This window comes from Caballeronia sp. EK, assembly GCF_014384845.1.
Taxonomy (GTDB): domain Bacteria; phylum Pseudomonadota; class Gammaproteobacteria; order Burkholderiales; family Burkholderiaceae; genus Caballeronia; species Caballeronia jiangsuensis.
On record NZ_JACSUE010000008.1, the window covers coordinates 111,745 to 166,972 of the forward strand.

Genomic DNA, 55,228 nt, shown 5'->3' on the forward strand with positions numbered 1-55,228 from the left:
CATGGTGCGCGAGTAACCGACGGGAATGTTTTCGGGTGCGTTCATTGTTGGGATGCTCCTGCAAACTGACGCAGCGCGTTCAATTGCGGCAGCACTTCATCGGCCGCGCGCTTCACGTCGTTCTGAAAATCGATTTCGATCCACGGTGCGCCGGTCACATCGGCGATATCGAACACGTGGGACTTTTCCAGCAACAGGTCGCGCACCGCTTCTTCATGCGGCATCTTCGCGCGGCCCGTCGCCACGTAATCGGCGCAGATGTCGGCGAGACGCGTGGCCGTCGCGTGATCGAAACGGAAGAAACCCACCGATTCACCGATGGTGTCGTACCTGAGGCCCGCCGCAACCTGCTTGCGCAGTTCGACCGGCACGCCGTTCTCGACGCACAGCTTCACCGGTTCGTCGCCGGCTTCGAAATCGCGGTCGATCAACAGGCGATTCACCGAACCGCCCGCGACGAGCGGCTCGAAGATGCGTTCGTCGTAGAGCACGTCGGCGTCCATCAGAAGGACGTCGCCGCCGCGCGTCATCGCATCGCGCGCGGTATGCACGGACAGCACGCTGCCGAGCGTGAATGCTTCGTTGACGACGATTTCGGTCTTCGGCTTCCAGTCGATGGAGGCCAGCTCGGCTTCGATCTGCTCGCTCTTGAAGCCGGTCACGAAGACGACTTCATCGACATTCGCCGACTTCAAAAAGTGCAGATGACGCTCGAGCAACGATGCATCGCCCGAATTGTCGCCAAAGCGAAGCAGACATTTCGGCTTTTGCTGGCCTTCGGGCTGAACGAGGCGCAAGCCCATCCCGGCCGCAAGAATAATTGCGCGCATGCTTGTGTTCCCTTCTGGGTGGGTCAGTCGATATCCGGCACGCGCGCGAGACGGCGGCGCTGCCAGCCTTTTTCAACGAAATGCAGATAGACGATGCCCGGCACGCCGAGCAGCAGTTCACGCGCGCGCTTGGCGAGCGACAGCGCGAGCGCCGCCTCGGGCGGCAAGCCGACCAGACGCGCGAGCAGCAGATAGCCGCCTTCCTGCACGCCGAGCGAGCCGGGAATGGCGAAGGCCGCGCCGCGAATCGCCTGGCCGAGACTTTCGAGCAGCAGCGCTTCCGCCCAGCCTACCGGATGACCGAGCAGATGCAGCGCGAGCCACACTTCGCCCGTGCCGACGATCCAGCCGACGAGACTCAGACCGAAGCTCGACGCCACCTTGCCGCGCTCGCGATACATCTCGTGCACGGCGGCATCGACGGCTTCGGCGCGCGTGACGAGCGACGACCAGTCCCGCTTGGCCGAGAATCTCGCGGCGATGCCCGACGCGAAGCGCATCGCGCGGCCGAAAAGACCGCGCCGCTGCGCGAGATAGAAACCGAAGATCATGAGGCCGATCACGCCGATCACCGCCAGCACGGCGATCGTCACGGTCGACGACGAGCCGCCCGACGCGTAACCCGTCAGCAGCACGACGCCGATCAGCGCGAAGAGCAGTTGCGCGACGGTTTGCATCGTCGTGCTCACGGTGATGACGGCGGCCGCGTCGCGCGCGCGCATGCCGCGTTGCGCGAGATAGCGGACCATCAGCATCGGTCCGCCGATCTGGCCCGCGGGCATCAGGCTGTTCACCGATTCGCCGGCCCAGCGCGCGAGCAACGCGTCGAGCAGGGACACGTCGCGCTGACGGTCGGCGAAGAGCACGCTGATCGCGCCGGCATCGATGACGAGCGGCACGAAGTGAAACGCCGCGACCGCGAGCAGACCCCAGCCCGCCGCGGCCAGCGTCGATGCGACCGATCCGAAGCCTTGCCAGCCGAGCAGCGCGACGAACAGCACCACGCCGACCGACAGCAGGAATGTGCCCGCGCGGCTCATGCCAGTCCGTTCTTGCCGCCCTTGCGGCGAAAGACCTGCCTGAACCCGAAATACGCGATCGAGTCCTTCATGTTCGAAATGAAGCGCTGGAACGGACGCATGTTGGGGTTCGTCACGTACTCGAACGTGAGCGACACGCGCATCTCGTTCTCGCCGAGCGGCGTCACGCGATGGCGCAGCTTGTCGCCGTCGAAGAACACGAACGCGCCGGGCGGATATTGCACCGAGCCCGGCTGATCCGGAATGCCGGGCGTCTTCGTGTGCAGTTCGTAGTCGAGCTTGCAGGAGGAATCGTCGATCACGCCGAGCAGGAGCGTGTAGCGGCGGCCGTCGTAGTACGAGGTGTCGTAATGCCAGCCGATATGGTCGCCCGGACGCGTGTAGAAATAGAGCGCGTAGGCGTGCGGATCGTCTTGCGGCGAGAGTTGCAGCTTGTCGCCGGTGATCGACTCCAGCCACTTGATGAGCGCGTCCGAACGATACAGATCCGCGATGAACGGCGCGAGCTTGTCGAGCGTATGGCGGCTGACGCTCCCGCCCGCCTTGTGCCCCGGCAGATAGTTGCGGTTCACCGACGGCATCACGTCATGCACGGCCGCGATCAGCCGCTCGGTGAAATCGCGCGGCAGGAAATCTTCGATGTAGAGAAACGAGCCTTGCTGACCGTACTCGTCGCGCAGCTTCGGCGTGGGCAGCGTGACAAGCCGCGCGTTCATGGTCGAATCGATGTCGCGCTTCGACGGGCGAGTCACCGCCGCCCCAAGCGCGGGTTGCGTCAGCGTGTCGTCCGGAGTTGCCGTATCGCTCATCTCACCGCCTGGAAATCGTTGCCGTCTTTTGCAGGGGATGCCTGCGCGCGGCGTTTCAACTGCGAACTCACGCGCTGATAGTCCACCGCCACATAGATGGCGAAGAGCGGCGCGCCGATTGCCGCCGCGATCAGAAACGGCGTCATGCCGTTCAGAAGCGTCACGACCGGCAGCAGGTACAGCACGTCTTCCGTTTCGAATCCGGCCATCGACGCCTGCTTCGTGCCGGACTTGCCGACCATCGATTCGATACGCATGCGCAGAAAGAAGATCAGCGCGACCGCCACGCCCGCGATGCCGCCGAGCCATTGCGCGGGCACGGGCATCGACGGGTGATGTACGGCGACGTAAAACCCGATGCCGAGAAAGAGCAGCACGGTCACGAGCGCGTCGCACGCGAGGTCATAGAGATGGCCGATCTTGCTCGACTGTCCGCTGATGCGGGCGAGCTCGCCGTCGGTATGATCGACGAGGTTCGACAGCGCGATCAGCAGCGCGCCGAGCGTGCACATCCAGAACTGACCGAGCGACAAATAATACGCCCCGGCCAGACCGATGGCGAGGCGCAGCGTGGTCAGATGGTTGGGCGTTACCGGCGTGCCGACGAGCGGCGTGACGAGGCGGCGTGCGAGCCGCGCATCCCATGTGGTGGGCTCGGGAACGGCTTCAGGACGGGGCGGACACGATTTTGTCATCCCGGAAATATATCGCTAATTCGCCGAAGCTGCATATATTGCGGCCCGTCGTCGCGTCGATAATTCCCTGTTTAGTCAAGGCCAGCGGGCGTTTTTTAAACTTTCGCTGGAGCCGTGAGCAGAATCGGGCCCGGCACGCCGCGGCAATAATTTCCGACACGATTTCACGACGATGCGACGGCGCGCGGCCGTCGCATCCGTCCCGCGATCAATCGACGGTTTTGGCCGCGGGCGCGGGGGCCACGCCGCCGTTCGAACCGGCCGCCGCCGTTTCGTTGGAGATGCCGCCGTTCTTGTCGACGGGCAGCGTCACCGTGCGCACCGTGCCGTTGCCGAGCGGGAAATCCGCGAGTGCGCTGCGCACGAGGTAAGGCATCGCCTGATAGAGCGACGCGTCGCCGGTCGAGTTGACTGCCGTCACCTTGTAGGTCTCGCGACCGGTCTTGCGGTCGTTCATGCGGATCTGCAGCGCGTGGATATAGACGGGATAGCTCTGGTCGACGTAACCCGTCGCCCCCCACGGACCGTACGGTCCCCAGCCGCCCCACGGTCCGCCCCAGTACGGACCCGCGCCCCACGGACCGTACATCGGCCACGGATCATAGTAGACCGGCTGACGCACGGTCACCGTGTCGCCGCGAATCGAATAGGCGAGCGCGATCTGATAATTCGCGCTCGCCTCGGGGACCTGCCGGAAGTTGTATTTCGACAGCTCGTTCGCGACGAGCGTCTCGTAGGTCGTCTGCTCGATGCTGTTCTGCTGCTCGCCCTTGCGCGCGAACGCGTACGTGCGCGTCGTGTCGCTGCCGCTCCAGTCCGAGAACGCGGTGACCTGCGTCTGGACATAGGTGGTGCAGCCCGTGAGCCACATCGCCGCCAGGATCAGCGCGGCCCATCTGGCGAGCGCCTTGATCGGGAAATTCATGGTCATCCTCACTTCGTTGAGCACCCTTCTCAGTTATAGACAGCACCGCCGTGACCCGCACGGCGGCGTCCTGTTTTGTGGGTTCCACGACGCGCTGCGCCGCCCGATTCACGATCTCCGGACGGCTTGTACAATGGTTCGACCAGGCGCGCATGCGTTGGTGCGCTCGACCCGCGCACGCGAGACGCCGCCGCCGTTCAATCCAAACATGAAGATCTTGCCATGTCTACCACGACCGCATCCGCTGTGATTCGCCGCCAGGACTACACGCCGCCCGCTTTCCTGATCGATTCCGTGGCGCTCGAGTTCGACCTCGTGCCGGCGCGCACGGTCGTGAAGAACGCGATGAAGCTGCGCCGCAACCCGGACGCCCGGGGCGATGCGTCGCGCCTCGAATTGATGGGCGAACAGCTCGAATTCGTGAGCGCGGCGATCGACGGCGTCGCGCACGCGGATGTCCGTGTTCATGAAAACGGACTGTCCATCGGCAATATTCCGGCCGATGCTTTCGAGCTTAGCATCGAGAGCATCTGCAATCCGGCGGAGAACACGACGCTCTCCGGACTTTATGTCTCCAGCGGCAACTTCTTCACGCAGTGCGAAGCGGAAGGCTTTCGCCGCATCACCTACTTCCTCGATCGCCCCGACGTGATGGCCACTTACGTCGTCACACTGCGCGCCGACAAGAGCGCGTATCCGGTGCTGCTGTCGAATGGCAATCTGATCGAGGAAGGCGATCTGCCCGACGGCCGCCACTTCGCGAAATGGGAGGATCCATTCAAGAAGCCGAGCTATCTGTTCGCACTCGTCGCGGGCAAGCTCGTGTGCATCGAGGAGCGCATCCGGTCCGGATCGGGCAAGGAGAAGCTGCTGCAGGTCTGGGTCGAGCCGCACGATCTCGACAAGACCCGCCACGCGATGGACTCGCTCATCCATTCGATCCGCTGGGATGAAAAGCGCTTCGGACTGGAGCTGGATCTGGACCGCTTCATGATCGTCGCGGTGAGCGACTTCAACATGGGCGCGATGGAGAACAAGGGCCTCAATATCTTCAACACGAAGTATGTGCTCGCGAATCCCGAAACCGCGACGGACACGGACTTCTCGAATATCGAAGCGGTGGTCGGCCACGAGTACTTCCATAACTGGACGGGCAACCGCGTGACCTGCCGCGACTGGTTTCAGCTCAGCCTGAAGGAAGGCCTGACGGTGTTCCGCGATCAGGAATTCTCCGCCGACATGGCCGCGGGCGATGCCGAAGGCGCCGCAAGCGCGGCGGCGCGCGCGACCAAGCGCATCGAGGACGTGCGCGTGCTGCGCCAGATGCAGTTCGCCGAGGACGCCGGTCCGATGGCGCATCCCGTGCGCCCGGAAAGCTACGTCGAGATCAACAACTTCTACACGATGACCGTCTACGAAAAAGGCTCGGAAGTCGTGCGGATGTATCAGACGCTCTTCGGCCGCGACGGCTTCCGGCGCGGCATGGATCTCTATTTTCAGCGCTTCGACGGCCAGGCCGTGACCTGCGACGACTTCCGTCACGCGCTCGCCGACGCGAATCATCGCGATCTCGCGCAGTTCGAGCGCTGGTACAGCCAGGCCGGCACGCCGCGCGTGGCGGTCCGTGCGCACCATGACGCCGCGAACGGGCGCTACACGCTGACGCTCACGCAGGGATACGGCGACGGCTCCGAAGCCGCGCGCGACACGCAGGAAGGTCCGCTGCTGATTCCGTTCTCGGTCGGTCTGATCGGCCGGAACGGCGCGGATCTTCCGCTGCGTCTCGAAGGCGAGAAGGAGCCGAACGGAACGACGCGCGTGCTCGAATTCACGGAGCGCGAGCAGTCCTTCACGTTCGTCGATGTGAACGAAACGCCGCTGCCGTCGCTCCTGCGCAATTTCTCGGCGCCGGTGATCGTCGGATACGACTATACGAACGACGAGCTCGCGTTCCTGCTCGCGCACGACAGCGATCCGTTCAACCGCTGGGAAGCCGGCCAGCGTCTCGCCACGCGCGAGCTGCTCGCGCTGGCCGGACGCGCGGCCAAAGGCGAAGCGCTCGCCATCGACGAACAGGTGATCGCCGCGTTCGCCCGCGTGCTCGACGACACCACGCTCACGCCCGCGTTCCGCGAACTCGCGCTGATGCTGCCGTCGGAAAGCTATCTCGCCGAGCAGATGGCCGTGTCCGATCCGGCCGCCGTGCACGCGGCGCGCGTCTTCATGACCCGCCGTCTCGCGTCGCAATTGCGCGACAAGTGGCTCGCGACATATGAAGCGAACCGCACGCCGGGTGAATATCGTCCGCTGCCGGAAGATGCGGGCAAGCGCGGCCTGAAGAATCTCTCGCTCGCCTATCTGAGCCAGCTCGACGATCCGCGTGAAGCCGTCGACCTCGCGCAGGCGCAATACGATGCCGCCGACAACATGACGGACCGCTCGGCGGCGCTTTCCGCGCTCTTGCTCGCGAGCGCGACGAAAGGCGCGGATGCGACCGTCGCGGACGCGGCGCTCGCGGACTTCTATCGGCGTTTCGAGAACGAGGCGCTCGTCATCGACAAATGGTTCGCCCTTCAGGCGACCCAGCGCGGCGGCCCGGATCGCAAGGTGATCGAGATCGTGCGCAAGCTGATGCAGCATCAGGCGTTCAACATCAAGAACCCGAATCGGGCGCGCTCGCTGATCTTCAGCTTCTGCAGCGGCAACCCGGCGCAGTTCCACGCCGACGACGGTTCGGGCTATGCGTTCTGGGCCGAACAGGTGATCGCGCTCGACGCGCTCAATCCGCAGGTCGCGGCGCGTCTCGCGCGCGGGCTCGAACTGTGGCGCCGCTTTACGCCGCGCTTGCGCGAGAAGATGCACGCGGCGCTGAGCGAAGTCGCATCGAAGGCGAAATCGCGCGACGTGCGCGAGGTCGTCGAAAAGGCGCTCGCGGCCTGAAGGCTGTTTTGCGACCGCAGCGTGAAGTTTTGGCACGGCGGTCGCTGTCACATGGGGTGGCCGGGTCGAGCGGTTAGAATCGTGAATATTCGTCTAACGCTCACGGAGCCCTAGCATGTCCTCCATCTCCAGCCGCACCACGCTGTCGAAGTACCTCATCGAACAGCAGCGTGAACACCAGAACCTGCCGGCCGATCTCCGTCTGCTCATCGAAGTCGTTGCGCGCGCGTGCAAGCAGATCAGCTATCACGTGAGCAAGGGCGCGCTCGGCGAAGCGCTCGGCTCGGCCGGCAGCGAGAACGTCCAGGGCGAAGTGCAGAAAAAGCTCGACGTGCTCTCGAACGAAATCCTGCTCGAAGCCAATGAGTGGGGCGGCAACCTGGCCGCTATGGCATCGGAAGAAATGGAAAAGATCTTCCCGATTCCGAATCGCTATCCGAAGGGCAACTATCTGCTGACGTTCGATCCGCTCGACGGCTCGTCGAACATCGACGTCAACGTGTCGATCGGCACGATCTTTTCGGTGCTGAGTTGCCCGGACGGCGTCGAGCCGAGCGAAGCCGCGTTCATGCAACCGGGATCGCAGCAGGTCGCGGCGGGCTACGCCGTTTATGGCCCGCAGACGGTGCTCGTGCTGACGACAGGCCACGGCGTGAACTGCTTCACGCTCGACCGCGAACTCGGCTCGTGGGTGCTCACGCAGCGCGACATGACGATCCCCGACGAAACGCGCGAATACGCGATCAACGCGTCGAACGTGCGCCACTGGTACGAGCCGGTGCAGCGCTATGTCGACGAGCTGAACGCCGGCAAGGACGGCGCGCGCAAGGAAGACTTCAACATGCGCTGGATCGCGTCGATGGTCGCGGACGTGCATCGGATTCTGAATCGCGGCGGCATCTTCATGTATCCGGCCGATAAGCGCGATCCGTCGAAGCCCGGCAAGCTGCGCCTGATGTACGAAGCGAACCCGATGTCGTTCATCGTCGAGCAGGCCGGCGGCGCCGCGACCAACGGCGAGCAACGCATCCTCGATATCGTTCCGACGAGCCTGCATCAGCGCGTGGCCGTGTTCCTCGGATCGAAGAGCGAAGTCGATCGCGTGACCCGCTACCACCTCGAAAAGAAAAATTGATTCAGGCTATTGCCAAAACGAGAATGTGGTCGCTATAATCTTTTTTCTCTGATGCCGGAATAGCTCAGACGGTAGAGCAGCGCATTCGTAATGCGAAGGTCGGGGGTTCGATTCCTCTTTCCGGCACCACAAAGATTCAGGCAGCATCAAAAAACCCGCGATTACGCAAGTGATCGCGGGTTTTTGCTTTTGGGTCGATCCTGTGGAACGCGAGCAACGGGTTTCGCGTTTTTTGCAACGAACGTCGAGTTCGTACACGGGATTGCGATGCCAGCCAAAATCGGCTTCACCGATTTCACGAGCCGCCGCTCCGCGCACCTGATTCGCCTTATATGTGCGCTTTCGTACAACAACGAGCCATTTTCCGCTCCGCACCATCAAGCGTCAACGCTGGTTTCCCGGTATCGTTATATCCATAGAGGAAAAGCTACAGTTTAAGTACGCAACGGCTGAGCTTCGCGCCGAGCCATGCTGGGTGCGGCTCTCGCGGCTGCCATTAGAACTGTACTTTTTGCAGCAATTCAGTAAGTACCGGCAAGCAATTACCGATATCGACCGGTCCGCAACACGAACGATCATGCGCTGAACGTCGAATCGCGCGAATGGACTCAAGCCGAAGCTTTCGCGATCCGATAACGCATCTATAGAGAGAACCGTATTGGATATTTCGGCTGCATGTGGCGGCGCAAAAGCTGCATCGGCCAAGTTGGCGCAATTGTTGTAGTCATTGAGGAGAGAAATCATGGACGCAAAACCGACCAAAATCCCGACGCCCGACACAGTGCACTGTCCGGATCCGGAACCGGTTGGCGTCGAGTTTCTCGCGACCGAGCTGCCCGAGCATGTGCGCGCGTTCTTCGACGAACAGCGCAACTCGGCGCAGTCCAAATAGGCGGACATACTGGATCACGCCGTCGTCGTGAGAACGACGCCCGCTGCGCGCGGCGCACTTGGACCGTCCGGTCCGGATATGGCTCAGGCCAGGACGCGTCGCGCCCCTCGTTCATGACCGCATTCGAGCGAGTCGTGCAGTGCGGCTCGCCTCGTCGAATCGTTTTCCATCAATTGGCTGCTGTCGTTCAGATTTGAGGGCGGTGCGCTATTCTGGCGCTTTTGCCCGGATACCGATGCGCCGCCGATCGAACTCTTCCCTTCTCGTCTCCGCCGCTTTCGCCTGCGTGCTCGCGCTCGCCGCGCCCTCATCCGTGCACGCGGACGGCGACGATACTCCGTTCACCAACCTCATCGCACTCGTGTCGCAACGGCTCGCGCTCGCGGAACCGGTCGCGCGCTGGAAGTGGGCTCATCAGGAGCCGATCACCGACGCGCCGCGCGAAGAGGCATTGCTCAAGCATGTCGAAGAAAAGGCGTCGGCCGCGCAAGTCGATCCCGACTTCGCGCGGCAGTTCTTCCGCGATCAGATCGACGCCAGCAAGGATGTGCAGAACGCGCTCTTTGCCAACTGGCGTGCGCTGAAGTCGGCGCCGGAAGGGTCGCCGCCCGATCTCGCGAAGGACACGCGGCCGAAGCTCGATCGGCTCACGCAGTCGCTCGTGTCGGCGCTTGCGCATGTCGAGCCGATTCGTCACGCGGAGGACTGTCCGGTGCGGCTCGCCGAGAGTGTCGCGCGCTGGAAGCATTTGACACGCTACAACTCGTCGATGAACGCGCCGCTCATGCGCGCGCTCTCGCACGTGTGTGCTTCGGGCGGCGTGGGCGCGGTCGGCTGATCGCGCTTCAGACTGTGGACGCAACCGTTCCGCAGGCGATCTGTGTCACGGCGAGCCCGCGCGCGAGACGCTCGCTCAGGATTCGATAGGTCGACAGCTCGAACGCGGGTGAATCGGCGCTCGCGTGCAGCGCGCCGGCCTGCTCCAGTGCGCTGGCGGTGCCGAGATAGCACCAGTTGTCGATGACATGCCACGCGCGTTGCCCCGATGCCTCGTCGCGCTCCTCGATCGCGATCGCGCCCGCGTAAGGCCACGGCGCGCCGCGGGCGTCGCCCGGACGCGACTTCGGCGCGCGATTGTGCGCCGGACGCGCGCTCGCTATCCATTGCGCCTCGGCCAGCAGCGCGCCGATTTCGCCGCCCGTCGCTCTCCATTCGAGGCGGCGCACGAGCGCCGACAGACGCAGATCTTTCGCCGAACGTCGCGGGCCGACGAGATGCGAGCGCACGCGCTGACGCAAGCGCACGCTTCGGCCTGCGTAGAGCGGCGTGTCGTCGTCGCCATAGAACATATAGACGCCACAGCCCGCGACGATCTGCTCGATCGTGTCTTCGTCGATGTGCGCCGCGAGTTGGAACCGGCGCGTCACGCGTTCGAGGTGCGCACGCATGACATCGTGCGTGTTTGCGCGATGCAGGTGTTGCCAGAACTGCCAGAGCAGGTCGGCGTCGGCCAGCGCCCGGTGCCGCGCCGAAGGCACGAGCGCGTGGCGCTCGACGAGTGCATCGAGGCCGTGACGGCTTTCCGCCGGATAGATCGCGCGGGAAAGCTGCACGGTGCAGAGCACGTCCGGCGCGAAGCGAAGACCCATGCGCCTAAATTCGCCTTTGAGGAAGCCGTGGTCGAAGTGCGCGTTATGCGCGACGAAGAGCCGGCCGTTCAACCGTTCGAGCAGACCGGATGCGAGCTGCTCGAACGTCGGGGCGTCGCGCACCATCGCGTCGGTGATGCCGGTCAGTTGCTGGACGAACGCGGGAATCGGCTTTTGCGGGTTGACGAGCGATGACCATTGCGAGATGCCCGACGGCCCTGCCTCCACGATGCCGATCTCGGTGATGCGGTCCACGCCGAACGTGGCGCCGGTCGTTTCGAGGTCGACGAATACGATGGACTCGGATTGAAAAACAAGGTTTGCGGACAGATCGGGATGCATCGTGGACGGCGAAGGCGGCGCGGTGGGCGCCGGTGTGGAAACGTTGGCTGGATTGCCCATTCTAACGCAGCGTCGGATCGAGGGCTTTGCTCACGGAAGTCGCGGATGGCGGTTGGTTCGGATTATCTCCGAGCGCCGAACGAACTTGGCTCTAATGAGCCGTGCTGAATTTGATCTTTTGTTTCTTTATTATTCAGCTTTTGCTGATTTGTTATTCTCGCAATGGCGGATAACCCGTAATAGCATTCCCGGATTACCAGAGTCTTAGGTCACGTGCGTCGGTAGCTCGATCATGTCCGGGCAAATCGGCATCGAAGATGGCGACGGCGTAGGCCCGCGACCGCAGGCTCTACGCGGCGAACGGCCGGCGTTGTCTCGCGGGATGGCGCGTTGCGCCTATCTACGGACGCGAATATCACATTTAATTTTCGCTAAAAGATAATCGACTTTATCGCCCGACTTTCAAAGGTAAATCTGATTCGAACTACTGGAAACATCTACAGTCAGGGTCACGTTCGAATAGACCCCGAACAATATATCGACGCACACGAAGCATATTCATTCAAACTGAAACTAGATTATTCGAATCGTAAGTGTTTACTCCTCTTGCCCGATCCTCCAGCATTAAGCAACATGGAAACTAAGCTACGACTTAAATGTAATGGAGGGCAACCGACGATGATTCCACTTAATCGATTCGTGCATTGGCTGAAATCGTTCGCCGCGCCATCGATCACGCCAGCGACAGAGAGCGCTTCATCTCTCGATTTCGATCCCGTCTGGCATGGCGACCACTGGCAGAATCTGCTCTCATCGCCCATGGATGCCAGGCACTACGTGATGGAGGACTGGGCGACGCCGCCCGACGGCGACCTCGTGGCGGACGAAGGCGCCCAGACGCGATAGCGCGATGTGACAAAAAAAAGCGCGACCGGGAAGTCGCGCTGACAAAGTTTGGAGATCTTTTTCCGTCAACGAAAAAGTCTGCTTCGGAAAGCAGAAATGACAGTATAGCGATACGGTCCGCATTAATTACCTGCAAAAGCCGCAAACTTCTGTTTCAGATATCTCAACAATCGATCTTGAGAAATTTCCCGTCATTTTCAACGCGAATCATGTCGCGCATGCGCAACGTCATTTGGTTGACACCTCTGTCCTTACGACTTTATTCCCATATAAATCATTGTATATAAAGAAAAATATACGCTGCAACGATCATTGTGGCATCAACAATGGTTTATTGTGGAAATTGGAACGTCCCGCCTGTAACACCGTCTTTACACTTCGTCTGGTCCGGAAACAAATGTGTTGCATCGCCGATGCATTGCTCCTCCGCCCGCGCCTCTCGCAGCGCGCCGGAGCGAGGTTTCCTCAAAGCCTGGGTCCCCGGCCCAATCTGCTCTCGGAGTTACAAAGATGAAAAAGACTCTCGTGGTCGCCGCCCTGTCGGGCGTTTTTGCTACCGCCGCTCATGCGCAAAGCAGCGTCACGCTGTACGGCCTGATCGACGCCGGCATCACCTACACGAACAACCAGCAAGGCCATAGCAACTGGAAGGCGACGAGCGGTTCCGTCAACGGCAGCCGTTGGGGCCTGCGTGGTTCGGAAGACCTCGGCGGCGGCCTGAAGGCGATCTTCACGTTGGAGAACGGCTTCAACATCATGAACGGCACGAATGGCCAAGGTGGTCGCGAGTTCGGTCGTCAGGCATTCGTCGGTCTGTCGAGCAACCAGTTCGGCGCCGTGACCCTCGGCCGTCAATATGACTCCGTGGTCGACTTCCTCGGGCCTCTCGCTCTGACGGGCACGCAATACGGCGGCACGCAGTTCGCCCACCCGTTCGACAACGACAACCTCGACAACACGTTCCGCGTCAACAACTCGGTCAAGTACACGAGCGCGAACTACGCCGGCTTCAAGCTGGGCGCGATGTACGGCTTCTCGAACGAGGCAGGCGGCTTTGCGGATAACCGCGCTTACAGCGTCGGCGCGTCGTACAACTACGGCCCGTTGAACGTTGCGGCCGCGTACATGCAACTGAACAACGTCGGTTCGCCGACGAACAACGTCAACGGCGCGATCACGACCGACAACACGCCGTTCGTCGCTGGCCGTCAGCGCATCTTCGGCGGCGGCGTGAACTACGCGTTCGGCGCGGCAACCGTCGGCTTCGTGTTCACGCAAACGATGCTGGACAACGCTTCGTCGATCACCAACGTCGGCTCGCAAGGCGCTGGCTCGATCAACCTGACCGACGGTCACGTTCGCTTCACCAACTACGAAGTCAACGGCCGTTACAACCTGACGCCGGCTCTGTCGCTCGCGGGTGCTTACACCTACACCGACAGCCGTATCGACGGCGAAAAGCCGAAGTTCCACCAGTTCAGCCTGCAAACGGCGTACGCGCTGTCGAAGCGTACCGACGTGTACCTGCAAGGCGAATACCAGCACATGACCGACCAGGAAGGCCTGCCGTTCGGTGCGGTGATCAATGGTGTGGGCATGTCGTCGAACGGCAACCAGGTTTCGGCGACGGTCGGCATGCGTCACCGTTTCTAAGCTTCGCAGGCAGTCTTGTTGTAGAAAAGCCGCTCTTCGGAGCGGCTTTTTTTCGTCTGTACAGCGACGTTCGATCAGTCCGGATAGCGCACATCCAGAATGTCGATCTGCTGCACGCCCGCCGGCGTGTGCAGCGCGACCGTGTCGCCGGTCTTCGCCTTCAACAGCGCCCGCGCGACCGGCGAGATCCAGCTCACGTAGCCGATGTCCAGATTCACCTCGTCCACGCCGACGATGGTCACCGTCTTCGTATCGCCGTCTTCGCCCGCGTAGTCCACCGTCGCGCCAAAGAAGACCTGATCGACGTTCTCTTGCTTGCTGCTGTCCACCACTTCCGCGAGATCCAGGCGCTTCGTCAGGAAGCGAATGCGGCGGTCGATTTCGCGCAGCCGCCGCTTGCCGTAGATATAGTCGCCGTTCTCCGAGCGATCCCCGTTGGAAGCGGCCCAGGAGACGAGCTTGACCACTTCCGGGCGCTCCGTATCCAGAAGCTGCAGAAGCTCGTCACGCAGCCGCTTGTGGCCCGCTGGCGTGATGTAATTCTTCGTGCCCGCCGGGACATCGGGATGGCCGAGCTCGAGGTCGTCGTCGGTGTCATCCGACTCTTTGACAAATGCCTTGTTCATGATGCGGTCGATGCCGAGTGAAGTCCGATTGCGTGGGGTACTTGCGTTCCAGATACCAACTTACCACGCCGGAAGCCCCTTTCGTCGAACGCTTTCTGATAGAAAATTCGATAGTCTGGGCAAAACCCCTTCCTTTTCGGAATGGACTTGGCTATAATTCCGCTTCTGCGTGCGGCTGTAGCTCAGTTGGATAGAGTACTTGGCTACGAACCAAGGGGTCGTGGGTTCGAATCCTGCCAGCCGCGCCACCTATTCTGATGTTTTCACGCCCGGCGGTCGCGCCGCTCGATGAAGAGATCAAGCGCTTAACCAAAAGCGCCGTGCAGTATAAGCAGTACCGTTTTGCGTGCGGCTGTAGCTCAGTTGGATAGAGTACTTGGCTACGAACCAAGGGGTCGTGGGTTCGAATCCTGCCAGCCGCGCCATCTTTCGAAGGGCCTTCCATACGGAAGGCCCTTTTTGTTTCTGGCGACCTTGAAGCGTCGCCTATTGACGCGGCACCGAGCCGATATCGCCGATATGCAACTCCGGCCTCGGCACGTCCTCCACCGACGCCACCGCGCTCGACTCCCCGATCGCCTCCGCCCGCGCGCCGAGCAAGGTCTGCGAGCGGCGCGGGAATTCATCATCGACGTAATCGCCGAATGTGTGGCGCACGAAGGCGCGCAGCAATGCGATCCGCAGCGACGCGCCCCGCCCTTCCATCGGCTGGCCGTCCTTGCCGAAGCTCACGGTGCAGACCACCTCGCCGCGCCCGTGATCGTGCATCTCCAGCTTGCAGGCACGCTCCAGAACGACGGCCGCCGCCTCCCAGGAAGTCGACGGCAGGAAACGTCCGTCCCAAGGCTTGCCGCGGTCGTTGCCGCGTATGGAGAGCGTCTCTCCGCTGTCGGTGAAGTGAATCTCTCGGATGAATTCGTGCAGTCCGCGCGCGACCCAGTAGTCGAGCGTGGCGCCTTCGAGATCTGAAGTGTTCATTGCGGCGCGTTCTCCTGTTCGTCGATCGACGACAGGCATGCACGCCGCATACCACGCCGCGTCAGTAGTCGGCGCGCTCGCGGTCGATGCGCATGCCGCCGTCCTGATTGCGGTGATGCGGTTCGTCGCTCGGACGCTCGCGCGCGATGCGCATCACGTCCGGATTGGTGCGCACGCGGCGCATGACATTCGCCAGGTGCACGCGATCGCTCACCTGGATCACGAAGCGCAAGAGCTTCGCTTCCTGCGACACGTCTTCGTCCATCGCGATATGCACGATGTTCGCGTCCGCCGACGTGATATCCGCCGCGACGCGCGCGAAGACGCCCTTCGTGTTCTTGACGAGCACCTTCACGGCGACATCGAAGAGCCGTCCCGGCTGCGGCGCCCACGCGACATCGATCCAGCGGCCCGGATCGCGCCGATGAATCCGTTGCGCGACGCGGCATTCGGTCGTGTGAATCGCCATGCCGAGGCCGATGCCGATATAACCCATGATGTCGTCGCCGGGGATTGGGCGGCAGCACGGCGACAGTTGCACCGACATGCCTTCCGTGCCCGTGATGACCACCGGCGGCGCGGTATTGGTGTTGTGATGCTCGCGCGGATGTTCGTCGTCATCTGCGATGCCGTTCATCAACACTTCGATGCGCTTGGCCATCACCGCTGCCACGCGACGGCCGAGACCGATATCCGCGAAAATTTCCTGCCGCGTCTTGTTGCCGGTCCACTGCACGAGCCTTTCCCACACTTCCGGCGTGACGTCCGACAGCGCGAGCCCGTAGCCCTTGAGACTCTGATCGACGAGCCGCTCGCCCAACTGGACGGACTCGTTCAGACGCATCGTCTTCAGGTAGTGACGGATCGCCGAGCGCGCCTTGCCGGTGCGCACGAAGCCGAGCCACGCGGGATTCGGCTTCGAATACGGCGCGGTGATCACTTCGACGATATCGCCGCTCTTCAGCTCCGTGCGCAACGGCAGAAGCTCGTTGTTGATCTTCACCGCGACGCACTGATTGCCGAGGTCGCTGTGAATCGAATACGCGAAGTCGAGCGCGGTCGCGCCGCGCGGCAGCGGCATGATCTTCGACTTCGGCGTGAATACATAGACCGCGTCCGGGAACAGGTCGATCTTTACGTGTTCGAGGAATTCGCTCGAATCGCCTGCTTCACTTTGGATATCGAGCAGCGATTTGAGCCATTGATGCGCGCGCTTCTGGACGTCGTTCAGATCCGCGCCGCCGTTCTTGTAGAGCCAGTGCGCCGCGACGCCCGCCTCGGCGATTTCGTGCATCTTGCGCGTGCGGATCTGGAACTCGATCGGCGCGCCGAACGGACCGACGAGCGTGGTATGCAGGGACTGATAGCCGTTCACCTTCGGAATGGCGATGTAGTCCTTGAACTTGCCCGGCACGGGCTTGTAGAGCGCATGCAGCGCGCCGATGCACGTATAGCATTCCAGCGCGCTCTCGACGACCACGCGAAAGCCGTAGACATCGAGCACCTGCGAGAACGACAACTGCTTGTCGCGCATCTTCTTGTAGATGCTGTAGATCGTTTTCTCGCGGCCGGTGACTTCCGCGTTGATCTTGGCATCCGCGATGGTGCGCTGCACCGCTTCGAGAATCTTGCCGACCACTTCGCGCCGATTCCCGCGCGCGGCCTTCACCGCTTTTTCGAGCGTAGCGTACCGGTTCGGATTGAAGTTCGCGAAGGACAGGTCCTGCAGCTCGCGATACGTATTGTTCAGCCCGAGCCGATGCGCGATGGGCGCGTAGATATCCAGCGTCTCGCGCGCCACGCGCCGGCGCTTCTCTGGCGGCACCGCGCCGAGCGTGCGCATGTTGTGCAGCCGGTCGGCGAGCTTGACGAGAATGACGCGCACGTCGCGCGCCATCGCGAGCAGCATCTTGCGGAAGTTTTCCGCCTGCGCTTCCTCGCGATTGCGGAATTCCATCTTGTCCAGTTTGGACAAGCCATCGACCAGTTCCGCGACCTTCGCGCCGAAGCGCTCCGCGATCTCGGTCTTGGTCACGCCCTGGTCTTCGATCACGTCGTGCAGCAAGGCCGCCATGATCGATTGCGCATCGAGCTTCCAGCCCGCGCAGATTTCCGCGACCGCGACCGGATGCGTGATGTACGGCTCACCGCTCTGACGATACTGCCCGAGGTGCGCTTCGTCGCTGAAGTGGAAAGCCGCCTTGACTTCCTTGATCTCTTCCGGAGTGATGTAGCTCGCGAGCCCGTTCGTCAGTTTCGCGATGGAAACGACGTCGTGCTTGCGCGGCTGCTCCGGCGTGGCGGTCGGGCCGAACAGATGGCGGAAGGACTGTTCGAGGACCGCGTCGATGTACTTGCGCGCCGCATGCGGCTTGTCGGCATCGAGCAGGGAATCCTGATCGATTTCGAGGTCGGGGTCCACGGCGGCGGAGATGGGCAACGGTGTCTGACTCATCTTCCCCTCCGTGGTGGTGTGACGCGCTGGGTTGTCGGTTGCAAAAAAACCGGGCGGAACGGCGGCCCTTAGACGGGCACCTTCTTCAACATTTCGATGCCAACCTGGCCGGCGGCGATCTCGCGCAGCGCGACGACGGTCGGCTTGTCGCGGCTCTCGATTTTCGGCGTGTGGCCCTGCGCGAGCTGGCGCGCGCGATACGTTGCCGCAAGCGCGAGCTCGAAGCGATTCGGGATTTGTTTCAGGCAGTCTTCGACGGTGATGCGGGCCATGTTTGTTTCCTTCTCAATATGGGTTTTATTCTACCTTATGTGACCGAACGACCCGGCCACTGCAGTGCGTCATGCTTGCGGCGTCGAGTGGATGCCGAGGTCCACGAAAAGCTGCGTGTTGCGCGCGTATTGCGACGTGAAACGCAGGCGCGTCGCGGCGACGAGACAGCGCAGTTCGTTGAGCGCGCGATCGAAGTTCTCGTTGATGACGACATACTCCGCTTCCGACGCATGTGCCATCTCGCTGCCGGCCGCGAGCAGGCGTCGCACGATCACTTTGTCGGAATCCTGGCCGCGTTTCTTGAGACGGTCTTCGAGCGCATCGAGCGACGGCGGCAGAATGAAAATTTCCACCGCGTTGCGGAACTGCTTCTTCACCTGCTGCGCGCCCTGCCAGTCGATTTCGAGCAGCACGTCGTGGCCCTGCTTCATCTGGTCCGCGATCCACAGCTTCGACGTCGCGTAGTAGTTGCCATGAACCTCGGCGCTTTCGAGAAACTCGCCCTTTTCGCGCCGCTCCATGAATTCGTCGACGGACACGAAGTGATATTGCACGCCGTTGGTTTCCTTCGAACGCGCCTCGCGCGTCGTGTACGAAACCGACAACAGGATGTCCCGGTCCTCGGCGAGCAGCGCGTTCACGAGCGTGGACTTGCCCGCGCCCGATGGCGCGACGACCATGAACAGATTGCCCGGATAGATGCCCGTGTAATGACTATGCGAGCGGTGCGTGGTATTCGGCATGATGGTGCGTTACTCCAGATTCTGTACTTGCTCGCGCATCTGCTCGATGAGCAGCTTGAGCGTCATCGATGCGTCCGCGAGTTCCTTCGCCGCCGCCTTCGAGCCGAGCGTGTTCGCTTCGCGGTTCAGCTCCTGCATCATGAAGTCGAGCCGCTTGCCGACCTTGCCGCCCTTTTGCAGCACGTGGCGCGTCTCGGCGAGGTGCGCGGTGAGACGCTGCAATTCTTCCGCGATGTCGATGCGGATGCCGTACATCGTCACTTCCTGACGGATGCGTTCGGCGATTTCCTCGCGCGGCACGCTCGTCGTGACCGTCGCGCCGCCTTCGGTGGTCGCGATGCCAAGCGCGTCCTGCAGCCGCTCGACGATCTTCTGCTGATGTTTCGCGATGAGCTCCGGCACGAGCGGCGTGATGCGCGCGACGATCGCTTCCATCTCCGTCACGTTGTCGATCAGCACGCGGCCGAGCGCCGCGCCTTCACGCGCGCGCACTTCGATGAGATCGGCGATCGCCTGCTTGCCGCACGCGAGCACCGCTTCGCGCAGCGTTTCCTGCGACACCGCGCTTTCCGCGAGCACGCCGGGCCAGCGCAGGATTTCGCCGGTGCGCATGCGTTCGGCGCCGTCGAAGACATCGAGCACGGCGCGTTCGAGCGTGGCGAGTTGCGTGAGCGCCTCGCGATTGAGCGCGCCCGCGTTCGCGGTCTGCTCGACGCGATTCAGGTTGATGCGGATATCGACCTTGCCGCGCGAGAGCTTGGTCATCAGCATTTCGCGCAATTGCGGCTCGGTCGCGCGCACGTCCTCGGGCATGCGGAAATTCAGGTCGAGAAAGCGCGAATTCACCGTGCGCAATTCCACCGATACACCGACGCCCGAACCACCCGCGCCATTGGGTCCCGCGCCATCCGCGACGACTTCGCGCGTCGCGCTGGCATAGCCTGTCATGCTGTAGATCATGGTACGTCTCGCGATGTGCGCCTTCATTGCGAAGGCCGATTCAACGATACGCCCGGCGCTCTCGAAAGTGCTTTGGGATTGGCACGCGTTTGGCTGCCGGGCGAGGAATTGGCATTATCCCATTTTTGGCGCGAAGCCCGCCCGGACGGCGGGTGCGCGACCGACGCCCGGCGGTGAATGACGATAAAATCGTCGGGTTCCGCGGGTATTCCCGTCCAATTCTCTCGAACACGACCCATGACCGACTCTCCCCTGCTCAAGCCTTCTCCCCCGCGCCCGAGCGGCCGCCGCGCGAACCAGTTGCGCGACGTGCGCATCACGCGCAATTACACGAAGCACGCGGAAGGCTCGGTGCTCGTCGAATTCGGCGATACCAAGGTGATCTGCACGGCGAGCGTCGCCGAGCGCGTGCCCGAGTTTTTGCGCGGACGCGAGCAAGGCTGGCTCACCGCCGAATACGGCATGCTGCCGCGCGCCACGCATACGCGCAGCGACCGCGAAGCCGCGCGCGGCAAGCAGACGGGCCGCACCCAGGAAATCCAGCGGCTGATCGGCCGCGCGCTGCGCTCGGTGTTCGACCTGAACGCGCTCGGCGCGCGCACGCTGCATATCGATTGCGACGTGATCCAGGCCGACGGCGGCACGCGCACGGCGAGCATCACGGGCGCGTTCGTCGCCGCGCACGACGCGATCGGCAAACTGCTCGCGTCGGGCAAGATCGCGAAGACGCCGGTCAAGGAATTCGTCGCGGCGATCTCGGTCGGCATCTTCGAAGGCTCGCCCGTGCTCGACCTCGACTACGACGAAGACTCCCAATGCGACACCGACATGAACGTCGTGATGACGGGCGCGGGCGGTTTCGTCGAAGTGCAGGGCACGGCGGAGGGCGCGCCCTTCACGCGCGACGAGATGAACGAGCTGATCGCGCTCGCCGACAGCGGCATCAAGGCGCTGATCCTGAAGCAGAAGGAAGCATTGGGGATTCATGGTGTCTGACGCATTGGGTCTGGGCCGCGTGGTGCTCGCGTCGAACAACGCGGGCAAGCTGCGCGAATTCGCATCGCTGCTGGATGCGGCGGGCATCGAACTGATCGCGCAAGGCGAGCTCGGCGTGCCCGAGGCGCCGGAGCCGCACGCGACCTTCGTCGAGAATGCGCTGGCGAAGGCGCGGCATGCGTCGACGCTCACCGGACTGCCCGCGCTCGCCGACGACTCCGGCCTCTGCGTGCGCGCGCTGAACGGCGCGCCGGGGGTGTATTCGGCGCGCTATGCGTCGATGAACGGCGGCGAGAAAAGCGATGCCGCGAACAACGCGCGCCTCGTCGCCGATCTCGCCGGTACAACCGATCGCCGCGCGTACTACTTCTGCGTGCTCGTGCTCGTGCGTCACGCGGACGATCCCGAACCGCTCATCGCGGAAGGACGCTGGCATGGCGAAGTGATCGACGTTCCGCGCGGCGCGAACGGCTTCGGCTACGATCCGCACTTCTTCCTGCCGACACTCAACGCGAGCGCCGCCGAACTCGATCCGGCGCGCAAGAACGCGCTGAGCCATCGCGCGCTCGCGCTGCGTGATCTGCTGCAACGATTGAAGGAACTCGCGTGAGCGCCGGACCAAAGACCATCAACGTGGTGCAGGCTTTCACGTCGCCGGGAAGCATCCGGCTGACGTCGTTGCCGCCGCTCTCGCTGTACGTGCATTTCCCGTGGTGCGTGCGCAAATGCCCTTATTGCGACTTCAACTCGCATGAATCGAAGGACGACACGTTCCCCGAGGAACGCTATCTCGACGCCTTGCGCGCCGATCTCGAAAGCGCGTTGCCGCTCGTGTGGGGACGGCAGGTGCATACGATCTTCATCGGCGGCGGCACGCCATCGCTGTTGTCGGCCAAAGGACTGGACCGGCTTCTCTCCGATGCGCGCGCGTTGCTGCCCATCGACGCCGACGCCGAGATCACGCTCGAAGCCAATCCCGGCACATTCGAAGCCGCGAAATTCGCATCGTTTCGCGCGAGCGGCGTGAACCGTCTGTCGATCGGAATCCAGAGTTTCAACGAGGCGCACCTGAAGGCGCTCGGCCGCATCCACGACGCGACGCAGGCGCGTAAAGCCGTCGAGATCGCCGCGAAGCACTTCGACAACTTCAATCTCGATCTGATGTTCGCGCTGCCGCAGCAATCGCTCGACGAATGCCGGCACGACATCGACACGGCCATTTCCTTCGCGCCGCCGCATCTGTCGTTGTATCACCTGACGATGGAGCCGAATACGCTCTTCGCCAAATACCCGCCCGCCCTGCCCGACGACGACGCTTCCGCCGACATGCAGGACTGGATTCACGAACGCACGCGTGAAGCCGGCTACGGACGATACGAAGTGTCGGCGTATGCGAAACCGCATCGGCAGAGCCGGCACAACCTGAATTACTGGCGCTTCGGCGACTATCTCGGCATCGGCGCGGGGGCGCATACGAAGCTGTCGTTTCCGTCGAAGATCCTGCGGCAGGCGCGCTTCAAGCATCCGGCAACGTATATGGATCAGGCGCTCTCGCCCGCCGAGACCGCGATTCAGGAAGAGCGCGATGTCGGCCCGCGCGATCTGCCGTTCGAATTCATGCTGAACACGCTGCGTCTCGTCGAAGGCTTTCCGGTGCATTCGTTCGTCGAGCGCACCGGCTTGTCGCTGTCCGCGATCGAGCCCGCGCTCGTCGAAGCGGAGAAACGCGGGCTCATCACGCGCGATATCGAGCGCATTGCGCCGACCGAGCTCGGCCAGCGCTTTCTCAACGATCTGCAGGAGCTGTTCTTGAAGGATCCGCGAAATTGAGCGCGCCGACGATGGCGCGGGACTCGGTGATGCGGCATCGCCCGTTTGCGCTTTTCTGGACCGCGCGGGTGATGTCGTCGGTGGCGTTTCAGATGATGTCGGTCGCGATCGGATGGCAGGTCTATTCGATCACGCATAGCGCTTACGCGCTTGGTCTCGTCGGCCTTGCGCAATTCCTGCCGATGTTCGTGCTGACGCTCGTCGTCGGGCACGTCGCGGATCGTTACGACAGGCGCACGATCGCGTTCGTGTGTCAGTCGATCGAAGGCGTCGCCGCGCTCGTGCTGTGTCTCGGCGCGTGGCACGGCTGGCACGATGTCGCGCCGATCTACGCGATCGCCGCCATTACCGGCGCGGCGCGCGCGTTCGAATCGCCGTCGATGGCCGCGCTTCTGCCGAATCTCGTCGCACGCAATCAGTTGCAGCACGCGAGCGCGTGGTCGACTTCCGCGAACCAGACCGCGCAAATCCTCGGTCCCGCGATGGGCGGCGTGCTCTACGGGCTCGGCGCGCTGACGGTGTACGGCGCGGTGACGGTCGCGTTTCTCGTCGCGGCGTGCGCGGTGGCCGCGACAAAAATCGACGAAGCGGTGCGCATGCGCGCGCCGTTGTCCATCGAGGCGCTCTTTTCCGGCATCGGTTTCATCCGCAGCAAGCCGGTGATTCTCGGCGCGCTGTCGCTCGATCTCTTCGCGGTGCTGCTCGGCGGCGCGACCGCGCTTCTGCCGGTGTACGCGCGCGACATTCTGCACACCGGGCCGTGGGGACTCGGGATTCTGCGCGCGGCGCCCGCTGTCGGCGCGCTCGCCGGATCGATCTGGCTCGCGCATTTTCCGTTGCGGCAGCGCGCGGGCAATGCGCTGTTTGGCGGTGTGATCGCGTTCGGCATCGCGACCATCGTGTTCGGGCTGTCGCGTAATATCTCTGTGTCGCTTGTTGCGCTCGCGGTGCTGGGGGCGTCGGATGTGATCAGCGTCGTCGTGCGCATGTCGCTCGTGCAGTTGCAGACGCCCGATGAAATGCGCGGGCGCGTCGGCGCGATCAATTCGCTGTTCATCGGGACGTCGAATCAGCTCGGCGAGTTCGAATCGGGAATGACGGCGGGATTGTTCGGCGCGGTGCCGGCGGTGCTGATCGGCGGGATCGGCACGATCGTCGTCGCTGTTTTGTGGATGCGGCTTTTTCCCGCGCTCAAGGCGACGAAATCGCTCGAAGGATGAGCGTTTCTCCGCGACGATGAGTTGCGCTACAATACGCGCCTTGCTGGAGGTGTGGCCGAGCGGTTTAAGGCACCGGTCTTGAAAACCGGCGAAGGAGCGATCCTTCCGTGAGTTCGAATCTCACCGCCTCCGCCAGATCTCCTATCCGCGCTTGCCTTCAAAAAATCCCGAAACCCCAGTGTCTCCAAAGGTTTCTCGGAAGTGCTCAATCCTCGCTAATCCGGTAAAACCCGCAAAAATTCCGGTTCCTTCACGGTAGGGTCGCCGACATCCTTGAAATCCTCTCAAGATCTGCGCGGGAGAATCGACACAGATTCGCACAGCACGGCCATTTCCGCACCGCACGAAGGTTCCAGAACGAAGAGCGCGTTACGCCCTTCTACCAGGTCCCGATGAAGCCGCTCGATATTTGTGGGATCCGGTTCCGTCGCTTTGCCGTCCTCCCGGCTGTTGATCCATCGAATCCATTCTCGCAAGTCCGCAACCGAGAAGTGGTGCATTGGCGATACCAAAAGTCGGGATGCGACATTCTGATCTGCAAAATCGATCATGCGCTGCGCGACCACTCCGGCGAACATCAGCGTTTCGACTGGGCCGGACACGCGTTTGAATCGAAGAACAAGGGACTTGATGTCCGGGTCGTGCTCGACCGAAATGAGCTCGGCGTCATGGAAGCTAGGCAGTGAGGCACGATTTTCAACGCTGGTGAAACTGCATGTCTTCATAACGAAGCCCTACGGAAGAATGGAAAACGGGACGCCGGAGCCGCGCCTGTTTCTTCCCATGAGAGGATCAATGCTCCAATTGTGCGCGTGCGGTACGCCATGCCCATGATCATGGTCGAAGTCAAAATCGACAACAGGTTGACCGCCGTCTCCGTATAACCGCATTTGGCCGCTGCCCGAATTTATGTACCACGTTCCGGGTTCACCGTCATTTGGCGTTTTGGCAAGGGCGAACACTTCACCGCCTGGGATTTTCGGCTGATATTCGAACGGCTGCGCGTCATCAAGCATCGACCTTCCGCTGTCTGAATCTCCAAAGCTCTTAAGCACCGCGTCGTCGTCACGATCGTCCGCGCCACCGGACCAGGCCCCGGCGACGGCGGCGCCCGCCGCTTCAACCGCTCCAAGCCAATCGAAGCCGCCGCTAACTGTGTTACCAACGGCTCGCGCCGCCTTCAGTTTTGTCTCTTGCAACGAAGAGTCATATGGGGCGGATAGTAAAGGCTCGCCATCTCCGAGCGCGCCGGAAAGCGGTGTAGGTGCGTCGCCAGACGTGGCCAGCCAACCGTTGGCGGCGGAGTTGATTGCAGACTTCGTGGAAGGCACATACCAGGATTCGTCAATCGGACCCATGACGGGAACGATCAAATCCTCTTCCACGGCTTGTTTCAAAACGCGCTCCAGGTCGTCGCAATTCGAAATCCTTTCACCGAAACTGAGTTGATGCACCTCGACGAAATTGCAGACGAGTTCAAGTTCCGGAACCTGTGCAGGCGCCATGATTGCGTGGCAATCGTAGGCGTATGAGATCCAACATGTCTCAAACTCTGCTTTATCCCGCTCCCGCCTCTGCTGTCTTTATCCTTCGAGAGAACTCGAAGTTCGGGGATATTCTGTGCGTTGCGGATGTACTCGGATAGTTCATAAAGAATACAGCTCTGATCAAAATCGAAGACAACCTCTACGCTCTCCATGCATAACCCTTGTTGACCACGATGGATGGCCCGAAAATCCTGAGTTGCGTCCGACCTTCTTTGTGTGAGGTTTAATAAGTAGCACGAATCGATTAGCGGAGGTGAGTGCTTTTGTCCGATATGTGATGCAGTCTGAAGTCAAGCGAGGCTCTTTTTCCTTCCCGCGCAAAACAAACCTCGCACTTCAAAGAAAATCGATGTGAACACAACGGCCCGAACGCCATCTAACCGCCTCATCGATCAATAACGCGGAGAATCGCCCATGAAGCCAGGCCGCATCCTGCCCATCCTCTTCGGCTGCGTCGCCGCCGTAAGCCTGCCGGCGCATGCCCAGCCTCAGCCGAACGCGCAATGGCGCGCGACCGAAGCAACTCTCTTCGACCTGATTCAAAACGGTTATGGGATCGTTGCGGTGACGAGCGTAGCCGCACGCAGCTCCGGCCTTCCGGAAGACACCTACGTGCTTCAGAAAACCAACAGCCTCTATCGCTGCGTGGAAACGCGCGGGGCGGAGACCGGAACAGTCCGCGCCGCCGCGCCGATACGCTGCGCCGAACTCGTCAAGCCGTACACAGAGTGACGAGAGAACGAGCGCGCCTCAGTTGTCGTCGGACCTGATGGGCGGCCGAACGTGCGGGACCGGCTCCGCCTTGGCCGCGTCCGGTTTAGGCGCGGCGCGTTTCGATTCGCTCTTCGAATGCGCCGCGGCAGCCGGTTGCTGTTGCCGTGCAGGCGCGCCCGACGGTGCAGGATGGTTCTTGCGTGACATGGCTCTCTCCCGAAAACCGGGGACATCCCCTATCTACAGTAGCACCGCGTCGCCGATGCCGCTCGCGTGCTGAACGACGCAACGGCTCAGCCGACCGGCGCCTCGCCCTCTCCCGACTGCTTGCCCGGCCTGTCGTTCGGGCCTTGCTTGCGATTCTCGTCATCGCGGTCCGGCAACTTGCTTTTCTCGTTGTCGCTGTGATCGGTGCTCTTGCCGTCGTCCGGACTATTCGTTTCGCTATTCATGGCGCCCTCCTGGAGTGCTTTCGAATGAAAGCATCAGCAGCAAGTCCCGCGCCCGAGCGCGCGGTAGCGCACGTATTCGTTCCACCGCCCGCCTTCGCAGCGACTACCATTGAAGTAACGCCAGTCTCGCCATTGCCTGCGATGTCCGCGTCACGTTCCTGCTCTATCGCCGTTGCGCTTATCGGCGCGCTCGCGATGAGCGCCTGCACAATCACACCGCCACCCAGCGTCGTGGCCACGCGCGCGGCCGCGCCCGCCGTGTCCGGTCCGACGCTCGACGAATACAAGGCACACATCGCCCAGCGCATTTTCGAGCGCAATCCGTCTCTTGTGCTGAAGGGCGCGCCGCAGGCCATGCTGCGCTCTTTCGTGCTCGTGTCGTTCACGGTGGATCGCGGCGGACGGGTCGTCGACTCGTCGGTGTATCGCACCAATGGCGACGACGAAGCCGAAGCCACCGCGCTCGCCTCGCTGCGCCGCGCATCGCCTTTGCCCGCACCACCCGCGCGTCTCCTCAACGGCAAAGGTCAGCTGGAGCTTTTCGAAGGCTGGATGTTCAACGACAACGGCCAGTTCCAGTTGCAAACATCGCACTCGCCGCAGGCGACGACCATCGATTGATTGGCGTCCGACCCGCACGCTCGTTATAATTTTTTGACCCCTGCCGGGCCCGCTTCCGGCGCGGCCTTCGCCTCGCGCCCACCCGCGCGTCACGCGAAGCGCCTGAGCGCAGTCAAGCTGCGCCGCGACACCGCGCGCTACTCACGCGCGCCGTCAACCCTGGCTTTACAGCCATCGCACTGCAATCCCTACAGAAAGCTGACGCGCGTCGAGCGACGATATCGCTCGTCATTTCAATCGCTCTTGCCCGGCGATGCGCGCGACAATGCTTCGCACCAAGGCAACACGACAACGGAGACGATATGTCCTCACCCTCGCTTTCCGCCGCCAAGCCCGGCGACGGATCCCAAAGCGCTTCTCGCGTCATTTTCGCGAGCTTCATCGGCACCGCGATCGAGTTCTACGACTTCTATGTCTATGCGACTGCAGCCGCGCTCGTCATCGGACCGGTGTTCTTTCCGCACGACTCGCCCGCCGCACAGGCGCTCTCCGCATTCGTCACGTTCGGCATCGCGTTCTTTGCACGGCCCATCGGCTCGTTCATCTTCGGTCACTTCGGCGACCGGATCGGCCGCAAATCGACGCTCGTCGCGTCCCTGCTCGTGATGGGCGTCTCGACGACGCTCATCGGCTTCGTGCCCGGCTACGATTCGATCGGCAGCCTCGCGCCGATCCTTCTGTGCGTCCTGCGCTTCGGGCAGGGCATCGGGCTCGGCGGCGAATGGGGCGGCGCCGCGTTGCTCGCGACCGAATATGCGCCCAAAGACAAGCGCGGTCTCTTCGGCATGTTTCCGCAGCTCGGACCGTCGATCGGCTTCCTTGCGTCGAACGGCCTCTTCTTCGGTCTCGCACTGTCGCTCTCGGACGAGCAGTTCCGCAGCTGGGGCTGGCGCGTGCCGTTCATCGTGAGCGCCGTGCTGGTCGCGCTCGGCCTCTATGTGCGCCTGAAGATCGCGGAAACGCCGGCGTTCCGCGCGGCCGTCGAACGCGAGGAGCGCGTGAAGGTGCCCGTCGCGACGCTGCTTTCCAGCCATCTCGTGCCGACGCTGCTCGGCGCGTTCGCGATGGTCGTCTGCTACACCCTCTTCTACATCTCGACGGTGTTCTCGCTGTCCTATGGCGTCGCCAAGCTGCATTTCGCGCGCGAGACGTTTCTCGGACTGCTGTGCTTCGCCGTGCTGTTCATGGCGATCGCCACGCCGATATCCGCGATCGCGAGCGATCGCTTCGGCCGCAAGCCCGTGCTGATCGTCGGCTGCCTGCTGGCGATTCTGTCCGGCTTCGCGATGGCCCCGCTTCTCGGCAGCGGCGACACGATCCAGGTCGCGCTCTTCCTCACCATCGAACTGTTTTTGATGGGCGTGACCTTCGCACCGATGGGCGCGCTCCTGCCCGAGCTGTTCCCGACCAACGTGCGCTACACGGGCGCGGGCGTCGCGTACAACCTCGGCGGGATTCTGGGTGCATCGGTGGCGCCTTACATCGCGCAACTGCTCGCCAATCGCGGCGGGTTGACGTGGGTGGGCGGCTATGTGTCGGCGGCGGCGGCGGTGAGCCTCATCGCGGTGCTGTGCATGCGCGAGACACGCAGCATCACGCTGGAATGACTAGCGGTCGCGCTGGTTCGTCACGTGGGCAGGCACCGGCCTGCCCTTGATGACCGGGATGCGCGGCGCCGGCCGCTCGACGCCCTTCGCGCGCGCCGCTTTCGCCGCCTTGCGGTCGGCCCAGAAGCGCGCGAGCGTCAGCAGACTGACGATGGCGATGCTATCGGCGATGAGTCCCAGAATCCAGTGCGACGGATAGCGGCCGAGCCCGAGCACGCCCATCGCGCGAAGCGCCGAATCCAGCACGAGCGACACGCACGTTCCCGCGATGAAGCACACGAGCCCTTGCTGGCCGATCGTCACGATGCCGGGCAGCTTGCGCGCGAGCCTGCCGATCCATCCCGCATAAACCCCGCGCGCGACGATCCACGCGATCGCCGCGAAGCTCACGATGCGCAGTGTCGCGAGGTTCTGCTTCATGTATCCCGGCGGCGCCTGGGTTTCGAGGAAGAGCTTGTAGAACGCGAAGGTCAGCGCGATGGCGATCGCGCCCGCCGTCAGCCAGCGCGCGGCGCGGCCGGCATGAAACTCGTCGCTGATCGGCTGGACGCGCGAAAGAATGCCGGTCATGAACATCAGTTGCCAGGCGAACGGGTTGAACGACCACGCTTCGCCGTAGGTGCCCGGCAGAAAGCGCAAGAGCGGCATGGCTGCGAGCCACACGAGCAGGCTGCCGAACATCGCGATGACCGGCTTCTTCTGCGCAAGCGGAACGATCACCGGCACGGCGAGCGCGAACACCGAGTACATCGGGAGCACCGCGGAAAGATACGGCTGCTGACGCAGCAACGCGATATCGACGGTCAGGCCGAACGGTCTCGTGAGGAAGTTTGGCCATTCGGTGTACTGGACCATCGGCGTGTCGACCTTGAGCGCCATCAGAAGCGCGCCGCCGACCAGCATCAGGAACGCCGTGAACAAATAGGCGCGATAGATTTCCCAACTGCGTTTGAAAAAGCGTCGGCGCGCGGCTGAATCGCTACGGCGAGTCGCAAGCGCCGTATAAGCCGCCGCCGACGCATAACCGCCAAGAAACACGAATACTTCTGCGGAATCGCAGAAAGCATATTGATGCAGCGTAAAGCGGGACAGCACACTTCCCGTTATATGGTCCACCGCGATAATGAGCAGCACGATTCCTCGAAAGAAATCGACTTCGAGAGAACGTGTCGTCGGGGAAGTCATCTGGCGAATGCTCCACGGACTTGCGGTTTCGGCGCGCCGCCACACTGGCCTCGCGCACATACGGGGTTTGTACCTAGCCTGAAAAGAAAATTCCCTGAATCAACGAGTATTTAAATTAACACTCGATGGCAGTCGGCAAGCTGGCGGCAAAATGACTTTTTTGTCCGCTTTCCAGTAAATTTGCCGCTGCCTATACTCGAAACAAGTTCGACAAGAAACGGTTCGCGGAAACGAATGCCGCGAACCCGAGAATGGAGGCCGCCATGCGCATTCATCTGCAGAGTGCTCATCTCGTCGCAATGATCGCCATCGCGCTTTTGACGGCACTGCTGCTTGCAGTGAAATTCCGTCCTTCGACGTGGCGAGGCGTGCTTTTCGAGGCGGTCATCGCGAACGTGGGCGCGATCGTCGCGGTGCTCGCTTTCGAAGTGCTTTCCGCCTGATTCGATACGCCCGGTTTCGCACACCGGACCTACAAAAAAATTTCAGATCGATTGAACTTTCCCGCGCGCGCTTGCTCAGAGCAGGTAATGCTGTTCGTGAGGCTCGTTTTGCGGGCTGAACTGACAGCGCTCTTCTCCTCTCCGCTCCTGCTTATGGCGGGAGCGTTTCTTGGGCGCCCGGCGAAAGCCTCGCGCCTGTTCTTTTTTTCAGACCCTGCTGCACACCCCACAAGCGCCGTTTTGCCGACGGACATCGCATGATCCGCGCGCTGCGTTCCCTCTCGGCCATCACCGCGCGACGCACACGCGGCCTGTGGCGACGCTACGGCATCTTCTGGCTCGGTGCGATCCTGGTCGGGCTCGTCGCCGTGTACTATGCGCGGCTCATCGACTGGGGCTTCGCGCTCTTCTCCGCTGCCCGCAGCGAGCATCCCTGGCTGCCGCTCGCGATCACGCCGGCCGCCGCCGCGCTCTGCGTCTTCGTCACGCGACGTTTCTTCCGTGGCTCCGAAGGCAGCGGCATCCCTCAGGTCATCGCCGTACTGCATGGGCCGACAGCGGCGGCGGGCGCGCGACTGCTCACCTTGCGCATCCTCGTCGCGAAGATCGCCGTCTCGTTCGTCGCGATAGTCGGCGGCTTGACGATCGGCCGCGAAGGCCCCACCGTGCAGATCGGCGCGGCGCTGATGTTCAACATGCGGCGCTTCTACCCGCGCTCCAATTCGCTGATCGAACGGCAACTCGTGCTCGCGGGCGCGGCGGCCGGCCTGTCGGCGGCGTTCAACACACCGCTCGCGGGCATCGTGTTCGCGATCGAGGAACTCACGCGCAGCTTCGAAGCGCGCGCGAGCGGCGTGCTCATCACGGGCATCATCATCGCGGGCGTCATCGCGCTAGGTCTCAGCGGCAATTACACGTACTTCGGGACGATTCAGGCCGGCGCGCTGTTCCCGCGGTTCTTCCTCGTGGCGATCATCGTCACGGGCATCGTCACCGGCATCGCGGGCGGCGTCTTCTGCTGGCTGCTGCTCAACACGAGCAAGTGGATTCCCGTGTCTCTGCGACACCTCCATGCGTCGCGGCCAGTCGCGTTCGCGGCGCTGTGCGGCTTCATCATCGCCATCGTCGGCTTGCTGGCGGGCGGGACGACCTTCGGCAGCGGTTACGCCGAGGCGCGCGGCCTGCTCGAAGGGCACGAGCAACTGTCGATGTTCTATCCGCTCCTGAAGATGATCTCGATGATCGGCTCGTACCTGCCCGGCATTCCGGGCGGCATTTTCGCGCCGTCGCTGTCGATCGGCGCGGGCTTCGGCAACGTGCTGCACACGCTCTTTCCGCGCATGTCGCTGCCGATGTTGATCGCGCTCGGGATGGTCGGCTATCTCGCGGCCGTCACGCAGTCGCCGATCACCGCGTTCGTGATCGTGATGGAGATGATCGACGGCCACGCGCTCGTGATCTCGCTGATGGCGACGGCGCTGGTCTCGAGCCGCGTGTCGCGCCTCTTCGCGCCGCCGCTCTACGAAGCGTTGTCGGAACGGTACATGACGCCGCTGGAAAAGCTCGCGCCGTCGCCGGAAGTGCCCGAGGGCGGAGACAAGGCGCCCGCCGGAGCGCAGGACGAGGCGCCACAGAAGTAGGCCGTCAATACACGTAGACGTGCGCCGGCCGATACGTGTAAGCATGCTCGGGGACAACGATGCAACCGGCGAGCGCATCGGCGAGCAGGACAGTCATGAGGACGAGCAGGAGTCGTTTCATCGCGCGCTCCCGCCTCATGCCCAGTGCGCCGGCACCCAGCGATACTGGGCGCCGTGTCCGACCCATTCGCCCGGCACCCATCGATGACCAACGCGCTCGGCTTCCCAATGACCGCCGGCCCACACGTAGCGGCCATGCTCCCAGTTCCAGTGACCGCGATCCCAGACATAACCCGCGCGGGCGGGCGGCGCCGCCTCGTAGCGCGGCGCGGGCGGCGCGCTCGGCGCGACGATCACGAATTCGGCGGCGGACGCGGCCGTCACGGTGATTGCGCCGGCGACGACCAGCGCGGTTTGGGCGAGCAGTGTACGGAGGGATGTTTTCATGGTGTACCTCTTCATTGTTCGAGACATTGAATGCCGCGTGGCGCGGATACGCATTCAATGCGCGAGGACATCAGAAGGAGGACAAACCGCGTATTACGAGGACACCCGATGTGCAACCGAATGTTGATGAAAGGCGCGCACATACCAGACAAACAGCACGCGCAAACGATAACGCGCAAAAACAAAAGCCAGGATCGCTCGATCCTGGCTTCGCATTCTTCGCGCGGCGCTCGCGCGGCCCGAGCCGACGCGACGCCGCACACACAGGCGCAACGCGTTACGCCTGCGGAATCTCGATCTTCACTTCCAGCACTTCGAGGTCGTCCTGACGCTCGAGACTCACTCGAATATCGTCATCGGAAATCTTCACGTACTTCGAAATCACGGCAACGAGTTCCCGTTGCAACGCCGGCAGGTAATCGGCGGCGGCTTTGCCACCCGCGCGCTCGTGCGCAATGATCAACTGCAAGCGTTCCTTCGCGACCGAAGCGGACTTTCTTTTCTCGCCCAGCAAAAACGAAAGAATCGACATTGCGTCCCCTTACTTGGTGCCGAAGATGCGTTGCAGCAGACCGGGCTTGTGATAGTCGGTAAAGCGCAGCGCCGTTTCTTCCCCGAGGAAGCGCGACACCACGTCCTTGTACGATTCGGCGACATCCGTGCCATCCAGATGCACGGCCGGCAAGCCCTGGTTCGATGCATGCAGCACCGCTTCCGACTCCGGAATCACGCCGATCAGTTCGATACGCAGGATTTCCTGGATGTCGGAGAGCGACAGCATTTCGCCTTCGCTCACACGCTTCGGGTTGTAACGCGTGATGAGCAGATGCTCCTTCACGGGATCCTTGCCTTCGATCGCGCGCTTGGTCTTCGACGACAGGATGCCGAGAATGCGGTCCGAGTCGCGCACGGAAGACACTTCCGGATTCGTCACGATGAGCGCTTCATCGGCGAAGTGCATCGCCATCAGCGCGCCGGATTCGATGCCCGCCGGCGAATCGCAGACGATGTACTCGAAATCCATCTTGATCAGCTCGTTGATGACCTTCTCGACGCCTTCGAGCGTGAGCGCGTCTTTATCGCGCGTCTGCGAGGCCGGCAGGATATAGAGGTTCTCGCACTTCTTGTCCTTGATGAGCGCCTGATGCAGATTGGCTTCGCCCTGAATGACGTTGATCAGGTCGTACACCACGCGGCGTTCGCAACCCATGATGAGGTCGAGATTGCGCAGACCGACGTCGAAGTCGATCACGGCCGTCTTGTGGCCGCGCAATGCGAGCGCCGATGCGAAGCTCGCGCTGGTGGTCGTCTTGCCGACGCCGCCCTTCCCCGAAGTCACCACAATGATTTTTGCCATACAAGTACCTTGTGTTCGTCAATAGGTCCGCTCGCGTTGCTTTCGGGCGCGCGCCAGGGCATCGGGCGCGCGAGCCGATCCAACCCGTCAGGTCAGCCGCAGCGGTTCGATCATGAGTTTTTCTTCGTTCAGCCAGATCTGCACCGGCTTGCTGAGCACGTCGGCCGGCAGCGGGTTCTCGGTCGTCCGATAGATACCCGCGATGGAAATGAGTTCCGGCTCGAGACAGGTGCAGAAGATTCGCGCGTCGAGATTGCCGTGCACGCCCGCGAGCGCGCGGCCCCGCAACGGCGCATAGATATGGATATTGCCTTCCGCGATCACCTCGGCCCCGTACGACACGAGCCCGAGCACGATGAGATCGCCCTTCGCATAGACCTGCTGGCCCGAGCGCAGCGGCCGGTCGATGATGGTCGCGAGCGCGGGCAGCGCCGCGGGCGCCGGTTCCTTCGCGACGGCCGCTTCGATCACGGCCGCGGCTTCGGTGTTCGGCTTCGCCTCGTCCACGGACGGCTTCGGCGCGCCACGCCGGTCGCGCGCTTCGAGAATCGGCAGGCCGCCTTCGTTCGCCCATCGAATCGCCCATGTCTGCGCGGGAAGCGCGACGACACCGATCGGTCGCATGCGCACGCTCTTCAGCAGGGTTTCGAGCTCGGCGAGCGACACGCGTTCGCCCTCGCCGCCCTTCGCGGAATCAGCGAGACGGCGCACGTCGATAGCGACGACATCGCCTGCGAAGAATTCGGGAGTTGCTTCGAAGCGCCGCGTGAGTTCGGTACGCAGGGCATCGAGGTCGGGAGTCTTGACGACGAAGAGAAGCGTGTCGACGGAGCCGCTGCGCAGTTCGAAGAAGGGCGTTTTGTTGAGCGACATAGGAACGGCCAAAAATTTTGCGTATTTTACAGGCGTTGCCGCACACGGCCATAATTTTTAGGATGGATTTCGGCTATCGAATACGCGAAATGTGGGCCGCGCGTGCGCACGACGGGCACGTGAGAAGCGGCGACGCGGCCCAGGCTAACGTATGTTAGATAAGCTGTCCGGCGCGCATGTGGCGCACGAAGAGCGACTCGGCTTCTTCTTCGTGCGACGGCATGGCGCGACGATCGCCGGTGGGGCCGAAACCGAGGTGCTCGTAGAAGCGCACCGCAGTGCGGTTCACCTCGGAGATCCACGCATGCACCTCGGCTGCGCCCTGCTGGGCAAGCCATTGCGATGCGACGTTCACGAGCAGCTCGCCGCCGCGCAGATGCCGCACGGCGGGCGCGACCCACAACGCGCTCACGAACGCGCGCGCGCTCGGCGCCTCTTCGATGTACGCGTGCACGAGACCGCAGGGATGACCTTCCGTGTAGAGCAGAAACGTCGCGAGCCGGGGCGAGCTCGCGTGCAGCGCCGCGGTGTCGCCGAACGACGAAGGATCGACGAGCAGCGTATCTTCGAGCGTTTCGCCGAATGCGTAAGGCGCTTCGCGCAGCGCTGCCGTGCGAAGCTCGCGCAGAACCGGTCCGTGGTGCGCGGCGATCCGGCTGACGGTCAATGAGGGACTCATGCGGGCTATTTCTCTCTGGCTCTCGGGCTCATGCGCGTGCGGCTCTGTTGGCCGGTCCGGCGCTCGGGCCATAAACATAGCTTCAACCGAACGGGCGTACCCGTCAATTCCTAAATCCGGGAAAGTGCTTTACAGCGCACACGACAAGGCGAACGCGCGCTCATGGCGCCGCATAGCTTCCCGTGCCGTCCGGCCACGGCGTCAGCACTTCGAAGCCGTCGTCGGTGACGGCGACCATGTGCTCCCATTGCGCGGACAGCGAGCGATCTTTCGTCGTGACGGTCCAGCCGTCGCGCGACTGCTGGGTGGCGGCGCGCCCCGCGTTGATCATCGGCTCGATGGTGAAGACGAGACCCGGCTTCAGACGCAGGCCCGCGCCGCGCTGGCCGTAGTGCAGCACTTGCGGATCCTCGTGATACACGCGGCCGATGCCGTGGCCGCAATACTCGCGCACCACCGAGAAGCCTTCGCGATGCGCGACGCCCTGGATCGCCGCGCCGATATCGCCGAGCGTCGCGCCCGGGCGCACTTCGCGCATGCCGGCAACCATCGCCTCGTAGGTGGTTTCGGTGAGGCGGCGCGCTTCGGCGCTCGGCGTGCCGGCGTAGTACATACGGCTCGTGTCGCCGTAGTAGCCGTCCTTGATGATCGCGACATCGATGTTGATGATGTCGCCGTCCTTCAGTTCTTTCGGCCCGGGAATGCCGTGACACACGACGTGATTCACCGAGGTGCAGACCGTCTTCGGAAAGCCCATGTAGCCGACGTTGGCGGGAATGGCCTTCAGTTCGTCGACGATGAAGCGATTGCAGATGGCGTCGAGTTCGTCGGTGGTGACGCCCGGGCGGACGTGTTCACCGATCATCGCGAGGACTTCGGCGGCCATGCGGCCGGAGATGCGCAACTTTTCGATGTCGGCGGGTGTCTTGAGCGTGATGGCCATTGAGCAATGCGATGGGTTCGTGCCGCCTCGCGCACGCGTTTTCGCCGGTGTTCGAGGCGGGCGGCGCGCGAGGACAATGGGCCCGATGATAGCACTCCCGCGCAGGGCAGCCGCTTGGAAAGCCGCACGGGCATTGCATTTCGAAGCTTCGGGCGCGCTTTTTCGGGATGCGGCGCGATCGTTTTTCGCCCTTGTGATGACCGCGCGTTTGTGTTTTAGTGGCCCGATTTCGAACCTGCCGGAGTGTTATGAACGTGTATCGATTGACGCTGATTTCCGCTGTGCTGTCAGGCGCCGCCGCCCTCGCCGCCTGTAGTTCGACGAGCGATCCCGAATTGCGCGCGTCGAAGCCCGTGATTCACGTTTCGTCGGCGCGGGCTGCGTCGGATATATCGAGTTGTCTGCAACGCATGATTCCCTCCGCGCAAACGCGGCGCGATCAGGGGACGACGGAGTTGCTGGTCGGGTCGAATGCGTGGCTCGTGACGCTGACGCCTTCGGCTTATGGATCGATCGTGAAGGTGCAGCAGTCGTCGAGCGACGATGGCGGCGTGCCGGAACCGGAATTGCGATTCGATATCGCGCGGTGTACGACTTGAGGAAACGCTCCGCTCGACGAAGCGGAGCTTCATGTGAAGACCCAAAAGCAAAACCCCGCAAGTCTCACGACTTGCGGGGTTTTAGTGTCTTGGCGGAGAGGGTGGGATTCGAACCCACGGTACGGGAAAACCGTACGCCTGATTTCGAGTCAGGTACATTCGACCACTCTGCCACCTCTCCGTCTACCCTTTCGGGTCTTCGTGAACCGGTCGTTGCTCAACGAAGAACGAAAGTATATCGAACTCTTTCGCGCTTTCCAAGCCTCTTTTTGGAAATAAACGTCACACTGCTGCCGAAACTTCGATTCTTTCGGCGCCGCGCATGTACGGGCGAAGTACCGCCGGAATCGTCACCGAGCCGTCCGCGTTCTGGAAGTTCTCCAGCACCGCGACGAGCGTGCGGCCGACCGCCAGCCCCGAGCCGTTCAGCGTGTGAACGAACTCCGGCTTGCCCTGCGCATTGCGGAAGCGCGCCTGCATGCGACGCGCCTGGAACGCCTCGGTATTCGAGCAGCTCGAAATCTCGCGATACGTGTTTTGCGCCGGCAGCCACACTTCGAGATCGAACGTTTTCGCGGCCGAGAAACCCATATCGCCCGTGCACAGCGTAATCACGCGATACGGCAGTTCCAGCTTCTGGAGAATCGTCTCCGCCTGCCCGACCATCTCGTCGAGCGCGGCATAGGAATGCTCCGGCGACACGATCTGCACCATCTCGACCTTGTCGAACTGATGCTGGCGAATCAGGCCGCGCGTATCGCGCCCGTACGAGCCCGCTTCCGAACGGAAGCACGGCGAATGCGCGGTGAGCTTCACCGGCAGCGCACTGGCTTCGAGGATGCTGTCGCGCACCGTGTTCGTCAGCGAGATCTCCGACGTAGAGATGAGGTACTGCGTGACCGTGCTTTCGTCGCCGCCCTTCTCGACGCGGAACATGTCATCGGCGAACTTGGGCAACTGGCCCGTGCCGTAGAGAATCTCCGGATTCACGATATACGGCGTGTACGCCTCCGTATAGCCGTGCTGCTCCGTGTGCGTGTCGATCATGAACTGCGCGAGCGCGCGATGCAGCCGGGCAATCGGCCCGCGCAGCAACGTGAAACGCGCGCCCGAGAGCTTCGCGCCCGTTTCGAAATCGAGGCCGAGCGGCGCGCCGACATCGACGTGATCCTTGACTTCGAAGTCGAACGAACGCGGCGCGCCCCAGCGCCGCACTTCGACGTTCTGCGTCTCGTCGTTGCCGACCGGCACGCTCTCGTGCGGCAGGTTCGGCACGGTCAGCATCAGGTCCGACAGACGCTTCTGCACGTCGTCCAGCTTCGCCGCCGATTCCTTCATCGTGTCGCCGATGCCGCCCACTTCCGCCATCACCGCGGACGTGTCCTCGCCGCGGCCCTTCATCGCGCCGATCTGCTTCGACAGGCTGTTGCGGCGCGCCTGCAGTTCTTCGGTGCGGGTCTGGATCTCGCGGCGCTCGGCTTCGAGCGCCGCGAAGGCGGCGACGTCGAGCGTGTAGCCTCGATCGGCGAGGCGCTTCGCGACGCCGTCCAGGTCTTTGCGGAGGGTTTGGATGTCGAGCATGGCGGGGGGCAGCTTTGTTAAGTAATCGGAAACACCGATTTTAGCGCACGGTCACTGCGCGCCGGTGCGATCGGCGATCCGCCCGGCGAAACGCGGTTCGCCCGCACGCGAAACGAACGCCGTGATTTCATCGCTTCTTGTCGTCGCGATGTTCGCGCCGCCAGGCTTCGTCGAGTTCCGCGAGACGCGCGAGCTTTTCGCCGATCTTGCCTTCGAGTCCGCGCGGCGTCGGCTGATACCAGTACGGATCGCGCATGCCTTCCGGCAGATAGGTTTCGCCGGCCGCATAGGCGTCGGGCTCGTCGTGCGCGTAGCGGTATTCGTGTCCGTAGCCGAGTTCCTTCATCAGCTTGGTCGGCGCGTTGCGCAGATGCACCGGCACGCCGCGCGACTGGTCCTTGCCGACGAAGCGCCGCGCCTCGTTGTACGCGTTGTAGCCCGCGTTCGATTTCGGCGCGACCGCCAGATAGATGAGCGCCTGCGCGAGCGCGAGTTCGCCTTCCGGCGATCCGAGGCGCTCGTACGTCTCGGCCGCATCGAGCGTGATGCGCGCGGCGCGCGGATCGGCCAGCCCGATGTCCTCCCACGCCATGCGCACGATGCGCCGCGCCATGTAGCGGGGGTCCGCGCCGCCGTCGAGCATGCGGCAGAACCAGTACAGCGCGGCGTCCGGATTGCTGCCGCGCACGGATTTGTGCAGCGCGCTGATCTGGTCGTAAAACGCGTCGCCGCCCTTGTCGAAGCGGCGCAGATTCTCGGCGAGCGCACTGCCCAGGAGCGCACCGTCGACATCGGTCTGCTTTTGCTGCGCCGCCGCGCGCGCGACGATCTCCAGGTTGTTCAGCAGTTTGCGGCCATCGCCGTCGGCGGAACCGATCAGCGCGTCGCGGGCTTCGTCGGTGAATGTCAGCCCGCCGAGTTCCTTCGACGCGCGTTCGAGCAGTTCCTTCAGTTCCTCGGCGTCGAGGCTTTTCAGCACGTAGACCGCCGCTCGCGACAGGAGCGCGCTGTTCACCTCGAAAGACGGATTCTCCGTCGTCGCGCCGACGAACACGAACAGGCCCGACTCCACGTGCGGCAAGAACGCGTCCTGCTGACTCTTGTTGAAGCGATGCACTTCGTCGACGAACACGAGCGTCTGATGCCCGTTCGCGCGATGGATCTGCGCGGTCTCCACCGCCTCGCGGATGTCCTTCACGCCCGAAAGCACCGCCGAGAGCGAGATGAACTGCGCGTGGAACGCATCGGCCATGAGGCGCGCGAGCGTGGTCTTGCCGACGCCGGGCGGGCCCCAGAGAATCATCGAATGCGCCTCGCCCGATTCGAACGCGACGCGCAACGGCTTGTTTGGACCGAGCAGATGTTTCTGGCCGATCACGTCGTCGATGGTGCGGGGGCGCAGGCGCTCCGCGAGCGGAACATTGCCACGGTTTTCTTCGAACATGTGCTGTGCGATGCAGGTTGACGCGGTTGGGTGGATCGCGGCGATAATCTCGCCCTTCAGGACGGCGCGGCGCGGCCGCAGAATCGGGTCATTATGACAGCCTGACAGCGGCGGTCTCGCACGAAGCGGGCCACGCGCCCGGAAACCACGCTTTCACACGACAAGGACGCAATCCGATGGGGCAAGAGCACACCACGAACGCCGCGGCGCACGGCGAGACTTCGACCTACGCGCCGCTCACGCCCGTGCCGCCCGAGCGGCGCGCCTTCGGCACGAGCGATGCCTTCGCGCTGTGGTTCTCGCTCGGCATCGGGCTGCTTGTTGCGCAGGCGGGCGCGCTGCTCGTGCCGGGATTGTCGTTGCCGCACGCGCTGATGGCGATCGCCATCGGCACGGTGATCGGCGTCGTGCTGCTCGCGCTGGCGGGCGTCGTCGGCACGGATACGGGGCTCGCGGCGATGTCCTCGCTGCGCCCGACGCTCGGCGTGCACGGCGCATCCGTGCCGGCGGTGCTCAACGCGATCCAGCTCGTCGGCTGGGGCTCGTTCGAGATCATCGTGATGCGCGATTCCGCCGATGCGCTCGCGAAGCAATCCTTTCACCTCTCGATGCCGCTCGTCTGGACGCTCATCTTCGGCGCGCTCGCGACGCTGCTCGCGATCAGCGGCCCGCTCTCCTTCGTGCGGCGTTTCTTGCGCACCTGGGGCATCTGGCTGCTGCTCGGCGGCGCAGGCTGGCTCACGTGGAATCTGCTCGCAAAGCACGATCTCGCCGCGCTGCTGGCGCGTCCCGGCACGGGCGAGCTGGCGTTCGGCGCGGGTATCGACCTTGTCGTCGCGATGCCGCTGTCGTGGCTGCCGCTGATCGCCGATTACACGCGCTTCGGCAAGAGCGCGGGCGGCGCGTTTCGCGGCACGCTGCTCGGCTATGGCATCGCGAATCTGTGGTTCTATGCGCTCGGCGCGATCTACGGACTTGCGGCGGGCGGCGGCGATGCGCTACTCACGACCGCGCTCGCGCAGGCCGGTGGCGGCATCGCGCTGTTCCTCATTCTGATCGATGAAATCGACAACGCTTTCGCCGATATCCACTCCGCGGCCGTATCGACGGGCACCTTCTGGGCGCGCGCCGGCGTGCCGATGCTCTCGTGCGCGTTCGGCGCGCTGTGCACGCTGGTCGCGCTGGTCGTCGAGATGGGCAAGTATCAGAACTTCCTGTTGCTGATCGGCTCGGTGTTCGCGCCGCTCTTCGGCGTCGTGCTGGCCGATCATTTCATCGTGCGCAAACGCCGCATCGACACGGCCGCGCTCGGGTCCATCGACGGGCGTTACGGCTTTTCCGGCGGCTGGCATGTGAGCGCGTTCATCGCGTGGGGCATCGGGATCGCGGCGTATCACGCGATCAATCAATGGCTGCCCAATCTCGGCGCGACGCTGCCCGCGCTCGCGCTCGGCGCGGTGTGCTATCTGCTGCTTCTGTCGGGACGGCGCCGCGCCTACGCGTGACCGCTCAACGAAAAAGCCGCCATTTCTGGCGGCTTTTTCACATCAGCTTGCAGAACTCAAGCCCTGCGGCACCGAAGCGCGTGTCTCGCCGCGCTCCTCGAAATCGCCCGCCGCCTCGCGACGCGCAAGCCATCGCACGCAGACGAGCGAAAGCAGCGCGAAGCTCGAATAGAACAGCGCCATCGGCACCCAGCTCGGCGAGTAGCGTTCGGCGAGCACGGTCGCGAAGAGCGGCGTGAGGCCGCCCGCGAGCGCGCCGCAGACCTGATACGCGAGCGAGATCGCCGTATAGCGGATGCGCGCCGCGAACATGCCGGTGACGAAGCCCGCGATCACCGCGTAATAGCCCGATTCGGCGATCGTCGCGAGCCCGACGCCGAGCGTCACCGAACCGAACGTGCCCATTCGTACGAGCGGCAGCATGATGAACGGCACGACGATCGCCCACACGGCCGCCATCGTCAGCACGCGCGCGGTGCCGAAGCGTTGCGCGACGAACGCCGCGCCCAGTTGCACGAAGAACTGCAGCACGGCGACATAGAACATCGCGTCGAGCACCATCGAACGATCGAGCGACAGATACTGCGTCGCGTACGTGATCATGAAGATGTTGCTGAAATACACGCCCGCGATGCCGTAGACGTTCGCGCCGAGCACGACGAGCACGAGCCGCCATTGCTTCATCGTCTCCTTCAGCGGATGCTCGGCGAGTTCGCGCTCTTCCTTGAGCGCCTCGAATTCCGGCGATTCATCGACGCCCGCCCGGATCACGAAGCCCACGATCAGCAACACGATGCTCGCGAGGAACGGCACGCGCCAGCCCCACGACATGAAGTCCGCGTTGGGCAGCTTGCTCGCGACGCCGAACGCGAGAATCGAGAGAATCAGGCCGCTCGCGCTGCCGAGTTGCGCGAACGATGCGAAGAACGTGCGCTTGCCTTCGGGCGCGTGCTCGCCCGCGAGCAGCACCGCGCCGCCCCACTCGCCGCCGACCGCGACGCCCTGCAGCAGGCGCAGCACGATCAGCAGCACCGGCGCGATCGCGCCTGCCTTATCGAACGTCGGCAGACAGCCGATCGCGACCGTCGATACCGCCATCAACATGAGCGTGAGCATCAGCGAGCGTTTGCGCCCGACGCGATCGCCGATATGCCCAAACAACACGCCACCGAGCGGCCGCGCGAAGAAGCCGATCGCGAACGTGCCGAACGACGCGAGCAGGCTCAAGAGACGGCTTTCGCCGGGAAAGAACAGCGGGCCGAACACGATGGCCGCGGCGGTTGCATAGCTATAGAAGTCGTACCACTCGATCGTGGTGCCAATGAACGAGGCGAGCGCGGCGCGCTTCGGTTGCGCGCGTGACGCGTTTTTTACTGCGGTCATGAAACGATGTCTCCGTTATTGCTTTGGTCTTGATGCGAGTCTTACTTTGCCGCGCGGTACTCGACGCCCGGCAGCACGCACAGCAGTTCGAACGCGAGGTTCGCGCCCAGCAGCGCGGTCGTCCCGAACGGGTCATAGGGCGGCGCGACTTCCACCAGATCCGCCCCGACGATATTCAGCCCACGCGCGCCGCGCACAATTTCGAGCGCCTGCGGCACGGTCAGTCCGGCGATTTCCGGCGTGCCGGTGCCGGGCGCGAATGCGGGATCGATGCCGTCGATATCGAACGTGATGTAGACGGGGCCATCGCCCATTTGCGCGCGCACTTCGTCCATCAGCGGCGCGAGCGATTTGTTCCAGCACTCTTCCGTCTGCACGACGCGGAAACCCTGCTCGCGGCACCAGTCGAAATCGCCGGCTTCGTAGCCCGTTCCGCGCAGGCCGATCTGCACGACGCGCGAGCAATCGAGCAGGCCCTCTTCCACCGCGCGCCGAAACGGCGTGCCGTGCGCGATCTTTTCGCCGAACATCGTGTCGTTGACGTCCGCGTGAGCGTCGATATGAATCAGCCCGACCTTGCCGTGCTTCGCGTGGATCGCGCGCAGGATCGGCAGCGCGATGGTGTGATCGCCGCCGAGCGTGAGCGGCTTGCAGTCGTGCTTCAGGATCTCGCGATAAGCGCGCTCGATGCGGTCGATCGAATCCAGCAGGTTGTACGGATTGATCGCGACATCGCCGATATCCGCGACGCGCAGCGAATCGAAAGGCGCGGCGCGCGTCGCCATGTTGTACGGGCGCAGCAGCACGGATTCGCTGCGCACCTGACGCGGACCGAAGCGCGCGCCGGTGCGATTCGACGTGCCGAGATCGAACGGCACGCCGACGAAACACGCATCGAGCCCTTCGGCCGACTGGACGTGCGGCAGGCGCATCATCGTCGTGATGCCGCCGCAACGCGGCATCTGGTTGCCCGACAACGGCTGCGGGCGCTCGGCGCGCTGTTCGACGAAGTGCGAATCGAAGTGTTCGGCGGGGGCGAAAAGTGAGGATGTATTCATGGCGTCAGATGGGTTCGCGTTGACATCTGACAATTAATAGCGAGTTCTGGATAAAAATAAAATGGCGATAAAATTAACTTAACATCGATATTTTTCGATGTATCGGCGGCGCCCCATGTTCACTCACCTTTCCGATCTCGATCTGCGCCTGATCCGCGTGTTCCTCGCCATCGCCGATGCGGGCGGCGTTTCGTCCGCGCAGGCGACGCTCAACGTCGGGCAATCGACCATCAGCACGCAACTCGCGACGCTCGAAACGCGGCTCGGCTACCGGCTCTGCGAACGCGGGCGCGGCGGCTTCGCGCTGACTTCGCGCGGCGAGCAGTTCGTCGAGGCGTGCCGGACGCTGCTCGCCGCCATCGACACATTCGATTCGACCGCGCGCAATGTCGGCAAGAAGCTTGTCGGCTCGCTCACGCTCGGGATGATCGGCAATACGCCCGTCAGCGCGAACGCGCGCGTCAGTCAGGCGATCGCGCGTTTCCGGCAGCGCGACGAATCCGTGCGCTTCGCGGTGCTGGTGCGCTCACCGGGTGAGTTGGAGGAGATGCTGCTGTCGGGGCGTATCCAGATGGCGATCGGCTACTTCTGGCATCGCGTGCCGTCGCTCGAATACACCGAGATCTTCGCGGAAGATCAGCTCGCGTACTGCGGACGCGAGCATCCGTTGTTCGCGCGGGCAGGCGAAGTAGGCATCGCGCAGGCGTTCGAGCACGACTGGGCGTGGCGCAGCTATCCGCTGCCCGAGGCCGGCGAGCTCACGCCGCGCAATATCGGCGCGGTGGCGGACAACATGGAGGCCGTCGCGATGCTCGTGCTCTCGGGCAGGCATCTCGGTTATCTGCCCGAGCACTTCGCCGCGCCCTACGTGAAGGACGGCGTGCTCGCGGCGCTCAATCCACAGGCAATGCGCTATCGCGTCGCGTTTCAGATGGTCACGCGCGCGGAACGCGTGAGCGGCGCGCGGGGCGCGAAGCGGGAGATCGTGGAGGCGTTTCTCGATGACATGGCCGCGGCGCACGCGGCCATCGAATGAAAAAGGGCGCTTTCGTCGCGCCCTTTTCGGATCAGCCGTTGATCACGTCCGCGCCCTTCGGCACGGTGAACTTGAAGGTATCGCTCTTGATCGGCGGGTTCTTCTGGATATTCGAGAACGTGAGCAACGTGACGTTGCCGAACACGTCGTGCAATTCCATCGCTTGCAGATTGCCGTCCCTGAAGCCGATGCCGACCGTCTCGAACTGCGTGTCCTTCGCCTTGGGCGTGAGTTCCAGCCAGTCGATGCCGCCCTTCTCGCCCGCATCGCGCAGGTTGAAGTTCTTCTCAAGATCGTTGCTGCCGAAGAGGATCGCCGCCGGACTCGCGCCGAGCGCGCCGCCGAGCGTGCGCACGGTGACTTGGTTCAAATCTTTGTCGTAGACGTAGAGCTTGTCGCCGTCGGCCTGCAGGATCTGCGCATACGGCTTCTGATACGACCAGATGAACTTGCCGGGCCGCGCGAACATGAAGGTGCCGCTGGAGGTCTGGCCTTTGGTCGGCATGGCGTTCGAGGTCGCGCCGTTGTTGGTCTTGCCGGGCGCCTTGATTTCCTGCTGCGTAAAGTCGCCGCGCGCCGCGTGAACTTGCGACACGAACGCCTTCAATTGCTCCGTGCCGCTCGCGAATGCATGCGATGCGAACAGCATCGTCGCCGAAAAGATCGCCGCACCGAATGCCCTGGTGAGCGGGTTCCCCGTAAATTGCTTCATCGTTATGTTCTCCATTTGGACGCGCGCGCGTCACTCCGCGTCGCGCGCCGGCGTCAGGATTTCGCGGTTGCCGTTCGACGACATCGCCGACACGAGCCCCGAGTTTTCCATCTGTTCGAGCAGACGCGCCGCGCGGTTGTAGCCGATGCGCAAATGCCGCTGCACGAGCGAGATCGACGCGCGCCGGTTCTTGATGACGACCTCGACCGCCTGATCGTATAAAGGATCGGACTCGCCGTCGGCGCCGCCGGTTCCGCCCGCGCCCGCCGAGCCTTCGTCGCCGTCGCCGGCCAGGCCGCCTTCGAGAATGCCCTCGATATAGTTCGGCTCGCCGTGCTCCTTCAATTTGTCGACCACGCGATGCACTTCCTCGTCCGACACGAACGCGCCGTGCACGCGCACGGGCAGCCCGGAGCCGGGCGGCAGATAGAGCATGTCGCCCATGCCGAGCAGCGATTCGGCGCCTTGCTGGTCGAGAATCGTGCGCGAATCGATCTTCGACGACACCTGGAACGCCATACGCGTCGGCACGTTCGCCTTGATGAGGCCGGTGATCACGTCGACCGAAGGCCGCTGCGTCGCGAGGATCAAATGGATGCCCGCCGCGCGTGCCTTCTGCGCGATCCGCGCGATCAGCTCTTCGACTTTCTTGCCGACGACCATCATCAGGTCGGCGAGCTCGTCGATCACGACGACGATGTTCGGCAGGCGCGTGAGCGGCTCCGGATCGTCGGGTGTGAGGCTGAACGGATTCGGAATCTTTTCGTCGCGCTTCTTCGCTTCATCGATCTTCGTGTTGAAGCTCGCGAGATTGCGCACGCCCATCTTGCTCATCAGCTTGTAGCGGCGCTCCATCTCGGCGACCGCCCAGTTGAGCGCGTGGCCGGCCTGCCGCATGTCCGTCACCACCGGACACAGCAAATGAGGAATGCCTTCGTAGACGCTCATTTCGAGCATCTTCGGGTCGATGAGAATCAGGCGCACCTGATCCGCGCTCGCCTTGTAGAGCAGCGAAAGGATCATTGCGTTGATGCCGACCGACTTGCCCGAGCCCGTCGTGCCCGCGACCAGCAAGTGCGGCATCTTCGCGAGATCCGCGCAGACCGGATTGCCGCCGATGTCCTTGCCGAGGCCCATCGTGAGCGGCGACGCGCCGTTCGCATAGACCTCGGAGCCGAGAATCTCGGAGAGCTTGACCGTCTGACGGCGCTGGTTCGGCAATTCGAGCGCCATGTAGTTCTTGCCCGGAATCGTCTCGACGACGCGAATCGACACGAGCGACAGCGAGCGCGCGAGATCCTTGCCGAGACCGACGATCTGGCTGCCCTTCACGCCCGTCGCGGGCTCGATTTCATAGCGCGTGACGACCGGCCCCGGATACGCGGCGATCACGCTCACCTCGACGCCGAAGTCCTTCAACTTCTTTTCGATGAGTCGCGACGTGTATTCGAGCGTATCGGCGGCGATGGTTTCCTGGACCTTCGGCGGCGCATCGAGCAAGGCGAGCGGCGGCAACGTGGAATCGCCCGGCAGGTCCTTGAAGAGCGGCACCTGCTTTTCTTTCTCGGCGCGTTCGGAACGCGCGGGCGCGGGCGCCGCGGGCACGATCATCACCGGTTCGTGATCCTCGCTCTTCTCGCGCGAACGCACGACCTTGTCTTCGCGCTTGACCGCGGCCGCTTCGCCGAGCTTGCGGTCGCGTCCCGCTTCGCGGCGCAGTTGCGCGCCGGTGATCGCGTTGAGAATGCCGTCGCCGAGCTTCTCGCACACGGACAGCCACGAGAAACGGAAATAGAGCGACAGGCCGATCGCGAGCGCGATCAAGAAGAACAGGGTCGCGCCCGTGAAGCCGAGCGCATGCGAAACATGCCGCGCGACGACATCGCCGACGACGCCGCCCGGCGCACGCGGCAACTGCACCTTGAGCGACCACATGCGCAGCGCCTCGATGCCGTCGCTCGCGAGCAGCACGAGCACGAACGCGAACGCTTCGGCAAGCCAGGTGCGGTCGCGCGGCGCGTCTTCATCGACGGCGGGCGGCTGCGTCGTGTGCTGAATGAGACGCCGGTAGTTCGCGACGATGCGCCGCGCGAGCAGCACGACCAGCCAGTAGGAAGACAGCCCGAAGACGAGCAGCAGGATATCGGACGTGTACGCGCCGACGCGCCCCGCCCAGTTCCCGATGTGATCGACGCTCACCGCGTGGGTCCAGCTCGGATCCTTGCGGCTGTACGAAAGGAGCGCCATCACGAGGAACAGTCCGAGCGCGACCTGGAGAATCCAGCGAATTTCGGTGAAGAGCCGCGACATGCGGTGCGGCAACGCCTGCGGGCTCGCGGAATAGGTAGCTTTGGCCATTGATTCGGTGTCGCTTTGTGTCGCTTTTTTGCGGCTCACGCCTCTACGCAAGGACCGCATGGAACGGTGGCCTATTGTAAACGCTGCGTTGCGGTGAAAGGCGCAAAACGGACGCGTTCTTGCAACCTGTAACACTCGTCACGAGCAAGTCATGCGGCGGTCCTCGCTGTCCACGGCTATCAAACCGATTGAAAGGTTCACTCGGGAAGGCTTTTCCAGCGGCCTTTATAATCCCCTTTTTGCACCTAAATTTGGATCATCGGGAGCGTCGCGCGCATTCTCCGGCCACGAGCGGCGTCGATATTGCTGCATTGCAGGCCACGCGTACTTCCGAGCCGACCATCAATAACGGACCATCATCATGTCTTCGCCCAAACACGCCAAAGTGCTGATTCTCGGTTCCGGCCCCGCCGGCTACTCCGCCGCCGTGTACGCCGCGCGCGCGAACCTGTCGCCGCTGCTCATCACCGGCCTCGCGCAAGGCGGCCAGTTGATGACCACCACGGACGTCGAGAACTGGCCGGCGGACCCGTCGGGCGTGCAGGGCCCGGAACTGATGCAGCGTTTCGAAGAGCACGCTCGCCGCTTCAACACCGAGATCGTGTTCGATCACATCCACACGGCGAAGCTCAACGAGCGCCCCTTCCGGCTGATCGGCGATTCGGGCGAGTACACCTGCGATTCGCTCGTCATCGCGACGGGCGCATCGGCGCAATATCTCGGCGTGCCGTCGGAAGAAGCGTTCATGGGCAAGGGCGTGTCGGCTTGCGCGACCTGCGACGGCTTCTTCTATCGCAACGGTGAAGTCGCGGTGATCGGCGGCGGCAATACGGCCGTCGAGGAAGCGATCTATCTCGCGGGCATCGCGAAGAAAGTGACGGTCGTGCATCGCCGCGACAAGTTCCGCGCCGAGCCTATCCTCATCGACCGCCTGCTCGCGAAGGAAAAGGAAGGCATCGTCGATATCAAGTGGAATCACGTGCTCGACGAAGTGACGGGCGACAATTCCGGCGTCACCGGCCTGCGCATCAAGGATACGCAGTCGGGCAAGACCACGGACATCGCGCTGCAGGGCGTGTTCGTCGCGATCGGCCACAAGCCGAACACCGATCTCTTCGTCAACCAGTTGGAGATGAAGAACGGCTACATCATCACGAAGGGCGGCACCACCGGCGACGCCACCGCGACGAGCATCCCCGGCGTGTTCGCGGCGGGCGACGTGCAGGATCACGTGTATCGCCAGGCGATCACGAGCGCGGGCACGGGCTGCATGGCCGCGCTCGACGCGCAGCGCTATCTCGAGACCATCGACGAAACGCCGACGCCGCATTCGATGAGCCACGAAGCGGATCGCTGATCGGGCGTCCATCCGGGCGCGGGCGAGCGCGGCGAACCGCTAGAATGGAGTTCGTCCGCTTCTGGCGCGTCCGATAGCGCCGACTCGCGATAAAAACGGGCCACGGTTCACGCCGTCGGCCCGTTTTCGATTCGAGGCGCGCCTCGCGTCGAGCCTGATTCCTGTCGATTTCCGCTGGCCGAACGATGCCGAAGAACCTCCCTCACCCGAACGAACCGAAAGTCCGGCGCAGAGAAGCGGCGCGGCCGGCCACGCCCGCGCCGGCCCGGCCAGTCGATGCGCGCGACGTCGCTGCCGCCGTGAAGCGCGACGGGCTGTCGGGCCTTTCCACGCTCAAGCGCGCACTGAAAGCCGACGCCGAGAAGCGCGAAGTGCAACGCGTCGCGGCGGCGCGCGCCGAACGCGAAGTCGTCGCCGATGCCGACGAGTTCCGTCGCGCGATCGGCGAAGTCGAACCGCTCAGGACGCCGCCGCGCACGACCGTCACACGCGTGCCGCCTCCGCCGGTGCCGCTGCAAAGCCGTCGCGACGAAGAGGCCGTGCTGCAGGAAGCGCTCTCCGACGAATACGATCCCGAAAGCCTGCTCGACATCGACGAAACGCTGTCCTTCTACCGGCCTGGCATCAGCCAGGAAGTCGTGAGGAAGCTCAGGCGCGGCGCGTGGATCGTGCAGGCGCAGCTCGATCTGCACGGCATGCGCCGCGAAGAAGCGCGCGAGGCGCTCGCGGAGTTCATCCGCGAATCGGTGAAGCGCGGGCTGCGGTGCCTGCGCGTGATTCACGGCAAGGGGCTCGGCTCCATCGGCAAGGAGCCTGTGCTCAAGGGCAAGGTGCGCGCGTGGCTCGTGCAGAAGTCGGAAGTGATCGCGTTTTGTCAGGCGCGCCCGCACGATGGCGGCGCGGGCGCGGTGCTCGTGCTGCTGCAGCCGGGCGGCGCGGCGCGCCATCACAACCATCCGCAGGACAAGAGTCTCGGCAGGAATCGCGATCCGGGGCCGGACAGTGCATCCTAGACTCACCCTCGCCATTACCATCATGGAGGCGCTCGCGATTTTCGCGTACGCCTTCTCCGGGCTCATCGAAGCGCGCAAGCGCAGGCTCGATGCGGTCGGCGCGTTTCTCGTCGCGCTCGTCACCGCGTTCGGCGGCGGCACGGTGCGCGACGTGCTGCTCTCGCGCCGGCCGTTCTACTGGGTCGAGCATCAGGACTACGTGCTCCTTATCTTCGCGATGGCGATCTTCGCGCCCATCTTCCTGCGCGTCACGTCGCGCCTTTTCGACCAGCGCGCGCTGCTCATCACCGACGCGATCGGGCTCGGCCTTTTCAGCGTGTCCGGCACCTCGATCGCGCTCGATGCGCAGATGCCCGCCTTCACCGCGACGATGATGGGCGTCATCACCGGCGTGTTCGGCGGCGTGCTGCGCGACGTGCTCTGCAACGAGATTCCGCTGATCCTGCGCGACTCGCGCCCCTACGCGGTGTGCGCGTTCGCCGGCTGCTGGATCTATCTCGGGCTGGAGCGGCTCGACGTCGACACGATCTACAACGTGCTGATTTCGACGGCGTTCATCCTGATCGCACGGCTCATCACCTTCAAGTTCGATATCCGTCTGCCGCACTAGGTCCATCACCGGCACGCGCGCGAAACGGGCGGGAAAACGCGTCCATTTGCTACAATCGCATAGTTTTCAGCCCCGCATCCGGCCGCGATGCAGCCCGCTCCGGTCGCCATCACGCACATAGAACATGAACATCGAGCAAGCGCGTTTCAACATGATCGAGCAACAGATTCGTCCGTGGGAAGTGCTGGACCAGGACGTGCTGAACCTGCTCGCGATCGTCAAGCGCGAGAACTTCGTTCCCGCCGCGTACCGCAACATCGCTTTCGCGGACCTCGAAATTCCGCTGCCCGGCGGCGAGCGCATGCTCTCGCCCAAGGTCGAGGCGCGCATCCTGCAGGAGCTCGCGGTTCACAAAGGCGAGACCGTGCTGGAAATCGGCAGCGGCTCGGGCTACATGGCGGCGCTGCTCGCGCATCGCGGCCGCAGCGTGACGACGGTCGAAATCTCGCCCGAACTCGCCGGTTTCGCGAAGCAGAACCTCGCCGCGAATGGCGTGACGAACGTTGACGTGATCACCGGCGACGGCGCGCTCGGCTGGGATCAGGGCGCGCCTTACGACGTGATCTGCGTGTCGGGCGGGCTGCCGGTCATGCCGCAGGAATTTCTCGAGCAACTGAAGATCGGCGGACGCATTGCCGCGTTCGTCGGCGCGGCGCCGGTCATGAAGGCGCAGATCATCACGCGCGTCGACGAAAAGCAGTTTCGCGTGTCGGACGTGTTCGAAACGCTCGTCGCGCCGCTGAAGAACGCGGTGCATCCGTCGCTGTTCAAGTTCTAAGCTGAAAGCGCGATGCCGGTTGCGCCCGGCCTCGCGCGTCTTGTCAGGATCTTCATGCAAAACCTCACCGCACCCGAACTCGCCGCGTGGCTCGCGGATGCCTCGCGCCCCGCTCCCGTTCTGCTCGACGTGCGCGAGCCGTGGGAAATCCAGACGGCGAAGATGGATAACATCGTGACGATTCCGATGCGCGACATTCCCGCGCGCAGCGAAGAGCTCGACGACGAAGCGCAGATCGTCTGCATCTGCCACCACGGCGCGCGCAGCGCGCAGGTCGCGATGTTCCTGGAATCGCGCGGCTTCACGAAGACGTTCAACCTGTACGGCGGCATCGACGCATGGTCGCGTCAGGTCGATCCGTCGGTTCCCACGTACTGATCGCTTTTCGGGCCGCACATCGCGCGCGGCCCGCACGCTTTTCTCATCCCTCGCTCGACCACAGCGCCGTGCCGCGCGCCGAGAATATGACGAGATATCCGTTCGGCAGGATAGTCGCATAGGCGCCCGGATTGCCCGACGTGTGCGTCTGCCAGACCATCGCGCCGTTGCTGTCGTACATCACCAGGTTGCCGTCCTCCTGCATGCGGACTTCGACGCCCGGCGTGCCGCTCACGCGCGATGACCAGATCGTCTGGCCATTCCTCACGGCGACGAGATAACCGTCGCCCTGCAAGCTCGCTTGCACATTTGCGCCGCACGCCGCAACTGATCCGCCGACGCCAAAGCCCTCGCCCATCGCGATACGTCCGCACGCCGTCGGCGCGTTGACCGGCGGCAGCGCGGCGAACCAGGACAGATCGACGGCATTGGCGATCGCCAACATGCCGGCATCGTCCGGATGCAGATCGTCGCCGCTGTTGTAGGCGCGCGCGTACGCGGTGGAATCGGTCGAGCCCCACGGATTGCCCAGCGCCGCGGCCTGATCGAGCACGGCGTCGCAGCCGCTTTCCTTGGTGCGCAGGTAGGCATTCACCGTCTGACGCGTGTTCTCGATTTCGGGCGTCCACTCGTCCAGGCCCTGAAAGGGTGTGAGCGTCGAACAGATCAGGCCCACTTTCGCGGCGCTCGTTTGCTGGACGAGTTGCTGATACGCGCCGATGAGCTGCTGCGCGCTCGGTGGATTGCCGCTGATGAGATTGTTCACCGCATCGTCGGAGACGATCACCCACTTCACGTTGGGCTGCCCGAGCACGTCGCGGGCAAAGCGCTTCAGTCCGGCCTGGCCCGAACCGTCCGTGAAGAAATCGTTTCCGCTGATGCCCTGATTCAGCACGCCGACCGTCATGCCCGAGCGGATCAGCCGCTCCGCGAGCCGGTTCGGCCAGCGCCGGTTCGTGTTGGGTGTCGATGAAACCCCGTCCGTGATCGACGCGCCGAACGTGACCACCGCGCCCGTCGCCGCGGCGTTCATCACATCGACATTGGTGAGGAAATAGTACGACTGCTCGCCCGTCGCGTTCACGACGCCGCCCGCGAACGCCGGGTCCGCGCTCACGTCGCCCGGCGCGATCCAGTTGTCCTGCAAGCCCTCGATATGTCCGGTCGCCCCGGGCTGCGTCTGCGACGGAATATGGAAGCTCACGGCGATATCGGCGAGTGCGGGCACCTGAAACGGGATGGCGTCAGTCTGCACCGTGCCGCCCGCCGGAATCGTCACGTAGGGCTGGCCGTTGAAGGTCGCGGCGCGATCGGTGCCGGCGATCGTCCGCGCCCCGCCCGCCCGCCGCGCGATATGCACGTCGCCGAGCGTGACCGGCTGCGAGCCGAACAGATTGGAAAACGTCAGGCGCGCCGCCGTGCCGCCGATGCTCGTATGCACGACGTGGCGAATCGTCTGGTTGTTGAAGCCGGGATCCGCCGTGACATCAGGCGCGGCCGACCACGTTCCGGTCCACGGTGCGCTCGTGATGACCCCCTGCGCGAAGTAATGCGATGTATCGGGCCATGAAAGAAAAACGACGAGCGCCAGGCCGACGAGCTTGTGTAACCCTCCTTTCACGTTCGCCTCCCTGTTCTTCGAATTGGTGGAAGCAAACTAGACCACGTCGGGCGCGTCGCCGTTGTGCGCTAACGTACAGACAACCTCAAACGCCGTTTCCGTGGACAAAAAACAGAAAGCCGCATGAAAGTTTCTCTCATGCGGCTTTTGCAGACGTTCGACGATTCGCGGATCAGACGACGTTCATCGCAAGCGCGCTCGCACGATAATGCTCCGCGGCCTTTTCGGTGTCGCCGAGTTGCTCGTGCAGACGCGCGAGCGCGCGATGCGTGCGGATCTTGAGCGGTTCGTTGTCGGCGAGTTTCAGCGCCGATTCGAGGAACGCCTGCGCCTTGCCCCACAACTGCTGATGCAGACACAGCCGCCCGAGCGTGAAGAGCAGATCGGCGTCTTCGGTGCGTTCCTTCTGCCACGCTTCGGCGCGCTGGATCAGCGGGAACGCGTCGCCGCCGACGATGCAATCCGGATAGCGCCGCAAGAGCCGCGCGTCCCAGTTGTGCGCGAGCGCATCCTCGACGATCTTCTTCGCCTCCGCGCGGCGATCGAGCGCGATCAGCAACTCCGCGGCGAGATCGGCGAGACGCGGCGACTGGCGCTCGGTCACCGAAAGCGACTGCCACAGTTCGAGCAGCGCGTCGGGATTGTGCCGCCGGTCGCGCAGCAGGTTTTCCGCCGCCACCTGGCGCAGCCGCACCGCAACCGCCGGATGCAGCGCCTCGCGTTTTTCCAGCATGCGCACGAGCTTCAGCACTTCGCCCCAGTTCTTCAACTGCTGCTGCGCGCGCAGCGCGATCTGCTGCGCGTGGATGCGCCGTCCGCCCTGCGCCTGCATTTCTGTGAGCGCGACGAGCGCGCCGTCGGCGTCGCGGCCATCGGCGCGCATGTCGGCGGTCGCCATCAGGCGCGCGTCCTGCCAGTCCGTGCCGGAAACCTGCGCGAGCCATTCGTCGCGGCGCGCGTATTCGTGCAGACGATGCGCCGCGTTGGCGCCGATGAGCCCGGCCGCGCCCTTGTTCGCGTCGACGGAAAGCGCATCGCGCGCGGCCTTCTCGGCCTTCGAGAAGCGCCCGGCGTAGAGATGCCCGACCGCATCGCGCAGCGACGCATTCGCCTTCGCGAGCTTGCTGCGCGTGCGATACGCAGCGACGCGCGACGGCATCTTCCACACGCCGCGCACCGCGCGGATGACCGCGTAGAGCACGATGAACAGCACGACGAGCGCCACCGCGAACAGGTTGAGCGACATGTCGACCCGATACGGCGGAATCACGAGCAGGATCTGCCCGCCGTTGAAACCCCCGACCGTCGCGACGATCACCGCTACCGCGAACAGCAGCGCGAGCCAGATCAGTCCACGAATCGTCATCATCCGCCTCGCTTGAACTGATGG

The 55,228-nt window shown here is 63.4% G+C and carries 55 protein-coding genes and 5 tRNA genes (2 of these 60 running past the window's edge); 28 read left to right on the forward strand and 32 right to left on the reverse strand.

Going from position 1 to position 55,228, the window contains the following annotated elements:
- The 6 genes from aepX to IAG25_RS24835 form a co-directional block, all read right to left on the reverse strand.
- Positions 1 to 45, reverse strand: partial view of a phosphoenolpyruvate mutase gene (aepX, locus tag IAG25_RS24810; protein ID WP_187607219.1) — the 5' end (the start) only. Its footprint begins 1,653 nt before the window's first position; only the first 45 of its 1,698 coding nucleotides appear in the window; its start codon is at positions 43 to 45; its stop codon lies beyond the left edge, outside the window.
- Positions 42 to 830, reverse strand: coding sequence for a phosphocholine cytidylyltransferase family protein (locus tag IAG25_RS24815; protein WP_187607220.1), 789 nt, complete (start codon positions 828 to 830; stop codon positions 42 to 44). The genes aepX and IAG25_RS24815 overlap by 4 nt, the downstream gene beginning before the upstream one ends.
- A 23-nt stretch (positions 831 to 853) precedes the next feature.
- Entirely contained in the window at positions 854 to 1,870 is a 1,017-nt protein-coding gene (locus IAG25_RS24820) for a flippase-like domain-containing protein (RefSeq protein WP_187607221.1), read from the reverse strand.
- Entirely contained in the window at positions 1,867 to 2,679 is an 813-nt protein-coding gene (locus IAG25_RS24825) for a HalD/BesD family halogenase (protein ID WP_187607222.1), read from the reverse strand. Before IAG25_RS24825 ends, IAG25_RS24820 begins: the two co-directional genes overlap by 4 nt.
- Positions 2,676 to 3,374: a CDP-alcohol phosphatidyltransferase family protein gene (locus IAG25_RS24830; protein WP_187607223.1), complete on the reverse strand. Its 699-nt coding sequence runs from the start codon at positions 3,372 to 3,374 to the stop codon at positions 2,676 to 2,678. Before IAG25_RS24830 ends, IAG25_RS24825 begins: the two co-directional genes overlap by 4 nt.
- A gap of 208 nt (positions 3,375 to 3,582) precedes the next feature.
- On the reverse strand, positions 3,583 to 4,299 hold the full coding sequence (locus IAG25_RS24835; protein WP_187607382.1) for a DUF4136 domain-containing protein: 717 nt from the start codon (positions 4,297 to 4,299) through the stop codon (positions 3,583 to 3,585).
- 222 nt (positions 4,300 to 4,521) lie between these two features.
- On the opposite strand from IAG25_RS24835, the gene pepN reads away from it, so the two are divergent.
- The 5 genes from pepN (at position 4,522) to IAG25_RS24860 (ending at position 10,104) form a co-directional block, all read left to right on the forward strand.
- Positions 4,522 to 7,239 (forward strand): aminopeptidase N, encoded by a 2,718-nt coding sequence (gene pepN, locus IAG25_RS24840; protein WP_187607224.1) that lies wholly within the window; start codon positions 4,522 to 4,524, stop codon positions 7,237 to 7,239.
- A 115-nt stretch (positions 7,240 to 7,354) separates the two neighbouring features.
- Positions 7,355 to 8,374, forward strand: a complete 1,020-nt coding sequence (locus IAG25_RS24845; protein ID WP_187607225.1) for a class 1 fructose-bisphosphatase — start codon at positions 7,355 to 7,357, stop codon at positions 8,372 to 8,374.
- A gap of 53 nt (positions 8,375 to 8,427) precedes the next feature.
- Positions 8,428 to 8,503, forward strand: a tRNA-Thr gene (locus tag IAG25_RS24850).
- 613 nt (positions 8,504 to 9,116) lie between these two features.
- Complete coding sequence (locus IAG25_RS24855; RefSeq protein ID WP_035505326.1) at positions 9,117 to 9,266, forward strand: hypothetical protein; 150 nt, start codon at positions 9,117 to 9,119, stop codon at positions 9,264 to 9,266.
- 235 nt (positions 9,267 to 9,501) lie between these two features.
- Positions 9,502 to 10,104: a chorismate mutase gene (locus IAG25_RS24860; protein ID WP_187607226.1), complete on the forward strand. Its 603-nt coding sequence runs from the start codon at positions 9,502 to 9,504 to the stop codon at positions 10,102 to 10,104.
- A gap of 7 nt (positions 10,105 to 10,111) precedes the next feature.
- On the opposite strand, the gene IAG25_RS24865 is transcribed toward IAG25_RS24860, so the two are convergent.
- Positions 10,112 to 11,257, reverse strand: a complete 1,146-nt coding sequence (locus tag IAG25_RS24865) for an exonuclease domain-containing protein (RefSeq protein ID WP_187607383.1) — start codon at positions 11,255 to 11,257, stop codon at positions 10,112 to 10,114.
- Between the two features lie 678 nt (positions 11,258 to 11,935).
- Between IAG25_RS24865 and IAG25_RS24870 the strand changes: the two genes are divergently transcribed.
- Together IAG25_RS24870 and IAG25_RS24875 are read left to right on the forward strand one after the other, a co-directional pair.
- Positions 11,936 to 12,163, forward strand: coding sequence for a hypothetical protein (locus IAG25_RS24870; RefSeq protein WP_187607397.1), 228 nt, complete (start codon positions 11,936 to 11,938; stop codon positions 12,161 to 12,163).
- 510 nt (positions 12,164 to 12,673) lie between these two features.
- Positions 12,674 to 13,816 carry a porin gene (locus IAG25_RS24875; RefSeq protein ID WP_035505317.1) on the forward strand — a complete coding sequence of 381 codons (1,143 nt, stop codon included), beginning with the start codon at positions 12,674 to 12,676 and terminating at the stop codon, positions 13,814 to 13,816.
- A gap of 74 nt (positions 13,817 to 13,890) precedes the next feature.
- On the opposite strand, the gene greB is transcribed toward IAG25_RS24875, so the two are convergent.
- Positions 13,891 to 14,442: a transcription elongation factor GreB gene (gene greB, locus IAG25_RS24880; RefSeq protein WP_035505314.1), complete on the reverse strand. Its 552-nt coding sequence runs from the start codon at positions 14,440 to 14,442 to the stop codon at positions 13,891 to 13,893.
- Positions 14,443 to 14,613: 171 nt separating this feature from the next.
- Between greB and IAG25_RS24885 the strand changes: the two genes are divergently transcribed.
- Together IAG25_RS24885 and IAG25_RS24890 are read left to right on the forward strand one after the other, a co-directional pair.
- Positions 14,614 to 14,690, forward strand: a tRNA-Arg gene (locus IAG25_RS24885).
- A gap of 100 nt (positions 14,691 to 14,790) precedes the next feature.
- A tRNA-Arg gene (locus tag IAG25_RS24890) sits at positions 14,791 to 14,867 on the forward strand.
- 61 nt (positions 14,868 to 14,928) lie between these two features.
- Here the strand turns inward: IAG25_RS24890 and IAG25_RS24895 are convergent.
- The 5 genes from IAG25_RS24895 to IAG25_RS24915 form a co-directional block, all read right to left on the reverse strand.
- Complete coding sequence (locus IAG25_RS24895) at positions 14,929 to 15,420, reverse strand: phage protein NinX family protein (protein WP_187607227.1); 492 nt, start codon at positions 15,418 to 15,420, stop codon at positions 14,929 to 14,931.
- A 61-nt stretch (positions 15,421 to 15,481) separates the two neighbouring features.
- Positions 15,482 to 17,875, reverse strand: a complete 2,394-nt coding sequence (locus tag IAG25_RS24900) for a RelA/SpoT family protein (protein ID WP_035505310.1) — start codon at positions 17,873 to 17,875, stop codon at positions 15,482 to 15,484.
- Positions 17,876 to 17,943: 68 nt separating this feature from the next.
- A complete protein-coding gene (rpoZ, locus tag IAG25_RS24905) occupies positions 17,944 to 18,147 on the reverse strand; it encodes a DNA-directed RNA polymerase subunit omega (protein WP_006999799.1) in 204 nt (67 codons plus the stop codon).
- Between the two features lie 69 nt (positions 18,148 to 18,216).
- Positions 18,217 to 18,891, reverse strand: coding sequence for a guanylate kinase (gene gmk, locus IAG25_RS24910; protein ID WP_187607228.1), 675 nt, complete (start codon positions 18,889 to 18,891; stop codon positions 18,217 to 18,219).
- 9 nt (positions 18,892 to 18,900) lie between these two features.
- A complete protein-coding gene (locus IAG25_RS24915; protein ID WP_187607229.1) occupies positions 18,901 to 19,851 on the reverse strand; it encodes a YicC/YloC family endoribonuclease in 951 nt (316 codons plus the stop codon).
- 237 nt (positions 19,852 to 20,088) lie between these two features.
- Here IAG25_RS24915 and rph point away from each other — a divergent pair, with 237 nt between their 5' ends.
- The 6 genes from rph (at position 20,089) to IAG25_RS24945 (ending at position 24,583) form a co-directional block, all read left to right on the forward strand.
- On the forward strand, positions 20,089 to 20,847 hold the full coding sequence (rph, locus tag IAG25_RS24920) for a ribonuclease PH (protein ID WP_187607230.1): 759 nt from the start codon (positions 20,089 to 20,091) through the stop codon (positions 20,845 to 20,847).
- A complete protein-coding gene (rdgB, locus tag IAG25_RS24925) occupies positions 20,837 to 21,457 on the forward strand; it encodes an RdgB/HAM1 family non-canonical purine NTP pyrophosphatase (RefSeq protein WP_187607231.1) in 621 nt (206 codons plus the stop codon). Before rph ends, rdgB begins: the two co-directional genes overlap by 11 nt.
- Positions 21,454 to 22,677 (forward strand): radical SAM family heme chaperone HemW, encoded by a 1,224-nt coding sequence (gene hemW, locus IAG25_RS24930; protein WP_187607232.1) that lies wholly within the window; start codon positions 21,454 to 21,456, stop codon positions 22,675 to 22,677. The genes rdgB and hemW overlap by 4 nt, the downstream gene beginning before the upstream one ends.
- A gap of 11 nt (positions 22,678 to 22,688) precedes the next feature.
- Positions 22,689 to 23,897, forward strand: a complete 1,209-nt coding sequence (locus IAG25_RS24935; protein WP_255503929.1) for an MFS transporter — start codon at positions 22,689 to 22,691, stop codon at positions 23,895 to 23,897.
- Between the two features lie 45 nt (positions 23,898 to 23,942).
- Positions 23,943 to 24,032 (forward strand) — tRNA-Ser (locus IAG25_RS24940).
- 257 nt (positions 24,033 to 24,289) lie between these two features.
- Positions 24,290 to 24,583: a hypothetical protein gene (locus IAG25_RS24945; RefSeq protein ID WP_187607234.1), complete on the forward strand. Its 294-nt coding sequence runs from the start codon at positions 24,290 to 24,292 to the stop codon at positions 24,581 to 24,583.
- A gap of 48 nt (positions 24,584 to 24,631) precedes the next feature.
- On the opposite strand, the gene IAG25_RS24950 is transcribed toward IAG25_RS24945, so the two are convergent.
- Positions 24,632 to 25,402, reverse strand: coding sequence for a hypothetical protein (locus IAG25_RS24950; RefSeq protein ID WP_187607235.1), 771 nt, complete (start codon positions 25,400 to 25,402; stop codon positions 24,632 to 24,634).
- 456 nt (positions 25,403 to 25,858) lie between these two features.
- On the opposite strand from IAG25_RS24950, the gene IAG25_RS24955 reads away from it, so the two are divergent.
- Positions 25,859 to 26,176 carry a hypothetical protein gene (locus IAG25_RS24955; protein ID WP_187607236.1) on the forward strand — a complete coding sequence of 106 codons (318 nt, stop codon included), beginning with the start codon at positions 25,859 to 25,861 and terminating at the stop codon, positions 26,174 to 26,176.
- Positions 26,177 to 26,451: 275 nt separating this feature from the next.
- Here IAG25_RS24955 and IAG25_RS24960 read toward each other — a convergent pair whose 3' ends face one another.
- Positions 26,452 to 26,610 (reverse strand): hypothetical protein, encoded by a 159-nt coding sequence (locus IAG25_RS24960; protein WP_187607237.1) that lies wholly within the window; start codon positions 26,608 to 26,610, stop codon positions 26,452 to 26,454.
- A 141-nt stretch (positions 26,611 to 26,751) separates the two neighbouring features.
- Here IAG25_RS24960 and IAG25_RS24965 point away from each other — a divergent pair, with 141 nt between their 5' ends.
- Complete coding sequence (locus tag IAG25_RS24965) at positions 26,752 to 27,231, forward strand: TonB family protein (protein WP_187607238.1); 480 nt, start codon at positions 26,752 to 26,754, stop codon at positions 27,229 to 27,231.
- A gap of 302 nt (positions 27,232 to 27,533) precedes the next feature.
- Entirely contained in the window at positions 27,534 to 28,838 is a 1,305-nt protein-coding gene (locus IAG25_RS24970) for an MFS transporter (protein ID WP_187607239.1), read from the forward strand.
- On the opposite strand, the gene IAG25_RS24975 is transcribed toward IAG25_RS24970, so the two are convergent.
- Positions 28,839 to 30,023 carry an OpgC domain-containing protein gene (locus tag IAG25_RS24975; protein WP_187607240.1) on the reverse strand — a complete coding sequence of 395 codons (1,185 nt, stop codon included), beginning with the start codon at positions 30,021 to 30,023 and terminating at the stop codon, positions 28,839 to 28,841.
- Positions 30,024 to 30,286: 263 nt separating this feature from the next.
- Between IAG25_RS24975 and IAG25_RS24980 the strand changes: the two genes are divergently transcribed.
- Both IAG25_RS24980 and IAG25_RS24985 read left to right on the forward strand, forming a co-directional pair.
- Positions 30,287 to 30,466 (forward strand): hypothetical protein, encoded by a 180-nt coding sequence (locus IAG25_RS24980; RefSeq protein ID WP_187607241.1) that lies wholly within the window; start codon positions 30,287 to 30,289, stop codon positions 30,464 to 30,466.
- 257 nt (positions 30,467 to 30,723) lie between these two features.
- Positions 30,724 to 32,106, forward strand: a complete 1,383-nt coding sequence (locus IAG25_RS24985; protein ID WP_187607242.1) for a chloride channel protein — start codon at positions 30,724 to 30,726, stop codon at positions 32,104 to 32,106.
- A 135-nt stretch (positions 32,107 to 32,241) separates the two neighbouring features.
- Here the strand turns inward: IAG25_RS24985 and IAG25_RS24990 are convergent, their stop codons facing one another.
- The 6 genes from IAG25_RS24990 to map all read right to left on the reverse strand — a co-directional run bounded on the left by IAG25_RS24990 (position 32,242) and on the right by map (position 36,405).
- Positions 32,242 to 32,553 carry a YXWGXW repeat-containing protein gene (locus tag IAG25_RS24990; RefSeq protein WP_187607243.1) on the reverse strand — a complete coding sequence of 104 codons (312 nt, stop codon included), beginning with the start codon at positions 32,551 to 32,553 and terminating at the stop codon, positions 32,242 to 32,244.
- Between the two features lie 277 nt (positions 32,554 to 32,830).
- The gene (gene minE, locus IAG25_RS24995) at positions 32,831 to 33,085 is read right to left on the reverse strand and encodes a cell division topological specificity factor MinE (RefSeq protein WP_006999197.1); all 255 of its coding nucleotides are present in this window, start codon (positions 33,083 to 33,085) and stop codon (positions 32,831 to 32,833) included.
- A gap of 9 nt (positions 33,086 to 33,094) precedes the next feature.
- Positions 33,095 to 33,910: a septum site-determining protein MinD gene (minD, locus tag IAG25_RS25000; protein ID WP_187607244.1), complete on the reverse strand. Its 816-nt coding sequence runs from the start codon at positions 33,908 to 33,910 to the stop codon at positions 33,095 to 33,097.
- 87 nt (positions 33,911 to 33,997) lie between these two features.
- Positions 33,998 to 34,783 carry a septum site-determining protein MinC gene (gene minC, locus IAG25_RS25005; RefSeq protein WP_035505286.1) on the reverse strand — a complete coding sequence of 262 codons (786 nt, stop codon included), beginning with the start codon at positions 34,781 to 34,783 and terminating at the stop codon, positions 33,998 to 34,000.
- A 154-nt stretch (positions 34,784 to 34,937) separates the two neighbouring features.
- Positions 34,938 to 35,462, reverse strand: coding sequence for a GNAT family N-acetyltransferase (locus tag IAG25_RS25010; RefSeq protein WP_187607245.1), 525 nt, complete (start codon positions 35,460 to 35,462; stop codon positions 34,938 to 34,940).
- A gap of 160 nt (positions 35,463 to 35,622) precedes the next feature.
- Positions 35,623 to 36,405, reverse strand: coding sequence for a type I methionyl aminopeptidase (gene map, locus IAG25_RS25015; RefSeq protein ID WP_187607246.1), 783 nt, complete (start codon positions 36,403 to 36,405; stop codon positions 35,623 to 35,625).
- A 248-nt stretch (positions 36,406 to 36,653) separates the two neighbouring features.
- Here map and IAG25_RS25020 point away from each other — a divergent pair, with 248 nt between their 5' ends.
- A complete protein-coding gene (locus IAG25_RS25020; RefSeq protein WP_187607247.1) occupies positions 36,654 to 37,004 on the forward strand; it encodes a hypothetical protein in 351 nt (116 codons plus the stop codon).
- Between the two features lie 90 nt (positions 37,005 to 37,094).
- On the opposite strand, the gene IAG25_RS25025 is transcribed toward IAG25_RS25020, so the two are convergent.
- From IAG25_RS25025 to IAG25_RS25035, 3 genes are all read right to left on the reverse strand, one after another.
- Positions 37,095 to 37,185, reverse strand: a tRNA-Ser gene (locus IAG25_RS25025).
- A gap of 101 nt (positions 37,186 to 37,286) precedes the next feature.
- Positions 37,287 to 38,585 carry a serine--tRNA ligase gene (gene serS / locus IAG25_RS25030; protein ID WP_187607248.1) on the reverse strand — a complete coding sequence of 433 codons (1,299 nt, stop codon included), beginning with the start codon at positions 38,583 to 38,585 and terminating at the stop codon, positions 37,287 to 37,289.
- A 127-nt stretch (positions 38,586 to 38,712) separates the two neighbouring features.
- Positions 38,713 to 40,029 (reverse strand): replication-associated recombination protein A, encoded by a 1,317-nt coding sequence (locus tag IAG25_RS25035; protein WP_187607249.1) that lies wholly within the window; start codon positions 40,027 to 40,029, stop codon positions 38,713 to 38,715.
- 176 nt (positions 40,030 to 40,205) lie between these two features.
- On the opposite strand from IAG25_RS25035, the gene cytX reads away from it, so the two are divergent.
- Entirely contained in the window at positions 40,206 to 41,534 is a 1,329-nt protein-coding gene (gene cytX / locus IAG25_RS25040; protein ID WP_187607250.1) for a putative hydroxymethylpyrimidine transporter CytX, read from the forward strand.
- A 42-nt stretch (positions 41,535 to 41,576) separates the two neighbouring features.
- Here the strand turns inward: cytX and IAG25_RS25045 are convergent, their stop codons facing one another.
- Together IAG25_RS25045 and speB are read right to left on the reverse strand one after the other, a co-directional pair.
- The gene (locus IAG25_RS25045) at positions 41,577 to 42,917 is read right to left on the reverse strand and encodes an MFS transporter (protein WP_187607251.1); all 1,341 of its coding nucleotides are present in this window, start codon (positions 42,915 to 42,917) and stop codon (positions 41,577 to 41,579) included.
- A 41-nt stretch (positions 42,918 to 42,958) separates the two neighbouring features.
- Positions 42,959 to 43,975, reverse strand: coding sequence for an agmatinase (speB, locus tag IAG25_RS25050; protein WP_238288218.1), 1,017 nt, complete (start codon positions 43,973 to 43,975; stop codon positions 42,959 to 42,961).
- 115 nt (positions 43,976 to 44,090) lie between these two features.
- On the opposite strand from speB, the gene IAG25_RS25055 reads away from it, so the two are divergent.
- Positions 44,091 to 45,011, forward strand: a complete 921-nt coding sequence (locus IAG25_RS25055; protein WP_187607252.1) for a LysR family transcriptional regulator — start codon at positions 44,091 to 44,093, stop codon at positions 45,009 to 45,011.
- Positions 45,012 to 45,042: 31 nt separating this feature from the next.
- On the opposite strand, the gene lolA is transcribed toward IAG25_RS25055, so the two are convergent.
- Both lolA and IAG25_RS25065 read right to left on the reverse strand, forming a co-directional pair.
- The gene (gene lolA, locus IAG25_RS25060) at positions 45,043 to 45,723 is read right to left on the reverse strand and encodes an outer membrane lipoprotein chaperone LolA (protein WP_035505451.1); all 681 of its coding nucleotides are present in this window, start codon (positions 45,721 to 45,723) and stop codon (positions 45,043 to 45,045) included.
- 30 nt (positions 45,724 to 45,753) lie between these two features.
- Entirely contained in the window at positions 45,754 to 48,081 is a 2,328-nt protein-coding gene (locus IAG25_RS25065; protein ID WP_187607253.1) for a DNA translocase FtsK, read from the reverse strand.
- A gap of 361 nt (positions 48,082 to 48,442) precedes the next feature.
- Here IAG25_RS25065 and trxB point away from each other — a divergent pair, with 361 nt between their 5' ends.
- The 5 genes from trxB to IAG25_RS25090 all read left to right on the forward strand — a co-directional run bounded on the left by trxB (position 48,443) and on the right by IAG25_RS25090 (position 52,217).
- Positions 48,443 to 49,438 (forward strand): thioredoxin-disulfide reductase, encoded by a 996-nt coding sequence (trxB, locus tag IAG25_RS25070; protein ID WP_035505263.1) that lies wholly within the window; start codon positions 48,443 to 48,445, stop codon positions 49,436 to 49,438.
- A 185-nt stretch (positions 49,439 to 49,623) separates the two neighbouring features.
- Positions 49,624 to 50,451 carry a Smr/MutS family protein gene (locus tag IAG25_RS25075; RefSeq protein WP_187607254.1) on the forward strand — a complete coding sequence of 276 codons (828 nt, stop codon included), beginning with the start codon at positions 49,624 to 49,626 and terminating at the stop codon, positions 50,449 to 50,451.
- Positions 50,452 to 50,473: 22 nt separating this feature from the next.
- The gene (locus IAG25_RS25080; protein ID WP_187607386.1) at positions 50,474 to 51,061 is read left to right on the forward strand and encodes a trimeric intracellular cation channel family protein; all 588 of its coding nucleotides are present in this window, start codon (positions 50,474 to 50,476) and stop codon (positions 51,059 to 51,061) included.
- 124 nt (positions 51,062 to 51,185) lie between these two features.
- On the forward strand, positions 51,186 to 51,839 hold the full coding sequence (locus IAG25_RS25085; RefSeq protein ID WP_187607255.1) for a protein-L-isoaspartate O-methyltransferase family protein: 654 nt from the start codon (positions 51,186 to 51,188) through the stop codon (positions 51,837 to 51,839).
- Positions 51,840 to 51,893: 54 nt separating this feature from the next.
- Complete coding sequence (locus tag IAG25_RS25090; protein ID WP_035505448.1) at positions 51,894 to 52,217, forward strand: rhodanese-like domain-containing protein; 324 nt, start codon at positions 51,894 to 51,896, stop codon at positions 52,215 to 52,217.
- A gap of 43 nt (positions 52,218 to 52,260) precedes the next feature.
- Here the strand turns inward: IAG25_RS25090 and IAG25_RS25095 are convergent, their stop codons facing one another.
- The 3 genes from IAG25_RS25095 to hemDX form a co-directional block, all read right to left on the reverse strand.
- On the reverse strand, positions 52,261 to 53,838 hold the full coding sequence (locus IAG25_RS25095; protein WP_187607256.1) for a GDSL-type esterase/lipase family protein: 1,578 nt from the start codon (positions 53,836 to 53,838) through the stop codon (positions 52,261 to 52,263).
- A gap of 172 nt (positions 53,839 to 54,010) precedes the next feature.
- The gene (locus IAG25_RS25100) at positions 54,011 to 55,204 is read right to left on the reverse strand and encodes a heme biosynthesis protein HemY (RefSeq protein WP_187607387.1); all 1,194 of its coding nucleotides are present in this window, start codon (positions 55,202 to 55,204) and stop codon (positions 54,011 to 54,013) included.
- Positions 55,204 to 55,228, reverse strand: partial view of a fused uroporphyrinogen-III synthase HemD/membrane protein HemX gene (gene hemDX / locus IAG25_RS25105; protein ID WP_187607257.1) — the final stretch only. It continues 2,099 nt past the right edge of the window; 25 of the gene's 2,124 nt are visible here — the last part of the coding sequence; the start codon falls outside the window, past its right edge; it ends in the stop codon at positions 55,204 to 55,206. The genes IAG25_RS25100 and hemDX overlap by 1 nt, the downstream gene beginning before the upstream one ends.

Coding starts and splice junctions, on each gene's coding strand:
- IAG25_RS24815 (WP_187607220.1), bottom strand. CDS start 830: ATGCGCGCAATTATTCTTGCGGCCGGGATGGGCTTGCGCCTCGTTCAG.
- IAG25_RS24820 (WP_187607221.1), bottom strand. CDS start 1,870: ATGAGCCGCGCGGGCACATTCCTGCTGTCGGTCGGCGTGGTGCTGTTC.
- IAG25_RS24825 (WP_187607222.1), bottom strand. CDS start 2,679: ATGAGCGATACGGCAACTCCGGACGACACGCTGACGCAACCCGCGCTT.
- IAG25_RS24830 (WP_187607223.1), bottom strand. CDS start 3,374: ATGACAAAATCGTGTCCGCCCCGTCCTGAAGCCGTTCCCGAGCCCACC.
- IAG25_RS24835 (WP_187607382.1), bottom strand. CDS start 4,299: ATGAATTTCCCGATCAAGGCGCTCGCCAGATGGGCCGCGCTGATCCTG.
- pepN (WP_187607224.1), top strand. CDS start 4,522: ATGTCTACCACGACCGCATCCGCTGTGATTCGCCGCCAGGACTACACG.
- IAG25_RS24845 (WP_187607225.1), top strand. CDS start 7,355: ATGTCCTCCATCTCCAGCCGCACCACGCTGTCGAAGTACCTCATCGAA.
- IAG25_RS24855 (WP_035505326.1), top strand. CDS start 9,117: ATGGACGCAAAACCGACCAAAATCCCGACGCCCGACACAGTGCACTGT.
- IAG25_RS24860 (WP_187607226.1), top strand. CDS start 9,502: ATGCGCCGCCGATCGAACTCTTCCCTTCTCGTCTCCGCCGCTTTCGCC.
- IAG25_RS24865 (WP_187607383.1), bottom strand. CDS start 11,257: ATGCATCCCGATCTGTCCGCAAACCTTGTTTTTCAATCCGAGTCCATC.
- IAG25_RS24870 (WP_187607397.1), top strand. CDS start 11,936: ATGATTCCACTTAATCGATTCGTGCATTGGCTGAAATCGTTCGCCGCG.
- IAG25_RS24875 (WP_035505317.1), top strand. CDS start 12,674: ATGAAAAAGACTCTCGTGGTCGCCGCCCTGTCGGGCGTTTTTGCTACC.
- greB (WP_035505314.1), bottom strand. CDS start 14,442: ATGAACAAGGCATTTGTCAAAGAGTCGGATGACACCGACGACGACCTC.
- IAG25_RS24895 (WP_187607227.1), bottom strand. CDS start 15,420: ATGAACACTTCAGATCTCGAAGGCGCCACGCTCGACTACTGGGTCGCG.
- IAG25_RS24900 (WP_035505310.1), bottom strand. CDS start 17,875: ATGAGTCAGACACCGTTGCCCATCTCCGCCGCCGTGGACCCCGACCTC.
- rpoZ (WP_006999799.1), bottom strand. CDS start 18,147: ATGGCCCGCATCACCGTCGAAGACTGCCTGAAACAAATCCCGAATCGC.
- gmk (WP_187607228.1), bottom strand. CDS start 18,891: ATGCCGAATACCACGCACCGCTCGCATAGTCATTACACGGGCATCTAT.
- IAG25_RS24915 (WP_187607229.1), bottom strand. CDS start 19,851: ATGATCTACAGCATGACAGGCTATGCCAGCGCGACGCGCGAAGTCGTC.
- rph (WP_187607230.1), top strand. CDS start 20,089: ATGACCGACTCTCCCCTGCTCAAGCCTTCTCCCCCGCGCCCGAGCGGC.
- rdgB (WP_187607231.1), top strand. CDS start 20,837: ATGGTGTCTGACGCATTGGGTCTGGGCCGCGTGGTGCTCGCGTCGAAC.
- IAG25_RS24935 (WP_255503929.1), top strand. CDS start 22,689: ATGGCGCGGGACTCGGTGATGCGGCATCGCCCGTTTGCGCTTTTCTGG.
- IAG25_RS24945 (WP_187607234.1), top strand. CDS start 24,290: ATGAAGCCGCTCGATATTTGTGGGATCCGGTTCCGTCGCTTTGCCGTC.
- IAG25_RS24950 (WP_187607235.1), bottom strand. CDS start 25,402: ATGGCGCCTGCACAGGTTCCGGAACTTGAACTCGTCTGCAATTTCGTC.
- IAG25_RS24955 (WP_187607236.1), top strand. CDS start 25,859: ATGAAGCCAGGCCGCATCCTGCCCATCCTCTTCGGCTGCGTCGCCGCC.
- IAG25_RS24960 (WP_187607237.1), bottom strand. CDS start 26,610: ATGAATAGCGAAACGAATAGTCCGGACGACGGCAAGAGCACCGATCAC.
- IAG25_RS24965 (WP_187607238.1), top strand. CDS start 26,752: ATGTCCGCGTCACGTTCCTGCTCTATCGCCGTTGCGCTTATCGGCGCG.
- IAG25_RS24970 (WP_187607239.1), top strand. CDS start 27,534: ATGTCCTCACCCTCGCTTTCCGCCGCCAAGCCCGGCGACGGATCCCAA.
- IAG25_RS24975 (WP_187607240.1), bottom strand. CDS start 30,023: ATGACTTCCCCGACGACACGTTCTCTCGAAGTCGATTTCTTTCGAGGA.
- IAG25_RS24980 (WP_187607241.1), top strand. CDS start 30,287: ATGCGCATTCATCTGCAGAGTGCTCATCTCGTCGCAATGATCGCCATC.
- IAG25_RS24985 (WP_187607242.1), top strand. CDS start 30,724: ATGATCCGCGCGCTGCGTTCCCTCTCGGCCATCACCGCGCGACGCACA.
- IAG25_RS24990 (WP_187607243.1), bottom strand. CDS start 32,553: ATGAAAACATCCCTCCGTACACTGCTCGCCCAAACCGCGCTGGTCGTC.
- minE (WP_006999197.1), bottom strand. CDS start 33,085: ATGTCGATTCTTTCGTTTTTGCTGGGCGAGAAAAGAAAGTCCGCTTCG.
- minD (WP_187607244.1), bottom strand. CDS start 33,910: ATGGCAAAAATCATTGTGGTGACTTCGGGGAAGGGCGGCGTCGGCAAG.
- minC (WP_035505286.1), bottom strand. CDS start 34,783: ATGTCGCTCAACAAAACGCCCTTCTTCGAACTGCGCAGCGGCTCCGTC.
- IAG25_RS25010 (WP_187607245.1), bottom strand. CDS start 35,462: ATGAGTCCCTCATTGACCGTCAGCCGGATCGCCGCGCACCACGGACCG.
- map (WP_187607246.1), bottom strand. CDS start 36,405: ATGGCCATCACGCTCAAGACACCCGCCGACATCGAAAAGTTGCGCATC.
- IAG25_RS25020 (WP_187607247.1), top strand. CDS start 36,654: ATGAACGTGTATCGATTGACGCTGATTTCCGCTGTGCTGTCAGGCGCC.
- serS (WP_187607248.1), bottom strand. CDS start 38,585: ATGCTCGACATCCAAACCCTCCGCAAAGACCTGGACGGCGTCGCGAAG.
- IAG25_RS25035 (WP_187607249.1), bottom strand. CDS start 40,029: ATGTTCGAAGAAAACCGTGGCAATGTTCCGCTCGCGGAGCGCCTGCGC.
- cytX (WP_187607250.1), top strand. CDS start 40,206: ATGGGGCAAGAGCACACCACGAACGCCGCGGCGCACGGCGAGACTTCG.
- IAG25_RS25045 (WP_187607251.1), bottom strand. CDS start 42,917: ATGACCGCAGTAAAAAACGCGTCACGCGCGCAACCGAAGCGCGCCGCG.
- speB (WP_238288218.1), bottom strand. CDS start 43,975: ATGAATACATCCTCACTTTTCGCCCCCGCCGAACACTTCGATTCGCAC.
- IAG25_RS25055 (WP_187607252.1), top strand. CDS start 44,091: ATGTTCACTCACCTTTCCGATCTCGATCTGCGCCTGATCCGCGTGTTC.
- lolA (WP_035505451.1), bottom strand. CDS start 45,723: ATGAAGCAATTTACGGGGAACCCGCTCACCAGGGCATTCGGTGCGGCG.
- IAG25_RS25065 (WP_187607253.1), bottom strand. CDS start 48,081: ATGGCCAAAGCTACCTATTCCGCGAGCCCGCAGGCGTTGCCGCACCGC.
- trxB (WP_035505263.1), top strand. CDS start 48,443: ATGTCTTCGCCCAAACACGCCAAAGTGCTGATTCTCGGTTCCGGCCCC.
- IAG25_RS25075 (WP_187607254.1), top strand. CDS start 49,624: ATGCCGAAGAACCTCCCTCACCCGAACGAACCGAAAGTCCGGCGCAGA.
- IAG25_RS25080 (WP_187607386.1), top strand. CDS start 50,474: ATGGAGGCGCTCGCGATTTTCGCGTACGCCTTCTCCGGGCTCATCGAA.
- IAG25_RS25085 (WP_187607255.1), top strand. CDS start 51,186: ATGAACATCGAGCAAGCGCGTTTCAACATGATCGAGCAACAGATTCGT.
- IAG25_RS25090 (WP_035505448.1), top strand. CDS start 51,894: ATGCAAAACCTCACCGCACCCGAACTCGCCGCGTGGCTCGCGGATGCC.
- IAG25_RS25100 (WP_187607387.1), bottom strand. CDS start 55,204: ATGACGATTCGTGGACTGATCTGGCTCGCGCTGCTGTTCGCGGTAGCG.